A 54,445-nucleotide genomic window follows, 5' to 3' on the forward strand; every position below is an offset into this window, starting at 1 on the left:
CCAGGCACAGCGGCGCAGAATGCGCGGCTCCAGCAGGGCGCGCTTTTCCCCGGACAGCTTCTTGGAATCGTCCAGCCCCGCGACGCAGGGCTTGCACAGCACCACCGCGGCCGCGACCACGGGCCCGGCCAACGGCCCGCGACCGGCCTCGTCCACGCCGACGATAATCGGCGCGGCACCAAGCCCGGTTTCGGGCGTTCCAGCGTGCATGATCAAACCATCCATGACCGCCGCCATCCTATTCCCTGCTCTCGCTCTCGCAAGCTGCGGATCGGGAACCATGGGGGAAAACACCGCGCAATCGACGCCCGCCCCCTCTACGAGCACCGCGGACAACGGCGGGGACGTGTCCTTCGCGATGGAGGAACTGGCCCGCTTCGATGAACCCTGGGCTGCCGACTTCGCGCCCGGCACCAACACGCTGTTCGTGACCGAGAAAGCCGGAACGCTGCGGTTCTTCGACATGGCCACGAAGCGCATGGGCACGGTGACGGGCACTCCGCAAGTGGATTACGGGGGCCAGGGCGGCCTGGGCGATATCGTCTTTCTTCCTTCGGAGGCCAACAGCACGATCAGCCGTCGCACGATCTACCTGAGCTGGGCCGAAGCGGGCCCTGGCGATACGCGCGGCGCCGCCGTCGGGCGCGGGACGCTGGTCTGCGATGGGGCGGACAGCTGCCGTATCGAAGGGCTCAACGTCATCTGGCGCCAGCCCAAGGTGAGCGGCAGGGGCCATTATTCCCACCGTCTCGCGATCAGCCCAGATGGCAAATATCTGTACGTCGCCAGCGGCGATCGGCAAAAGATGGACCCTGCGCAGGATACGTCCAACAATCTCGGCTCCATCGTACGTCTGAACCTCGACGGGACTCCTGCGCCCGGCAACACCTTTGCCGGACAGGCCGGCAAGGCACAGGATATCTGGAGTTATGGCCATCGCAACACCTTGGGCCTCGCCTTCGATGCGCAGGGGCGGCTCTGGAACCTCGAACACGGGCCCGCCGGGGGTGACGAGATCAATTTAATCGAAAAGGGGAAGAATTACGGGTGGCCCATCGTCTCCAATGGCGATCATTACGATGGCAAGCCCATCCCCAACCATTCAACGCGCCCCGAATTCGCCACTCCGGCCATCAGCTGGAACCCCGTGATCGCACCGGGGGACTTCATGTTCTACAATGGCGATATGTTTCCCGCGCTGAAGGGCCAGGCGATTATCGGAGCCATGAAGCCGACGGCACTGGTGCGGGTCGCCTTCGATGGAACCTCCGCACGCGAGGTGGCCCGTACTCCCATGGACCGGCGCATCCGCGAAGTGGTCGAAGCACCGGACGGCGCGATCCTGCTGCTGGAGGACAAGGAGGGCGCTCGTCTCTGGCGCCTCACGCCCGAATAATCGCAATCGACAGGCCGGATCGCGCGCATTAACGCGGCGCCCCGTATGGCGACCATAGTGCCCCTTTCCGCGATAGAGCCCCCGCTCGTCGAAGAGCTGCTGGATGCGGCGTTCGGGGACGGGCGCCACGCGCGCACCGCCTATCGCATTCGCACCGGCATGGACTGGCTCCCGGCGCTGAGCTTCGCCGCGCTGGACGATGACGACTATCTGGTCGCCAGTATTCAGCTCTGGCCGGTGGCGCTGACCGATGCGGATGGGCGACCGCACCCCCTGCTGATGGTTGGGCCCGTCGCGGTCGCGCCGGGACGCCAGGGCGAAGGCTATGGCAAGGCGCTGATGGCCACCAGCCTGGGCGCGATTTCGGGAAAGGCGCCGCTGCCGCAGGTGCTGATCGGCGATCTCGACTATTATGGCCGCTGGGGCTTTTCCGCCGAGCATACCGGCGGCTGGCGCTGCCCCGGTCCGTGGGATCGGGAGCGGCTGCTGGTCCGCTGCGAAAACCCCGCCGTACTTCCGCGCGAAGGGATGCTGGGCCCTTGGAGCGAAGCGCCAATTCTGGCACCGCAGACACGTGCCCTATAACCCCCCGCCCGAACTTGCCGGACTGAGCCTGGCCGAAGTCGCCGAAGCGGTGGCCGCGCGGCGTCTTCCGCCTCTTGAAAAGTGGAGCCCCGACCATGTCGGAGACAGCCACATGCGCATCGGCGCCGACGGGCGCTGGTATCACGAGGGCAGCCCGATCTCCCGCCCCGCCATGGTGCGCGCCTTCGCCAGCCTCCTGATCCGCGATGATGGCGGGCAGCACTGGCTGGTGACGCCGCAGCAGAAGCTGAGCATCGTGGTGGAGGACGCGGCCTTCATCGCGGTGGATTGCGTGGAGCGTGATGGCGCATTGATCTTCCGCCTCAACACCGACGATCTGGTGGTGGCCGGTGCCGACCATCCGATCACGGCCCGCGGCGATGCCGAAACCCCCGCAATCTATCTGGCGGTCCGCCACGGCTGCGAAGCGCGGCTGGACCGGTCAACCTGGTTGCAGCTTGCCGAGATCGCCCTGTCGCAGGGGGACGGCGCGCATGTTTCCAGCGGTGGATCGAGCTTCGCCCTCCTCCCGGCATGAGCGCGCTGTTCGACCGCCTTTCGCAGTTGTTCGAGCAGGGACATGCCCGGGACGTGGGTGAGTTGTTGTCCGATCGGCGTTTTGCCGATGCCGGTCGGACGGCGGATGCGGCGGTTCTGATCGCCGTGACCGATCGCTCCGATCCCGGCGTCATCCTGACGCAGCGCCCGCGCACCATGCGCGACCATCCGGGCCAGGTGGCCTTTCCCGGTGGCAAGCTGGAAGCGGGAGAAGATGCGGTGACCGCCGCCCTTCGGGAGGCGCGCGAAGAACTGGCGATGGATCCTGCCGAAGTCCGCGTGGTGGGCACCACCGACCGTTACCAGACGGGCACCGGGTTCGACATTACTCCGGTCCTCGCCGTGGTGCCTCCGGACCTTCCGCTACAGGCGCATCCGCGCGAGGTGGAAAGCTGGTTCGAAGCGCCGCTTTCGCTGCTCATGGACGAGCGCAACTGGCAGACCAATTCGGCAGTCTGGAAGGGGGCGGAGCGGCACTACTATGAAATGGATCACGCAGGCTACCGCATCTGGGGCGTGACGGCAGCGATCTGCGCCAACCTGTCGCGCCGCCTGGCCTGGGTGGGGCAGGACTGAACCGATGGCGACATTGCTCCCCGACGCCCCCTGGACCCGCCGCGAAGGACTAGCGCTGCTGACCCGCACCTTGGGCGCGGAGCAGATCCGCTGGGTCGGCGGGGCGGTGCGCGATACGCTGCTGGGGCACGAGATCTACGACGTCGATTGCGCTACGCGGCTGCTGCCCGGCGCGGTGATCGACCGCTGCCGGGAAGCGGGCATCCGTACAGTGCCGACCGGGATCGATCACGGCACGATCACCGCGGTGCTCGAAGATGGTCCGGTGGAAATCACCACGATCCGCCGCGATGTCGAAACCGATGGCCGCCGGGCCACCATCGCCTTCGCGGACGACTGGAGCGAGGACGCCGCCCGGCGCGATTTCACCATCAACGCGCTCTACGCCCACCCCGAAACGCGCGAGATCAGCGATTACTTCGGCGGACTGGACGATATGGCGGCGCACCGGGTGCGGTTCATCGGCGATGCCGAAACGCGCATCCGCGAAGATCATCTGCGCATCCTGCGCTATTTCCGCTTCCAGGCGCGCTTCGGGGACGAGATCGATCCCGAGGCTCTGGCGGCATGCGCGAATCTGGCCGGCACGCTCAAGGGCCTCAGCCGCGAGCGGATCGGGGGAGAGATGCTTACTCTGCTCGCGCTGCCCGATCCGGCACCGACCGTGGCCATCATGGCGCAGGCAGGGGTGCTCGCCGTCGTCTTGCCCGAAGCGCGCGGACGCGGGATCGCCTCGCTCGAGCGGCTGATCGCCTGCGAACAGGCACAAGGTGCAAACTTCGAAGCATTGCGCCGCCTCGCCGCGCTCATCCCCCCCGTCCGCTCTCTTGCAGAGACCGTCGCCGCGCGCTTTCGCCTGTCCCGGCAGCAGCGCGCCCGGCTCGTCTGCGCGGCGGAGCGCTGCGATGATGACAACCGGGACCCGCGCGCGCTCGCCTACCGCGAAGGGATGGCCTGCGCGCACGACCGACTGCTGCTGCTGGGCGCGGACACCGCACCGCTGGACGATTGGGACATTCCAAACTTCTCGCTGAAAGGTGGAGAGATCGTGGCCCGAGGCGTCGCGGCGGGGCCCTCGGTGGCCCGCGTGCTTCAGGCGGTGGAGGGGCGCTGGGTCGCCGAAGGCTTCCCCGGACGCCAGCGGATCGACGTTCTGCTGGACGAAGAAATCGCCCGTATTTGAAGCGCTTCAGCTTCGCTTAATGCGGACGATGACATAAACCGGGCTCGAGGTTGCCAAACGGGGCCTCGTTTGGAATACTCCCCGTCGCGGGTCCCGGGGCGCCATGCCGCGTGCCGATCCCGCTCCGACAATCCATTCCTGGCCCGGCGCGCTTCCGGCGTGTTGCGGCACCGACTGTATCAAAAAAGCTACCGGAGATTATCACAATGAACATCGCGAAGCTGGCAATTGCCGCCCTCGCCCTGTCCGCCGCACCTGCCTTCGCCGCTCCCGGCGATGTCGAAGTGGGCGCCACCGTCTATGGCCCGCAAGGCGAACCGGTCGGCAAGATCGTGAGCGTCGCAAACGGTCAGGCCGTGCTCGACACGGGCAAGCACAAGGTTCCGCTGGGCGTGGACATGTATGGCAAGGGTGAAACCGGCCCGACCATCACCGTGACCAAGGTTCAGCTCGATACCATGGTCGATCAGCAGATGGCCGCCGCCAATGCCAAGCGCGACGCTGCGCTGATCCCCGGTGCCACGGTTATGACCGCCGACGGTGCCGCGCTGGGCACCGTGGCCGAAGTCGATGGCGACCAGATCGTGATCGATCGCCCCGACGATGCCGGCAAGGTCAACCTGCTGCGCGAATATTTCGCCGCCACCGATGCCGGCGTCACCGCGCGGCTGACCATGGCGCAGATCGAGGAAGCCCTCGCCGCGCAGGGCACCGCCGGAGCCGCTGCCGACGCTTCGTAATTTTCTCGATCAGAGTGCATTGAAGGAAGCCCCGCCCGCGCAAGCCGGCGGGGCTTCTCGTTTTAATCAGGAAAACCGGTTGTCGCGCGGGAATCCGTTGGGCGGCATGCGGCCGGCCCCGCCCCGGGCGACCTTCCATTGCCACATCTCGGGCTCGGTCCGGGTGCGGCCCGTTTCGCCGCCCATCGCCCAACTCAGCCCTTCTTCCAGCTTGAAGGTGCGCGCATCCGCCAGCCCGCCATCGCGATAGCGTTGCAGCATGACGCCCTGCCCACGCGTCATCTCGGGCAGTTCCTCCAGATTGAAGACCACCAGCTTGCGGTTGTCGCCCACCACCGCGACGTGATCGTCGGCAGCGGCAATCGGATAGACGACCGCCAGCTTCGCCTTGTCCTTGAGGTTCACCACCTGCCGGCCCTTGCGCGTTTCGGCGAGGAGTTCCCCGGTCTGCGCCGCGAAGCCGCGCCCGGTGTCCGCCGCCAGCAGCAGCCGCTGGCCCGGCCGGTGTACGATCGCCGCAACAAGCTGGGCCGCGGCATCGATGTCGAGCGTGTTTCTGACCGGTTCCCCGAATCCCCGCGCGCCCGGCAGCTTGTCGGCCCCCAATGTGTAGAACCTGCCGTCGTCAGCGGCGAGCAGCAGCTTGTCGGTAGTCTGCGCATGAAAGGCGAAGGCGGGGCCATCCCCTTCCTTGTACTTCCAGTCCTGCGCCAGATCGACATGACCCTTGGCGGCCCGGATCCAGCCGCGCGCGGAGAGGATGACCGTGATCGGCTCCTTCTCGATCATTGCGTCCATGCTGAATTCGACCGCCGGTGCCGCCTCCGCCACCGTGGTGCGGCGGCGACCGAGGGCCGTGTCCTCGGCATATTCCTTGCGCAGCGCGGCCAGATCGCGCTTCAGCCTGGTGCGCTGCCGCGCCGGGCTGTCGAGCAGCTTATTGAGTTCCTCCTGCTCCTTGAGCAGGTCCTCGCGCTCCTTGCGGAGCTCCATCTCCTCCAGCTTGCGCAGACTGCGCAGCCGCATGTTGAGGATCGCCTCTGCCTGCCGGTCGGTCAGGTCGAACTCGGCCATCATCACCGGCTTGGGCTCGTCCTCGGTCCGGATGATCTCGATGATCCGGTCGAGGTTGAGGTAAGCGACGATGTACCCTTCGACCAGTTCCAGCCGCCGTGCGATCTGATCCAGACGGTGGCGGCTCCGGCGCTGGAGAATGTCGATCTGGCTGGCGGTCCAGTGGCCCAGCAGTTCCTTGAGCCCCATCACCATCGGCGTGCGCGTGGCATCCAGCACGTTGAGGTTGAGCCCGAAACGGGTTTCCAGATCGGTCAGCTTGTAGAGGCTTTCCTTGAGCAGTTCTGGATCGACGTTGCGGCTGCGCGGGACAAGCACCAAGCGGATCGCCTCGTCGCTCTCGTCTCGCACGTCTTCCAGGATCGGCAGTTTCCTGTCGGCGATCAGCTGGGCGATCTGCTCGATCAGCTTGCCCTTCTGCACCTGATAGGGAATTTCGCTGACCACCAGCTGCCATTGCCCGCCGCCAAGCCGCTCGATCCCCGCTTCCCGGTCCGCCGCATTGGCCGCCTCGGCCGCATGGAAGCGCCCGCGCACGCGGAAGCTGCCGCGGCCGGTCTCGTATGCGGCCGAAATGCTCTCGGGGCTGTCCACCACCCGCCCGCCGGTGGCGAAATCCGGCCCGTGAAACAGCTCCATCAAACGCGCATGCTCGACATGCGGGTTGTCGATCAGCTCCAGCGTGGCATCGATGATCTCGGCCACGTTGTGGCTGGGAATATTGGTAGCCATGCCCACCGCGATGCCGCTGGCGCCGTTGGCCAGCAGGTTGGGGAACAGGCCGGGGAAGATTTCCGGCTCTTCCTCCTCGCCATTGTAGGTGGGGACGAAATCGACCGTGCCCTGATCGAGCCCCTCCATCAGCCGCAGCGCCGTGCGCGTCAGCCGCGCTTCGGTGTAGCGGTAAGCGGCGGCGTTATCGCCGTCGATATTGCCGAAGTTCCCCTGCCCTTCCACTAGCGGATATCGCAGCGCGAAATCCTGCGCCAGGCGGACCATCGCGTCGTAGACGGACGCATCGCCATGCGGGTGATATTTGCCGATCACGTCGCCCACGACGCGGGCGGATTTCTTGAAGGCCGACGCCGGGTCCAGCTTCAGTTGCCGCATCGCCCACAGCAGGCGGCGATGCACGGGCTTCAGCCCATCGCGAAGATCCGGCAGGCTGCGCGCGGTGATCGTGGAGAGCGCATAGACGAGATAGCGCTCCGAAAGCGCGCTGTCGAAAGGGGCATCGACGATCGCGTCGAAGGGGTCCTTGTCCGTATCCAGAGTGTCGGCCATCGCCCCGCCCTACCAGCCTCGCAACTCGTCCTGCAATCCGGGACCAATTGCTGTCCCCACGCATTGCAAGAACAACCACACTTACAAAGGAGATACGGATTATGACCAAGGTTATGATTCTCGCCACCGACGGGTTCGAACAGTCGGAACTCATGAAGCCCCGCGACAACCTCAACAAGGCCGGCATCGAAACCACGGTCGTCAGCCTGGAAAGCGGAGAGATTAAGGGCTGGGACCAGAAGGACTGGGGCAAGAGCGTCAAGGTCGACATGACCGTGGACGAAGCAAACGCGGATGATTTCGACGCCCTGCTGCTGCCAGGTGGGCAGATGAACCCGGATATTCTGCGCATGAACGACGACGCGGTTCAGCTCGTCAAGGATTTCGCCGATGCGGGCAAGCCCATCGCGGCGATCTGCCATGGCCCATGGCTGCTGGCGGAAGCCGATATCATCGACGGTAAGACAGTGACCAGCTGGCCCTCGATCCGCACCGACCTGATGAATGCCGGTGCCGACGTGGTCGACCGCGAGGTGGTGCAGGACGGCAATCTCATCACCAGCCGCAATCCGGACGATATCCCGGCCTTCTCCAAAGCCCTGATCGAAAAGCTGGGTGCTAAGGTGAACGGCGAGCTCGAAAGCGCCTGATCCCTTCCACGTACTCAGGCGAATAGCGCCGAAAATCAGGGGGCGGTCGCATCCGTTGAGGGCGCGGCCGCCCTCTTTTCGTCTCGCCCCATAAGTGGCGAGGCCCGCTGACAAGGAAAGATGATGAACAGATTTGAAGGAAAGACGGTGCTGATTACCGGCGCCGCATCGGGAATGGGCAAGGCGGCGGCCCACCGCTTCTGCGAGGAAGGCGCCAATGTGGTAATGATGGATGTGGATGCCGACGAGTTGGAGGACGCCGCTTCCGACCTTCCCGACGACCGCACCCTAATCCAGCTGGGGGACACTTCGAAGAGTGACAATGCCGAAGCGGCGGTGAAGGCCGCGGTCGAGCGGTTCGGCGAGCTCGACGTGCTGGTCAACAACGCCGGCATTCATGCCCAGGGCGATGTCGCCAGCACGAGCGAGGAGGATTTCGACAAAGTCATGGCCGTCAACGTGGGTGGATATTACCGCATGGCGAAAGCCGCCATGCCAGAACTCAAGAAGCGCAAGGGCTCGATCGTGATGACGTCATCCGTTTCCGGCCTCGGCGGGGACTGGAACATGATGGCCTACAACACGTCCAAGGGCGCGGTCACCAACATGGTCCGCGCCATGGCTCTGGATGCGGCGAAAGATGGGGTGCGGGTAAATGCCGTAAATCCCAGTTTCACTGACACCGGCATGACGCAGGAGATGCAGGAGGATGACGAACTGATGGAGAAATTCCGCGAGCGGATGCCATTGGGTGCGCCCGCAGAACCGGAAGCCATCGCCGCGGTGATGGCGTTCCTCGCCAGCGAGGATGCCCGTATGGTCACTGGCGTGAACCTACCAGTCGATGGCGGCGTCATGGCGTCGAACGGACAGCCGGCGCTCTGAGCCTTCCATGCCCTGCGCCCGCCCCTAGTCTGGGATGGGACAAGGGCGGCAAGCTTTTCGGACCTATCGCACGGTTGATCCATTGCCTCTTCAACAGGGGAATTTGATGGCATCACCGATCCGTATCTTTGCGCTGCTTGTGGCGCTGTGTTTCTCGGGGCTGGCCGCCGCGCAGTCCGACCGCGACGTGGCACGCGCCTCCGAACCTTTTGTCTATCAGGTCGACACTGTGGCGATGGGCGGCAGCGTCGAGGCCGACCGGCTCGATCTTGGCACGCCGATGGGCCTTGTCGAAAGCTTCATGGCGGCGGGCGAGGCGCGCGAATGGGGCCGCGCGGCGGAGGCGCTGGACTACGCGCGCGTCGATGCACCCGACGGCCAGTCGCGCGAAGCGATCGCGGCCAAGCTCTACGATCTCATGCACCGCTCGCTGACCGTGGATTGGACCGCCCTGCCCGACCGCCCCGACGCGGTGGATACCCAGACCAGCAGCAAAGACCCGATGTCCGGGACCGCACGCCGCTCCATCACGCTGGCCACGCTGGCGCTGGACGATCGCACCGTTCCCATCCGTCTTGCCCGCGTGCAGATGCCAGGCGGGGAGCCGGTCTGGATGTTCAGCCGCCAGACGGTGGCGAATGTTCCCGCGCTTTACAGCCGATACGGCCCGACCGCCTTCGAACAAGCGCTGCCCGCACCGCTACGCAAGCAGGCGTTCTGGACGCTCGCGTGGTGGGAAGTGATCGCCCTGCCGCTGATCTTGCTGATCGCGGCGCTTGCTGCCGCACTCACCTATCTGGCGATCAAGCGCTGGCGGGATGCTGCGGGCGATGACGGCAAGCTTGTCGGCGTCCTTCAGGCCATCCACCTTCCTGCTACCCTGCTGGCCTTCGCCGGCACCTTCGCCATCGTGCGCGAAAGTTTCTTCCGGCTGTCTGGCCCGGTCAAGGACTTGCTCGATCCGCTCCAGCTCATCCTGGTGCTCGCAGCGGCGCTGGGCATCGCACTGTCGGTGATCGAGGCGATGTTCGAATTTGCCACCGACCGCCGCACCGACAAGCTGGAAGCGCCCGAGAACAACGACGATCGCAGCTTCTACACTCGGATGAGCGCGGTGCGCCGCATCGTCACCGCATTGTTGCTGGTCGCCGCGATCGGCATCCTGCTTGTCGCCAGCGACATCTCAACCACGCTGGGCTTCTCCATCATCGCCTCGGCGGGGTTGGTTGGGCTGGTCCTGGTCTTCGCCGCGCGCAAGGTGCTGGGGGATATCATGGCCAGCGTGCAGATCGCCTTCGCGCAGACCGCGCGGATCGGCGATGCCATCTACTACGATGGCCAGTGGTGCTATGTTGAAAAGATCGGCTTCACCCATCTCAGGCTGCGCACCTGGGACGAACGCCGTGTGATTGCGCCGGTCAGCACCTTCACCAGCGAAAGCTTCGAGAACTGGACCAAGCGCGATCCCAGCCTGATGATGCATGTCGAGCTGGAACTCGACAACCGCGCCGACGTGGAAGCGCTGCGCAAGCCCTTCGCCGATTTCCTGGAACAGGATCCCGACGTCATCGATGCCGAGGAGGCGAAGTGCCAGGTGGTGGGCCAGAACGCACGGGCGATGGTGGTGCGCTTCATGGCGCGCGCGCAGGATCCCAAGGCGGGATGGAACATGCATTGCCGCCTGCGCGAACACATGCTGGCCTCCGCATCGCGCCTGGATGCCGCCGCCGGGCACGAGCCGGCCCCCGCCTATATCCCGCGCGAGCGCGAGGTGCGGATGGATGTGTCCAGAGGGGAAGAAGCGGGCTGAGGCGAAATTTTCGATTTACCCTTGAAACTGATCGGAAGGCCGTGCATTTGTAAGAAGCGGGCCGGGCCCCTCTGGCGTGCGCGACAATGGCGCACGTGATGTCGGACCGCATCGGACATTCCGATGCGCGCGAGTGGGCCTTTGCGATTTTCCTCCGGCCCGACACCAGACGCATCGAACGTCCGATCGACATAGCCTCGATCAAGGAGACTAAGATGACGGCCCTGAAGTTCAGACTTACCCAGATGCACCAGCGGATCGACGAGCACCTGCGCATGGAACTGCGCAAGCGCCGGCCCGACTGGTTGGAGGTCCTGCGCCTCAAGAAAACCAAGCTGCGCGTGAAGGATGCGCTGCACCGCCTGTCGAGGACCGGCCAGCCGGCCTGATCCCCGCGTGAAGCAGGCCGCGGCGGCACGCGTCCATCGCCGCCCGCCGCGGCCCTTCCCCTTGCACCGACGACCAACGGAGAATGCCATGGCCTTGGCGATCGCACCCATGCTGCGCGAATTCATGCAAAAGGAAAGCGCGGGCGGCATCGTGCTGATCGTGGCGGCGGCGCTCGCCCTCATCGTTGCCAATTCCCCACTCGCTCCCGGCTATGGCGCTGCGCTCGACCTGCCCGTCATCGCCGGAATCGGCAATTTCATCATCGAGAAACCGCTGCTGCTGTGGATCAACGACGGCCTGATGGCGGTATTTTTCTTCCTCGTCGGACTGGAGGTGAAGCGCGAAGTGCTCGCCGGCCAGCTCGCCAGCTGGGACGCCGCCTCGCTTCCGCTGATCGCCGCCATCGGCGGCATGGCGATGCCCGCGGCGATCTATCTCGCCATCAATGCCGGCGAACCGGCGAACCAGCTCGGCTGGGCGATCCCGGCCGCCACCGACATCGCCTTCGCGCTGGGCGTGCTCGCGCTGCTCGGCCCGCGCGTACCCGTGGCGCTCAAGGCGCTGCTGCTGGCCATCGCAGTGATCGACGATATCGGTGCCATCGCGGTGATCGCACTGTTCTATACCGGTTCCATCGACCTTGGGATGCTGGGCGCGAGCGTGGCGGTGCTGGCGCTGCTCGCGATCGTGGGCCGTCTCAAGGTCGCCTCCAGCATTCCCTACGTGGTGTTGTCGATCCTGCTGTGGGTCTTCATCCTCAAATCGGGCATCCATGCCACGCTGGCAGGGGTCGCGGCGGCACTTTGCGTTCCCATGGTGGCGCGCGGCGGTTCGCGTCCGCTGGAACACATGGAACATGCGCTGCACCCCTGGGTCGCGTTCATGGTGATCCCGATCTTCGGCTTTGCCAATGCCGGGGTCCGCCTTGTCGGGCTGGATCCTGCTGCGCTGCTCGCGCCGCTCCCGCTGGGCATCGCGCTCGGCCTCCTGTTGGGCAAGCAGATCGGTATCTTCGGCTTCGCCTTTGCGGCGGTAAAGACGGGCCTCGCGCGCCTCCCTGAGGGGGTAACCTGGCGCCAGATCCATGCCCTGTCGCTGCTGGCGGCGATCGGCTTCACCATGAGCCTGTTCATCGGCAATCTCGCGTTCGTCGACCCGGAGCAAGTCGATGCGGTCAAGCTGGGCGTGTTGTCCGGTTCGCTGATCGCGGCACTAGCAGGCTTCGCCCTGCTTCGCAGCGTCCTGCCACGGAAGGCGGACGCATGATCGAGACCATCGCCTTGCTGATGGGCGGGCTCGCAGCCCTGCTGATCGGTGGCGAACTCCTGGTGCGCGGCGCGGTGGGCCTGGCCGAAAGAGCCGGGGTGACACCGCTGATCGTGGGTCTGGTCATCGTCGGCTTCGGCACCTCGGCGCCCGAACTGGTCGCCAGCGTCGAAGCCGCACTGGCAGGATCGCCGGCAATCGCATGGGGCAATATCGTCGGCTCGAATATAGCCAACTCGCTGCTGATCCTCGGGGCGGCGGCGCTGCTGGCGCCCATCGCGGTGCGCGCCGGATCGGCCCTGCGCGACAGCGGGGTCGCGCTCGCCGCCTCGGCGATGCTGATCGTCCTGGCAGTGACCGGTCTGACTGGCATCTGGATCGGCGTGGCGATGGTGGCCGCGCTCGTGCTCTATATCGCCTATTGCTATCGCCAGGAACGCGTCGACACGTCTCAGGCGGCGCACAGTGCCCCGCACGATCGCTCCTCGGCTCGCGAACTCGCCGATCCAGCCCTTCACCCCGACAGAAATGGCTGGGGGAAACCCATAGTGCTGACGCTGATCGGGCTTGCCCTATTGGTTGTCGGGGGACGCCTGCTGGTGACGGGGGCGATCGATCTGGCGCGCGTGGCGGGTCTCAGCGAAACGCTGATCGGCCTGACCATCGTGGCCATCGGCACGTCGCTGCCGGAACTGGTGACGTCACTGGTCGCGGCTCGCAAGGGCCAATCGGAGGTCGCCTTCGGCAATGTCGTGGGCTCCAACATCTACAATATCCTGGGCATCGGCGGCGTCACCATGATCGTGGCCCCCGGCGCGATACCCGAAAGCCTGTGGCCGCTGGACCTGGGGATCATGGCCGCGTCCGCTGCGCTCATCGTCGGGCTGATCGCGATGGGCCGGGGGATCGGACGCGCAATCGGGGGAACGCTGGTGCTCGCTTACGCGGCGTTCCTCGTACTCGCGACAATCATGCAATAATTGACCAAGACTAGAAGGGAGTACCGGAATGACAACGATATCTCGACGCAACGTGATAGGAAGCGCTGGCGCACTGGGTGCTGCCGCATTGGTCGGCGGCGGCGCGGCCGGATCGGCGACCGCCCAAACGGCGGTGAGGGGCATCGCCCCGGCTGGCAAGGATCTTACCCCGGATCAGGCACTCGACCTGCTTCGCGAAGGAAACGCCGCTTTCTTGCAGGGTTCGCAGACCAATGTGCTGACCGACGCGCAGCGGCGGCTGACCTTGGCCGGGGGGCAGGAGCCTTTCGCCGCTTACGTGACCTGTTCCGACAGTCGTGTTCCGCCAGAACTGCTCTTCGGGCGCGGGCTGGGAGAACTGTTCATCATACGCAATGCAGGCAACACCGTGGACACGGTCGCGCTGGGTTCGATCGAATATGCCGTCGCGGTGCTCAAGGTGCCGCTGGTGGTGGTGATGGGCCACGAAAGCTGCGGCGCGGTGAAGGCCGCGACCGAGGTAGTCAGCGAAAACGCCACTTTTCCCGGATCGATCGGGCGCATGGTGGAGCCCATCATTCCGGCAGTGCTGCAGGCGCGTGGTCAGGAAGGCGACAAGCTGGAAAATGCGGTGCGCCAGAACGTGCGGCGTGTCGTCGGACAATTGCGCAACCAGACCGATCCTCTCATGCTCGAACCGCAACAATCGGGTCGGCTGAAGGTCGTGGGCGCCTATTATTCGCTTGGTAGCGGCAAGGTGGATTTCTTCGATCTGCCCGAAAATGCGGGCTGAGCTCGCCCGCCCGTTCCCATTATCTGATCGAAAGGATGTTTCCAGGTTTCTCCGGCCGGCATCTTCCGGTCCGGTCGGGCGCGCTTCGCGTGTCGAGCCGTTATGATGAAATGCGTCCGGGCCCTGTGCTCAACAGCCAGGAACCGGACGCTAATCATTGGGAAGGCTAATGCACATCCCGTTGGTGATTCACGAAGAACCGTCCTCGAATGCGACTAGGGGACTTTCGCCCCGCGGCCGAAGAGGAACCCTACCACGAGGATGACGGCCGCGATGATCAGGAAGATCTTCGCAAGATCTGCGGAAAGACCCGCAACCCCGCCAAAACCAAGTAGCGCGGCGATCAGCGCGATAACGGCCAGAATGATTGCCCAGCGGAACATAAGACCACTCCTTTAAAAGGTACTTGGTTTCAAGCACTCGCACTGAACCGGTCCAACGTAGAATGGTTCCGCCTGACTTTCGGATTGTCGCGATTAGGGACGGTTTGACGACCGTCGGGGGGATCGAAGGACCGACGCACTTCAGCCGCGACGCATGTCGTGGGCCTCATGGGGAATTGTCACTGTCAGCCCGTCAAGATCCTCGGTCAGCACGATCTGGCAGGAAAGGCGACTGGTGCGGCACGCACCGGCGGCAAGATCGAGCATGTCCTCTTCCTCCTCGCTCGCCTCGGCGAGCTTTTCGAACCACTCCTTCGCCACGATGACATGACAAGTGGAACAGGCCATCTGCCCTTCGCATGTCCCCTCCAGCGGCATGCCGGCGGCCTGGGCAACGCCGAGCAGAATGTCGCCCGCCGCCGCTTCCGCTTCTACCGTTTCGCCGTGGGGGGTGGTGAAGTTGACTTTCATAGCGCCTGCGCCTGCGCGGCGGCGTTGATCGTCTCCGCCGCCTCGTCGATGTCTTCCAGGCTCGTGTAGCGGCCAAAGCCGAGCCGGATCGAACTCTTTGCCTCCGCGTCGGACAATCCGATGGCCTTGAGCACGTGGCTGGGCCGACCCGACCCGCTGGCGCAGGCCGATCCGGCGCTGAACATGATATTGCGGCAATCGCTCATCAGCCGGGCGACATCCAGGCCTTCGCGGCGGAGGTTGAGGTTGCCATGCCAGCGCGCCTCCTCGCTCCCGTTCACTTGCCAGTCCTTGAACCGATCACGGGCGCGTTCCCATAACCGTTCGATGTGTTCGCGGTCATGATCAAGCGATTGATCGGCAAGTTTCGCGGCCGCTCCCATGCCGGCGATCAGCGCCGGGCTGAGGGTGCCCGAGCGCACCCCTGCCTCCTGCCCGCCGCCGGTCTGGACCTCCTGCAACTCAAGGCCTTGCCTCACCCACAGCGCACCCACGCCCTTGGGTCCGTGGAACTTATGCGCGCTGATGGCGATCATGTCCGCGCCGGTGACCTCGATCTTGCCATAGGCCTGGACCGCGTCGCACAAATAGAGCGCGTTGTTTTCCTTGGCCTTTCTATGCCAGTCGAGCGTGGGCTGAATGGTCCCGATCTCGTTGTTGACCTGCATCACGCACACCAGCCTGGTATCTGCCGGCAGATCCTGATTGACGTTGCACTGTCCGTCCCTGGCGACGTTGAGGTAATGGGTTTTGCCCATGTCTCCAGCCGTATCCAGCACCGCGGCGTGTTCGATCGCGGACACGCTTACCGTCCCGCCGTGCCCGCTGCCACGGATTGCCAGATTGATGGCCTCCGTCGCCCCGGAAGTGAAGATCACCGTTCCCCCCGCCGGCAACAGCGCCGCGACCTGTTCGCGCGCCAGTTCCACCGCCGCCTTTGCCGTGCGGCCCATGCGGTGGGGGGAATGGGGGTTGCCGAACCCCGTGCCGCCCGGCCCGTCGAGCCATGCCATCATCGCGTCGCGCGCTTCCGGAGCAAGCGGGGTGGTGGCCTGATAATCCAGATAAATCATGAGGAAAGTCCAGACCAAGCTTCGATGAAACGATCAAGCTCTTCCTTGGTCGTCGTCCAGCCCAGACTTACCCGGATGGTCCGCGAGGCCGTCGCGTCATCGATCCCGAACCCCTCCAGAACACGGCTCTTCCTGAGCGTGCCGGAGGAACATGCGCTGCCGGCCGACACTGCAAAGCCCATGGCATCGAGCCTGATGAGCTGGGCCTGCGCGCTCATCGTCCGATGCGCGACAGCAAATATGTGCGAACAATGATAGCCGGGTTGGATTACCTCGCCGAATTCCATCAGGCCTTGCTTGAAGTCCAATCGCTCCTCAGCGGTCGTCGGCCATCCGTCCATGTCCGCCACCTCCAGCGCCGCCGCCATTCCCAGCGCGCCGGGAAGGTTCTCGGTCCCCTGACGATAGCCCCGCTCGTGCCCACCCACCGGCTCCAGCAGGGCGAAATCGCGCACCAGCAACGCCCCGATCCCGATGGGTCCGCCGAATTTATGCGCGGAGATCACGACCATATCGCCCACCGGAAGTGCGAATTTTCCGGCGCTCTGCGAACAATCTCGCAGCAAGAGGGAACCATGAGCGCGTATCGTGTCCAAACCGGGCAGCGCCGTTTCCGGCCACAGAATGGTGCCGGTTTCGGAATTGACACTCTGAACCGCGATCACCGCCGGTGGACCGCGCTCGAGCTCGCGGTGCAGAACATCGCCCGCAATATCGCCATCCAAAAGGGAAATCGTGTCGGCATCGGGCGTAGCGCGGAACACGGCTTCGTGTTCGACTGCGGAAACGAGACGCCGCTTCGTCTTCGCGCGGTGAAGTCCAAGGGCCAGCGCCTCGCTCGCTCCGGACGTGAAAATCAGTTCTCCTTCCCAATTTAGCGCAACCTTGATCCGCGCGCGCGCGTCTTCCAGCAACGCGCGCGCCTTGCGGCCTTCAGCATGCGGGCTGCTGGGATTTGCCCAGTGCCGCATGCCTTCCGCCATGGCCTCCCTGGCCTGCGGGCGCAGGGGTGTCGTCGCGGCATGATCCAGGTAGATGCGTTCAGAGATGGGACGAAGGCTCGAAAATATTGCGAATTGGCGGTTTGCCCCTATATAGCCCCCACCTCGGACGCGCCAGCCACGGCCAGCGTACCGCCACATCTTCTGACAGGTTTGCGATGCCCTCAGTCATCTTTCCCGGCCCCGAAGGCCGTCTCGAAGGTCGTTTTGCCCCCGCCCGGCGTCCGCGGGCGCCGGTTGCGATGATCCTGCACCCGCACCCGCACGGTGGCGGGACCATGAACGAGCAGATCACCCAGCGGCTCTACAAGACGTTCGTCGATCGCGGCTTTGCAACCCTGCGCTTCAATTTTCGCGGCGTCGGCAAGAGCCAGGGCAGCTTCGACAACGGCGTGGGCGAATTGTCTGACGCGGCGAGCGCGCTCGACTGGGTCCAGCAGATCCATCCCGAAGCGCAGACCACGTGGGTGGCCGGCGTCAGTTTCGGTGCCCTGATCGGCATGCAGCTTCTGATGCGGCGTCCGGAAATTCGCGGGTTCATTTCGATTTCGGCGCCCGCCAACATGTACGATTTCAGCTTCCTGGCGCCCTGCCCCGCCAGCGGGATCTTCATTCAGGGGGCGCAGGATACCGTGGTGCAGCCCAATTCCGTGCAAAAGCTGGTCGACAAGCTGCGCACGCAGAAGCACATCACGATTCATCACGAAGAAATTCCCCGTGCCAATCATTTCTTCGAGAACGAGCAGGAAGATCTGATGGCCTCGGTCGACAATTACCTCAATTTCCGGCTCGACCCGGCCTGCCCGATCCGCTGACCGACTGAAATCGCGTTGCTTTCAGCAACGCGAAAACGCTTGCCAAGTCAGATATGTTGTAACATCCTCTTCGAGATGGCCGATAGAAGCGGTCACGAGGAGAGGATGACCATGGCATTTCTTGACAGCAGAAACCGCCCCAGCGCCGCCAGCATGGCAGGGGTCGTCGCCATTCACGGCGCGGTTGGCGCAGCACTGATCCTGGGACTGACCATCAGCGGGACGATCATCGCCAAGGATCCGCCGCCCAGCACCTTCGATCTGCCCAAAACGCCCCCGCCCCCGGAGCCGCAACCGGTCGAGCCCCAGACAGAGGCCCCCGTCCAGCGTGACATCCAGGTGCCCCAGCCACCGATCGAGTTCAACCTGGATACGTCTCGGGTAAAGACCACCGAAGATATCCGCCCACTTCAACCCACCATTCCCATACCGAACACGGGCGACATCAAAATCGAGATTCCGGCGCCAACGCCAACGCCAACGCCAACATCCTCATTCGCCCCCACGCTCGCCAAGCCGCGCAACGATCCCGGACGCTGGGTCTCTACGGAAGATTATCGCGGAAACTGGATCCGCCGCGAACTGACCGGGCGCGTCGGCTTTCGCCTCGAAATCGCTGCCGACGGAAGGGTGGCGAACTGCAGCATCACCTCCTCCAGCGGTCATGCCGAGCTGGACGAGGCGACCTGCGCGCTCGTGTCTCGGCGCGCGAAGTTTCAGCCCGCGCGAAACGGATCGGGTGACGCCGTTGGCGGGTCCTATTCCAATGCCGTCGAGTGGCGACTGCCCCAATAGCGGGGGCCGACCAAGGGATCAGGGCGTCGCGTTCGGCGGTGGCGCTTCGGCCGGGGCCTGCGGTGCCGGCAGGCTCCAGATCGCGACATTGAGCAGGACGACGAGAGCCGCAACGGCCATCAGAATGGCCCTGCGGCGCTCGTTCGGTTTGCGCCAGAGATATGCTGCCCCGCCGAAAAGGGCGAGCGCCGCCAATACGGCGAGCGAGAGTATCCAGTCGGAATTCATGGCCGCGCCATAGCCGAGCACGCATACTTAACAAAGCGACTGTGGAACCGGGAGACACCGCCGCAGGTTTCTGAGCACGGGCGGCAAATTCGATGCGGCGCGCCAGGAGACCAGACAATGAGTATTTTCGGCAAGATCAAGGACGCGATCTTCGGACATGACGAGAAGCCCACAGCCCCCGCGCCGCGAAGACCTACGCCTCCTGCCCCAGGAACCGTCCGCACCGATTCGACCGTAGCCACGCGGGAGAAACCGCATGCAAAGCCGGTCATCAATATCGAGAACAGTCTGGATTCCATGCCCGGCGCCGACCGACTCAACTGGCGCACCTCCATCGTCGACCTGATGAAGTTGATCGGTGTCGATTCGGACTATGACAGCCGCAAGGCTCTGGCGCACGAATTGGGCCGCGCGGATTACTCGGGAAGCCCGGAAGACAATATCTGGCTGCATCAACGGGTGATGCAGGAACTGGCCAACAATGGCGGCGAGGTTCCAGAGAAGCTGCGCTAACCCACCCTCCCCCGGGGCTTTCGGCCCCGCCCAGAAAGAGGGCCCATGTTCGGCTTCGAGCCTTATCATATCCTGCTGGCAGCGACCGGCATCGCTATTGCCGCTTCGTACTGGTTGCCGCGTTTTCTATCGGGGCGGGAACCGGCGGCATCGGCAATGCTGGTCCTCACCGGCTGTCTGGTCTTCCAGTTTGCACCCGGCATGCCGGAGGCGCTCGATCCGGTCTCGGCGCCGCGCGTCTGGGAAGTGGCCGCAGAACTCTGCGTCATCATCGGACTGTTCGGAACGGGACTGCGGATCGACCATCTTGCCGTGAAGGACCAATGGCGCGCGACCGCTCGGCTGCTCCTTATCGCAATGCCGCTTACGATCGCGGCGCTTGCCTTCCTGGGCTGGATGGCGGCGGGAATGACGCTTGCCGGGGGCCTTCTACTGGGTGCGGTCCTCGCGCCGACCGACCCGGTCCTGGCGGGGGATGTGCAGGTGGGGCCCCCCCACGAGGGCGGCGAGCACCCGGTACGTTACGCCCTGACCACAGAGGCCGGCCTCAACGACGGTCTGGCCTTCCCCTTCGTCCACCTTGGAATACTTATAGCCGCCGCTGGCGGACTGACCGCAGGCCTGGCCGGCGAATGGCTGCTGCGCGACGTGGTTTATCGGATCGCCGTGGGAACCGCCGCCGGATGGGGCATAGGCTGGCTGCTGGGAAAGATACTTTTCGACTGGCCGCGGCATAATCCGCTATCGAAGACGCAATCGGGACTGATCGCCTTCGCCGGCGTACTGATGGCATATGGCCTGACCGAGATCGTCGAGGGATATGGGTTCATTGCGGCCTTCGTTTCGGGCATCACCCTGCGCCGTGTTGAAGAGGAGGATCACTTTCACAACCGCCTCCACGATTTCTCCGAATCGCTCGAACACACGCTGACCGCGATCCTGCTAGTTGCGCTTGGCGGGGCGCTGCCCGCCTTGTGGCCTTATCTTGATTGGCAGCACGCATTGATCGGCGTGGGCCTGGTTTTTGTCGTCCGACCGCTCGCTGGACAGCTCGCTCTCATCGGCACACCGCTGGAGGGACGCCAGCGCTGGGTGACGGCGTTTTATGGTGTGCGGGGGATCGGCTCGATCTACTACCTTGCCTATGCCGGGCACCATGTGGAGCTCGTAAACGAAGAAACGCTATGGGCGACCGTGGCGTTCACCATCGTTCTGAGCACGGTGGTCCATGGCCTCACCGCTGGCATAGCCGTAGAGCGCGCAACCGAGAACCTCGAAACGAAAGATCCCCGAAGCGCTTGAGCGCTCCGGGGTCTCTCCTCTCCAACTGTGAAACTTTGATCAGGCGGCTTGGGGGGCCGCGTCGCGCACGCCCTGGTCGACATGCGGCGCGAATGGGGTGAAATTGTCCACGAACAGCTGCACGAGCTTTTCTGCCGTCCGGTCGAAAGCATCCTTGTCGTCCCAGGTGGCCCTGGGATCGAGAATGGTCTGATCGATGCCGGCGTCCTGCAGCGCGGCCACGCTCACCGGGACCTCGAAACCGAAGTTCGGGTCCTTGCGGAACTCGACATTGTCGAGATCGCCGTCCAGCGCGGCGTTGAGCAAGGCCCGGGTCGCCTTGATCGGCATGCGGCTGCCCGTTCCGTATTTGCCGCCCGTCCAGCCGGTATTGACCAGCCAGCACTGGACCCCGCCCTTGGCAATCCGCTCCTTGAGAAGATTGCCGTAGACGCTGGGATGGCGCGGCATGAACGGGGCACCGAAACAGGTGCTGAAGGTCGCCTCGGGTTCGGTTACGCCGATTTCGGTACCGGCGACTTTCGCGGTATAACCGGACAGGAAGTAATACATCGCCTGGTCGGGCGTCAGCCGCGCGATCGGAGGCAGGATGCCGAATGCATCGGCGGTCAGCATGATCACGTTTGCCGGCACCGGGCCCATGTTCTTTTCCGAGGTGTTCGGAATGGCTGCCAGTTCGTAGGCACCGCGGGTGTTTTCGGCCAGGCTGTTGTCGTCGAGATCGATCTCGCCCGCCTCGTTCATGACTACGTTTTCGAGCACCGTTCCCGCCATCTTCGTGGTGGCGTAGATCTCCGGCTCCGCCTCGGGCGAGAGGCGGATCATCTTGGCGTAGCAACCGCCTTCGAAGTTGAAGACCGCGGTATCGGACCAGCCATGCTCGTCGTCGCCGATCAGGGTGCGGCTTGCGTCGGCCGACAATGTGGTCTTGCCGGTTCCCGACAGACCGAAGAACACGGCCGTCTTGCCGTCGGGACCGATATTGGCCGAACAATGCATCGGCATCACGCCCTTGGGCGGCAGCAGGTAGTTCAAGATCCCGAAGACGCTTTTCTTCATCTCTCCGGCGTATTTCGTGCCGCCGATCAGCACGAGCTTCTCTGCGAAATTGACGGCGATAACCGTCTCGCTCCGAGTACCGTGGCGTGCCGGATCGGCCTTGAAGCTGGGCAGATCGATGATGGTGTATTCGGGCACGAAGCCTTGCAGTTCGTCGGCAGTGGGGCGCACCAGCAGCGTGCGGATGAACTGGTTGTGCCAGGCCAGTTCATTGACGACGCGCACACGTACGCGATATTCGGGCTGAGACCCGCCGAAAAGATCGGCGACGTAGAGCGTGTCCTTACCGTTCAACGCATCGAGAAAATCGGTCTTGAGCGCTGCAAACTGATCGGGCGCCATGCTGGCGTTGTTGTCCCACCACACGGTGTCTTCGGTCTCACCGTCGCGAACGATGAACTTGTCCTTCGCACTGCGGCCGGTGTGCTTGCCCGTCGCAACGACCAAGGGCCCGTCCTTGGCCAGTTCGCCCTCGCCGTTGCGAAGCGCATGTTCGGTAAGCTGCTCGGACGAAAGATTGGCGTGGATAGTGGCGTTGGTGGCAATGCCCTGGTCGGCAAGCGAATGCGATAGCGAGGTCGTCACGCGTCTTCTCCTGGCGCGAATAGCTTTTTCAGCCAATGCTGGCGGTCCGAACGCATTCGTATGCGTCAGGCTTATGGGTGGCGCATAATGCGCTGCAATGCCGAGGTCAATTTGCACCTGCGAAGAAGGCGCGCCCGCCCGAACTCATACTGAAATCGATACTTTCCTCGCGTTGTATCGCGACGCCAAAGCGCCTAACCCGTCTTCGATGAACGAGGCTGCACATACCGATCCCGAAATTGCGCCGACCTTGTCGCCGGTCGTGGCCCTAGTGGATGATGATCGCAATATCCTGACCACGGTATCCATCGCGCTCCAGGCGGAGGGCTTTGCGACCCGTCTTTACTCGGATGGCGAGGCGGCCCTTGCCGCGCTTATCGAAAATCCGCCCGACCTCGCGGTTTTCGACATCAAGATGCCACGCATGGATGGGATGGAACTGCTGCGGCGCCTGCGCCAGCGATCCGCGCTCCCGGTGATTTTCCTCACCAGCAAGGATGACGAGGCGGACGAGGAAGCAGGCCTGGAGACGGGGGCGGACGACTACATCGCCAAGCCGTTCAGCCTTCGCCTGCTCGTCGCGCGCATCCGCGCGATCCTGCGCCGGGGCGATGTAAACCTGCCATCGCCTGGAGAAGAGCCTGCAACCCGCGTTGCAACGTTCATCGAACGCGGGCGGCTCGTGATGGACCCGTCACGTCATCAGGTGACCTGGGATGACAAGCCCGTCAGCCTGACCGTCACCGAGTTTCTGTTGCTGGAAGCACTTGCCGCACGTCCCGGTGTCATCAAGAGCCGTAACCAGCTGATGGACTCGGCGTATCCCGACGATGTCTTCGTGGATGACCGAACGGTCGATAGCCACATCAAGCGTATGCGGCGCAAGTTTCGCGGCGTGGACCCGGACTTCTCCGCCATCAGCACGCTGTATGGGGCGGGCTACAGCTTCAGCGATGAATAAGGCGGCTACGGCCGGCACGCCTGCCCCGCCCAAGTTTGGCGCCCGGCTTTCCCTCACCGCGCGCATCCTCTTGGTCAATGTCCTGCCGCTCGTCCTGCTGGGCGGCGGGGTCATCTACCTCGACGTCTATCGCAAGCAATTGCTGGACGAGCGCTTCAAGCTCGCACTGGTGGAGGCGCAGATCGTGGCTGAAGCCCTGGCCGGTGCGAACGATGCCCGGCAGGAGGCGCTGCTGATCCAGATCGGCAAGGAACAGAAGCTGCGACTGCGGCTCTATGCCGACGATGGCACTCTGGAAGCGGACAGCTTCGCTCTCGCCCCGCCGACGTTCACGCTCGCCCAACCCGCCCGCGACGATTTCGCCCGATCCCTGGACCGCTGGTTCGATTGGCTGGTGGATGCGCCTCCGCTCCCGGACTATCGCGAGCCTGCCGAGGACGACGTTGCCGCATGGCCCGAATTGGCGCGCGCAAAGGACGAAAGCCTCACGCAGATCGTTGTTCGCGATGCCCCCGATGGCAGCCATGTCATCACGGCCGCCGCGCCGGTTGGCCTGCGCGGCGAGACCTTGCTGTTGACGCGCAATCCGGTCGATATCGTGGAATCCGTGCGCCGCGCGCGCAGTCTGGTCGCGCTGGCGGTGCTGGTCGCTCTCGGCGTATCGACGTTCCTCTCCTTGTTTCTGGCGCGGACCATCGTGGTGCCTTTGCGCACTCTCGCCCAGGCGGCAGTGCGCGTGCGACAGGGACGCGATCGGCAAGTCGAGGTGCCGAGACTGCCCGATCGTAGCGACGAGATCGGCCAGCTCGCCCGCGCCACTTCGGATATGACGAGCGCCCTGCGCCAGCGTATCGACGCCGTCGAAAGTTTCGCGGCGGATGTCGCGCATGAAATCAAGAACCCGCTGGCCTCGCTTCGCAATGCGACGGATACATTGGGCAAGGTCGAGGACCCGGCGTTGAGGGCACAGCTTCTCGATATCGCCCGCCACGATGTCAAAAGGATCGACCGCCTCGTTACCGAGATTTCGGACGCAAGCCGGATCGATGCAGAGCTCAGCCGCGCCACCTTCGCGCAGGTCGACCTGGTCGCCCTCACCGAGGCCATCGTGGGATCGCGCGAGGATCGCGCCCAGAACGATGGCCACCCGATCAGGATCGCGACTACGCTGTCGACTGTTTCGGTCATGGGAGAGCCGTCCCGCCTCGAGCGAGTCATCGTGAACCTGCTCGACAACGCGGTCTCGTTCTCGCCGCCAATGGCCGAGATCGAGGTGGTCATTGCCCGTGATGGGAGGTGGGTCACGTTGAGCGTCATCGATTCGGGGCCGGGTATCCCGGAGGAGCGACGCGAAAATGTCTTCCAGCGTTTCCACTCGCTCCGCCCCGACGACGAGGACTTCGGCAATCATTCCGGGCTGGGCCTGGCCATCGCCCGCTCTATTGCGGAGGCGCATGATGGCCGACTGGAGGCCTTATCGCGAGAGGACGGCAACCCCGGCGCGCGCATGCGGCTGAGCCTGCCGGCGCTGGAGCCGGGCCGCTGACATGGAGATACTCGCCAACGTCAGCTGCGTTTCGATGAAAGGCCGTGGGCTGCTCATCTGCGGCCCCGTGGAAAGCGGCAAGAGCACCCTGGCCATGGCGATGATCGACCGCGGGGCAATCCTGGTCGGAGACGATGGCATCGTTCTCAGGCGCGCCCACGGGCGTTTGTGGGCCGATCCGCCGCCGAACATCGCGGGCAAGCTGGAGATACGCGGGGTGGGGATAGTCGAGCTTCCGACCATTTCCGCACCCCTCTGTCTGGCGGTGACGCTGGGAGAAGACGGTCCGCGATTGCCCGACGTGGACTGGATGAAATTCGATGGAGGGGACCTCCCTCACCTTCGGGCACGCAGTGACGCCGGGCGCCTCGACCTGCGTATGGAGTACGCGATGGACCTTCATGGGCTGCCAGGCCCCGACGCGTTCGTGTGAAGCCAGCCCTTTCGCGCGTGCGGCATGCCTGACATGAAAGGCGCGCCGATGACCAGCGATTCGATCCCGACCGACCCACGCCTCCTGATCGTTTCGGGCTTGTCCGGCGCCGGAAAGTCGACGGCGCTCGAGGTGCTGGAAGATCTGGGTTGGGAGACCATCGACAACGTGCCGATACGGCTGCTCGAAGGCCTGTTGGCGACCGGACCGGCGGATGGCGTGCCGCTTGCGATCGGCATCGATTCCCGGACCCGCGGGTATGATCCGGCCGCGATCCTGACTGTTATCGACCAATCCGGATCCGATATCGAGATCCTGTTCCTCGATGCCGCCCCCGATGTCATCCAGCGCCGCTATAACGAGACTAGGCGCCCTCATCCGCTGGGGCGGGATCGGCAGATCGCCGACGCGATCAGGGCGGAGCGGGAAATGGTCGAGCCCCTCCAGCGCCGCGCCACGATGACGCTCGATACCAGCGATTATGGTGTGAACGAATTGCAGCAGGTGATGCGCAACCAGTTCGGGGACGCGGCCGGGGAAGCAATGGCAATCACCGTCACGAGCTTCGGCTTTGCACGCGGAATGCCGCCCCTCGCCGATCTGGTATTCGACATGCGGTTTCTGGACAATCCGCACTGGGATCCCGTCTTACGCCCGCAAACGGGGCTCGATGGAGCGGTGGGGGAGCACATCGCGCAGGACCCCGCCTTTTCCCCATCCTTTGAACGGATCACAGCCACGATTCTGGAGCTTCTTCCCCATTATGCGGCGCAGGGCCGCGCCTATCTGACGATCGCCTTCGGCTGCACCGGTGGGCGGCACCGCTCGGTCTATTCGGCCGAACGAATGGGCGAAGTCCTGCGCGAGGCGGGGCATGATCCGATCGTCCACCACCGCAACCTCACCCTGGCAGCGCCCGACGCATCGAATCGCACCGCAACGATACAACCCGGCCGGGGCGGTTGACATGGCAGGAAATGCAGGCCTAGTCCGCCGCACTTCGAGCGTCACCGTCTTGCAACGCCACCCGGGATCCATCGCCCCATGATCGGCCTCATTCTGGTAACCCACGGCCGGCTCGCCGAGCATTTCGTCGAGGCGATGGAGCACGTCGTCGGAGCGCAGGACGATGTGGCCACGATCTGCATCGGGCCCAGCGACGACATGGAGCAGCGCCGACAGGACATTGCAGACGCCATCGCCAAGGTAGATACCGGATCGGGCGCCATCATATTGACCGACCTGTTCGGCGGTACCCCGTCTAATCTCGCGATCTCCCTGCTCGAAACCGGGCGAGTGGAGGTCATCGCGGGCATCAATCTGCCGATGCTGATCCGACTGGCCGGCGCCCGCAAGGCCATGAACGTGGTCGAGGCGGTGCAGGCCGCGCAGCAGGCTGGCCGCAACTACATCACCGTCGCGTCCGAGTTCCTGGGGCACAGCGAGGACTCGCCCAAGAAGGCTTCCGCCTGAGGATGCCGGCTTGAGCGAAACGCGCCGCACCCTCACCGTGGTCAACCAGCGCGGCCTGCATGCACGGGCCAGCGCGAAGTTCGTCACGGCTGTGGCCGAGCTGCCCGAAGGCGTTTCTGTGCGCGTGGCCAAGGGCGGCAACGAAGCGGCGGGCGGCTCCATCCTTGGTCTGATGATGCTGGGCGCGGCGAAGGGCGACACGGTCGAGCTGATCGTCAAGGGCGAGAACGCCGAAACCGTAATCGAGTCGTTGTCGGCCATGGTCGAGGACGGGTTCGGGGAAACGTGACCCGCCGCCGTATCACCGGCTTCTCCAATCCCAGCGTCAAGGCGATCCGCGCTCTCCGGGAGAAGAAGCACCGCCGGCGCGAGGGCCGCTTCCTGGCCGAGGGGCTGCGCCTGCTGACGGATGCGCGCGAGAACGGGCGCCTGCCCGAGACTCTGGTTCTGTCCGATGCGCGCGACCCGCACCCCCTGCTCGCCGCGCTGGAGGCGGCGGTGACCGAGGCAGGCGGAGAGGTTCTGGAAACGACCCCGGATATCCTCTCCAAGATCACCGGCAAGGCCAATCCCCAGGCGGTGGCCGGGGTCTTCACCGAATTCGACACCTCGCTGGAGCGGGTGGACCGCAGCCGGGCGCCGATCTGGCTGGTGGCGCAGGCGCTGCGCGATCCGGGGAACCTGGGCACCATGCTGCGGACGGGCGATGCCGTTGGCGCTGGCGGGTTGATCCTGATCGACGACTGCGCCGACCCTTTCGGAGTAGAGACGGTGCGGGCCAGCATGGGGGCAATCTTCACGCAGCAGCTGGCCCAGGCATCCTGGCCCGAGTTCCTCGAATGGCTGCGTGCGGGCGCCGGGGAACAGGGGGGGCAGCTGGTCGCGGCGAGCCTGCGCGATGCCCGTCCCTATCGCGGCGCGCCCTATGCCGCGCCCTGCTTCGTGATGGTGGGTAATGAATCGCAGGGCCTGCCGGATGCTTACGAGGCAGCCTGCGATCTGCGCGTCACCATGCCGATGAAGGGCCGCGCCGACAGCCTGAATGCCGCCGTCGCCGCGGCGGTCCTTGCCTACGAAGTACTCGCCACGCTGGATGCGTGATCAGTCCCCGTTGACGAAGCTGACGATCTGCCAGCCGTCACCGACCGGGGCGACGCGCAGGCGATAGTCTAGCGGCGAGCGCAGCATCGCCGTTTCGATGTAGCCCTGCGTCCCATCGGCGAGCGTCACTTTCTGAAACGTCCCCGCCGGGTCGAGACCGTCCGTCAGGGCTACTGCATCCCAGCTTACCGTGGCCAGTTGCGGGCCATCCGCCGCCGCGGCGGAGCGCAGCGGCACATCCTTGCCCGTGACGATCATGGAACGTGTCGGGTCAAGATCGTCCATCGGCTGCGCCGCGTACCAGGGCATCACCATCTCGCCATTGTCCGCCCGCGCGCAGCCCAACATCGTGGCCGAATCGAGAGCGCGCCACAGCTGGCCGTCCTTGTCCGACAGCCGTTCGCGAAGCGTCACCAGCCCCGCCCCGCCCCCGAAATCGAGCTGGACGTCGGCGCTGGTATTGCTGAGGAGAAGGTTTGCGTCCCGCATCCGGACCGCGTTTTCCAACGCCAGGAAGAACGCCTTCGCACCCGGCAGCTCGATACATTCGTTGCGGGGTTCGAAGCGCCCCTGAGGCGCCGCGGGCGTCGGTGCGGCGGCGACGGCATCCGCATCGCCCTCGGTCGGACCGTCCGCCGGCTGCCCGCATGCGGCCAGCGCGGCCAGGGCCATGGCGCTCAAGGCTCCGGCAATTCGCATGTAAATCTTCTCCCGTGTCGCCAGCCCCTGTCGCGTGTTCAATCCCGGGCACCGCAGCAGGTTCCACAAAAGGATTACGCTACGTCACCTTGCTGTCAAACCTTTGATCGCGCGGCTAATAGGATTGGAAGTTCACACTAAGGTCAGGCCAAAATACACCCTTGCACCGAGCGGCTTCCGCTACTCCGCCGCTTCGCGCGCATCAGCGATCTGCGCAACATCGTCGCCCGTGTAGCGCGGCGCACTTTCCACCAGCGCCACCTCCTCGATCTCGCGTTTGCCGATCTCGATGCCCTTGTCCTTCATTTTCTTGGCGGACACGAGAACTCTCGATTCAAAGCTCCGGTGGAAATCGTTGTAGCTCGACACGGCCCGTCCGAGATGCGTTCCCATCTTACCCAAATCCTCAGTAACCTTGGCAAGCCGGTCATAAAGTTCGCCGCCTAGTCTCCCGATCTCCTTGGCTTCTTGGGCCATCTTATCCTGCCGCCACACCTGCGCCACCGTGCGCGCGATGGCGACGAGATTGGTGGGCGTCGCCAGCAGCACCTTGTTGCGAAAGGCGAAATCCCACAGCTCCGGATCGGCCTCCAGCGCGGCGGCCACAAAATGCTCGCCGGGCACGAACATCACGACATAATCGGGCGCGTCGTCGAACTGGCTCTGGTAACTCTTGGACCCCAGCGTCTGGACGTGGTTCTTCATCGCGCGCGCATGCAGATCCATGTGCCGCTTGCGCTCGCCATCGTCTTCCGCCTCGAACGCGGCCTGATAGGCGTTTAGCGAGACCTTGGCGTCGATCACCAGCTTCTTCTGGCCCGGCACGTTGACGATGGCATCGGGCCGCAGCCGGCCCTCCTCGGTTTCCATCGAATGTTCGAGATGGAAATCGGTATGTTCGGCGAGGCCACATTGCTCCAGCACGTTCTGCAACGCCCGCTCGCCCCAGCGCCCGCGCGCCTTGGGCGCGTTGGTCAGCGAATTGCCGAGCCTCTGCGCCTCGCGCCGGACCTCTTCCTGCCCCGCTTTCATGGACTCGATCAGCCCGGTGAGCTGGCCGAAGGCATCCACACGCTTGGCCTCCAGCGCCCCCACCTGATCCTCATAGGCCTTGAGGCGCGCGCCGACGGGTTCGAGCAGCGCCTTCAGTTTTTCCTCGCTCGCCTTTTCGGAGTGGCCCAGCCGTTCGGCGGCCCGCTCGATCAGCGATTCCTGCGCCTTGGTCAGAACGGCATGACCGGTGTTCTGAAATTCCTTGAGCAGGGCTTCGCGCGCCTCCACCAGCAAACGCTTCTGCTCGTCGAAATTGGCGGTCTTTTCCTTGAGCGTTGCCAGTTCGGACCCGAGCGCGGCATTCTCCCGCCGCTGCGCATCGAGCGCGGCCTCCTGCGCACCGCGTATCTGGCGCAGTTCGGCATCGAGCGCATCCGCCCGCTCCGCGCGCACGGAGGCGTTTTCCAGCTCCACGATGGCGCGGCGAAACTTCTCGTCCAGCGCCTTCGCCTCCGCATCGCGCTCCCCATGCCGCGCCCGCCATTCAGCCACGGGCCGCCCCCCGAGAAACCAGCCGACAGCAAGCCCCGCCAGCAGGGCAACAATGACGAAAATGATCGCAAGCATGTCCATGCGCGGGAACATAGCCGGAACGGGAGGTGTAGGAAAGGCCAGAAAATCCAGCTTTCCCCGGAATTCGGAATTCTTATCGCTTGCGCGCGTCGGTTACGGCGCACCCGCTTTGGGCTATTCCGAAATTGCCGCTCAACGTCTGAAATTGGGTGGAAAGCGGAAGTCACCGACCGCTGATTGTTTGCTGCAATCCCGCTCGATAGCGCTCTAGGTATCGTTCCGCTGCAATGCGCTTCCGTCTAGCACCATGCCAGCCCCACAGCAGACTAAAGGGAATGAGCAACATGGGCAGGCAGCCCCAAAGTGCTTCCGGGAGGTTCAGCGGGAAGACCACGTAGGCTGACAGTGCGACAAACCCGCAGAACGACATGCTGCTCAAGGTTAACATGACGCGCTCCGTCCCCCTTTCGGCTGACGGCGGCACAAACGGTTGCACACCTAGTGGACGCGTTCGCTGGGAATAGAGCATGGGCATCAGTAAAGAATGCCAAATCGCTCGCATGCTCGCAATGTCCGTAATGGGGTCGTTTGCTGACAGTCCGGATTTGGGCCAATACAAACCAAAGCGGACGGACGCTGATGGACAGCTTCCCAAGCTTCGCGAACGACCGATATGGGTGGATAGCTGGCAAAGGATTACAGTCGAAAGCGTCTTCCCCTCTGGCCTAGGGCTGTTGAGCTGTTTGCTTTTGTCTGAACCACTGATACTGGCAATTGCGTTCAAGCCACAGCCAAGTGGGCTGCGCCATTGGCACTCGCCTTCCTGCCATTTGATCGATTGCAGCGCTTAGACCCAACACTATGACTTCACGAGAAACTACGCGCCTGTTCGCACTGCCGGACGATGAGGGCCGTGCCGAACGCGCTTCATTTTCTGACGTTGCGCACCGCCTCGCCTTCGGGGCGATCGGATGGCCGTGGCTGCTATTCAGTCTGTGGGGCGGAACGAAGGCGTCAAAACAGCGGCTACTCGCGCGCATCGGACTGAATGAAAACTCGCTCCCCAATCTCGGCAGTTGGAAGGCGGACACGGGTTTCCTTCATCGGATCGTCGATACGGTTGAAGAGCTTCGCCCTCAGGTTGTGGTCGAACTTGGCGCTGGGGCCTCGACACTTGTATGCGCCAAGGCACTGGCCCGGAACGGGGGTGGGCGACTTGTCAGTTTCGACCAGCACAAAGACTTCGTCGAAGCGACGGCACGCTGGATTGAAGACGAAGGGGCGAAAGCTGATCTGCGTTGGGCGCCTCTTTCGAGCGAAGTAAATGACTGGCCCGGACGATGGTATTGCCTCCACGACATACCCGATCGGATCGACCTCATAATCATCGACGGACCGCCGTGGACGGTCCATCCCTTTGTCCGAGGCGCTGCGGAATGCCTTTTTGATCGCCTCACACCCAACGGACAAGTCCTGCTCGATGATGCCGCGCGTCCGGGAGAACGGGTCATTGCCAGGCGTTGGGCAAGAGATTGGCCCGAAATAACCTTCGAACGGGCAAGTGGTAGTACAAAAGGGACCCTCGTCGGGCGCAAACTGGATAATACCGGGGCTTCGGCTGCGCATATCACTTTGGTGAATGACAATCAGCCGCACGGAAGTTGGCGTCGGGCAGCAGCAATGCTCGCGCTTTTTGGTGCGGGCTGGATGGCAAACGGACTGATAGGCGATCTTGCCGAGCCGGCAGTTGCGGCTTCGATTGTGGATGAGGCGCACGCCTCCGACGCGGCTAGCCGAGCGAGGCAGGCAATGATCTCGCTCGAAGAGTCGGAGCAGCTAGATCGCCGGGAGATTGCACAAACTACCGGTCTTGGCCTTCCCGATCTGCCTTCGGGGTGGAAGGTAAGCGACGTGCAACTCTTTCCGTCCGACCTAGGCAATTCGCTGACGGTAACCTTGATCACTCAAAGAGGTGAACACCTGTCGCTGTTTGCGGCGCGCGCCGAGACCCCTGCGGAGGAGTTGCCTCTCATGGAGCAGCGCGAAGAGAACGCCATTGCATATTGGGAGGAAGGTCCGCTGGCATATGCTCTTGTTGGCGAAATGGAAGCTGAGAGGCTTCTACGGTATGCTGCGCAGCTGAGTGAAACGCGGCAAAAGTAAAGTGCGATGCCCGACATGATCGATCCGCACAAATCCGCCAGGTCGATACCTGAGAGACCGCTTGCGGCCATTTAGACCCACCAAAGGCTGGTCGGCACAATATAGATCACCCAGTCATAAACGAAGTCAAACACGCGACCGTCCTTTCCATGGGACAGCCTACCGCGCCAACCAATGTCCGCAATGGGTCGATAGCTGAAACGATTTGATCCGCGATTACGCGGTTCAGCTGTTCTTGATCGTTTCGAGGCCCTTGATCCCGCCAGGCTTGAGGCTCGGCTGCGATGCATTCGTTTTGACCTTTTCCGCCTTGGGCTTGCGGATTTCACGGTTCGATCGCTTTTGACTTTTTGCCATCGTCTTTTCCTTTGTAAGTTCTTTAGCGCTTGAATGGGGCCGGCATTCAATCGTCGGCGCGGCCCCGGTCGGGGTTCTCGTTCGCCGCTTCGCCCTCGTTTTCCGCTGAAGCCGCATCGCAGGGGCCGGCGTAGCTGCCATAGATGATGGTCTGGGGAGCGAGGGGGTTGGCTATGGTCGCACCGGTGGGGGCGATATCGCGCAGGTTCCGGATCTCCCGCGCGTATCTGGCGATCCGGCCGAAATGATCGCTCGAGGACGCATCCCCGCCCGACGCACCCAACCGCATCACCTCTTCCTGATGAGCACCAAGCAGTTCGTTGAGATCCATGGCATCGTCCTTTTCGGTTCCTGCCCAAAAATTGGGACGTCTCGTGCTCCAGGGCGGGCAGCGCCCGAAGAGCCGACTTCGCGACCTCTTGTCGCGCATGCCGTTAGTTGGCGGCGAGTCGGTGCAACTTCGCCCGCACCTTGCTGGCGCCGGCTGTGCTTTCCGTCGCCAGCAGCAGAGGCTGCCCGCCCAGTTCCGCATCGTCGCTGTTTAGGAATGCAATTGCGGCATCCCTGCCCAGCGAAAGGAAGGCGAAACTGGTGATATCACCCTGCCTCGCGGCCTGATCGGGAGAAAGCGGAGAGGGCTTGGTACGCCTGCGCCAATGAGCAGCCGGGGCGCGGGTCTTTTCTTCGGTCATAGAGGCCAGATCCCTGTGTAGGTTCCACGGAAGGTCAATTGATCATCCACCAGATCAGGAGCGCCATTGCGGCCAGCAACGCGAAGATCGAGAGATATTGGGGCCCGGTATTGCCGCGAGGATTCACGGCGAAACAGGCTCTTGCTTCGCCATGCGGCGGGCCTGCGCAATCGCATCGGCGAGCGTGGTGTATCGATAACCGCCCACGAGATAGGTTTCGGTCATCTGGCGCACGATTCCGTGCATATCCGGCGGGACATCGGACGGCTGACCGCCCGCTTCGCCCGGTTGCGAAACAGTCTGGATATCGCTGGCGTTTAGCGTGGGACATCGACCGGCTCCCTTTTGCAAGCGGGAGCTCTAAGTCTCTCAGTCGAGGGCGCTCACAAGCAGGATGCCTCTTCGATGATCCCGAAATGGGGAGCCGGGGGTCGAATACAAGGTGCCAGACGCCGTGGAGGCGCGATCTTGCAGCGTGCGGGCGCGGTCACCGCAACGGGATCGGTCGCCCTGCCTGCGCGCAATTGAGGGTTTACGCCGCCTCGCGCAGCTTCTTAAGCTTTTTCAGCGCCATCTGCCGCTTGAGGCGGCTCAGGTGGTCGATGAACAGCACGCCTTCCAGATGGTCCATCTCATGCTGGATGCAGGTGGCCATCATGCCTTCCAGCGCTTCCTCGTGGGTGTTGCCTTCCAGATCCTGCCAGCGCACGCGGCAGGCGGCGGGGCGGTCCACGTCGGCGTAGATGTCGGGGACCGAGAGGCAGCCTTCCTGATAGGTGGAAAGCTCTTCCGCCGGATCGAGGATTTCGGGGTTCACGAAGATGCGCGGTTCGTTCTTCGTGGGCTGGTGGTAATGCTTGTGGCCGTCATGATGACATTCCTCGGGCTCGGCATCCGGATCGTCGGGCTGGAGGTCGATCACGAGGATGCGCTTGGGCACGCCGACTTGGATCGCGGCGAGGCCAATGCCGTTGGCATCGTACATCGTCTCGAACATGTCATCGACGAGCGTCTTGAGCTCCGCATCGAACTCTGTGACGGGTTCGGACACGGTTTTCAGCCGGGGGTCCGGCACTTCCAGGATTTCACGAATGGCCATGCGGGGCGATTTAGTGCGTGCGGGGGATTCGTTCAATCCCGCCGGAAATGGGGAGGGTCAGGAAACGGGCCGCCGTGCCCGCAGCGCCTGCGCCAGAGTGCCCTCGTCGAGATAGTCCAGCTCTCCGCCCACCGGCAGGCCGTGCGCAAGCTGGGTGATGCGCAGGGGAAATCCTTCCAGCCGCTCGGCCAGATAGTGCGAGGTGGTCTGCCCTTCCAGCGTGGCGTTCATGGCCAAAACGATCTCGTCCACCCCGCCCGCTTCCACGCGCGCCAGCAGCGCGGCGATGTTGAGGTCTTCGGGGCGGATGCCGTCGAGCGCCGACAGCCTGCCGCCCAGCACGTGATAGGTGCCGGTGAACAGCTTCGCCCGGTCGAGCGCCCACAGATCGGCGACATCCTCCACCACGCAGATCGCCTTGGCATCGCGGCGCGGATCGGCGCAGATGGCGCAGGGGTTGCGCGTGTCGACATTGCCGCAGACCTCGCACTCCACCAGAGTGTCGCGCACCGCGACCAGCGCTTCCAGCAGCGCGGGAAGTGCCTGTTCGCGCCGCTTCACCAGCCACAGCACCGCGCGCCGCGCGCTGCGAGGGCCGAGGCCGGGCAGGCGGGCGAGCGCGCTGCTGAGGGTTTCGATCTCTTGCGATGCCATCCCCCGCCAGATAGGGCCGCGCCCGCATCTAAGAAAGGCCCGGACCACCGCCATGCGCATCGTTTTCATGGGAACCCCCGATTTCGCGGTGCCGACGCTGGCGGCGCTGCACGATGCCGCGCACGAGATCGTGGCGGTCTATACCCAGCCGCCGCGCCCGGCGGGCCGGGGGAAGAAACTGCAACCCTCACCAGTGCAGAAGGAAGCGGAAATCCGCCATCTGGAGGTCCGCTCCCCCACCTCGTTGAAATCCGCCGAGGAGCAGGAACGGTTCGCGGCACTGGAGGCCGATCTGGCGGTCGTTGCGGCCTATGGCCTGATCCTTCCACAGGCGATTCTCGATGCGCCCCGCCACGGCTGCCTCAACGTCCATGCCAGCCTGCTGCCACGCTGGCGCGGCGCGGCGCCGGTGCAGCGCGCCATTCTGGCGGGCGATCCGCAGACCGGCATCACGCTTATGCAGATGGAAGCGGGGCTCGACACCGGGCCCATGCTGGCCACCGCGCGCGTGCAGGTGGACGGCAAGACCGCGGGCGAACTGACGGCGGAACTGGCAGAGGTCGGCGCGCAACTGATGGTCGGCACGCTGACCGAACTCGGCGCGCTCCACGCCATCGCGCAGGACGACGAGCACGCCACCTATGCGAAGAAGATCGACAAGGCCGAAGCCCGGATCGACTGGTCGCAGGAGGCCGAGCAGGTCGAGAGGCAGGTTCGCGCCTTCGCCCCGGCACCGGGCGCGTTCTTCGAATACGAGGGCGAGCGATACCGCATCCTGGCAGCCGAGATCGCCGATGGCTCGGGCACGCCAGGCGAGGTACTGGACGATGCGTTGACCATCGCTTGCGGCACGGGGGCGCTGCGCCCCCACACCATCCAGCGCGCCGGAAAGCCGGCCATGGAAACCGCCGCTCTGCTGCGGGGCAAGGCGATCCCGGCGGGGACCATGCTTGCGTGACTGCTCAAGTCGTCAGGTAGTTTAGAATGACCCGCTTCGCGCTCACGCTGGAATTCGACGGCACGCCTTTCATGGGCCTGCAGCGCCAGCCCCATGGGCCCAGCGTTCAGCAGGCGGTCGAGGAGGCGGCGGGCCGCGTAACCGGCGAAGCGGTGACGCTACACAGCGCGGGCCGCACCGATACAGGCGTCCACGCGCTTGCGATGCGCAGCCATTGCGACATCGAAAAGCCCTTCGAAGGCTTCCGGCTGATGGAGGCGCTCAATCACCATCTGCGGCCCGATCCCATCGCAGTGACGGCGTGCGAAGTGGTGCCGCAAGATTGGCATGCCCGCTTTTCCTGCATCGGTCGCAGCTATGTCTATCGCATCGCCAACCGGCGCGCGCCGCTGGCCCTGGAGCGCAATCGCGCCTGGCAAATACCGCAGGAGCTGGACCACGAGGCCATGCACCGCGCCGCGCAGGCGCTGGTCGGTCATCACGATTTCACCACGTTCCGATCGGTCAACTGCCAGTCGCAAAGCGCGAACAAGACCCTGGATAGGCTCGACGTGGAGCGCGAGGGAGGTATGGTCCGGATCCACGCCGCCGCGCGCAGCTTCCTGCATCACCAGGTCCGCTCCATGGTCGGCTGCCTTGCGCTTGTGGGCATGGGCCGCTGGCGCGAAGATCAGATGGCGGAAGCTCTCGCCGCGAAGGATCGCGCCGCGCTGGGCCTCAACGCCCCGCCCCACGGCCTCTATTTCGTCGCGGCCACCTACCCGAACGACTAGTTTTTGCTCGCAACCCTTTTCTTGCCGGCAAACCCCGCCTAGCGAGACGGCAATTATCACATGGGAGACGAGACATGACGACGACCGGCAAGCAGATTTTCACGACACTGGAGGCCGACGGCACGCTGACCGTCGAAGTGGGTGAGACGCAGTTTCCCGATCCCAAGGGAAATCAGGTGCTGGTGAAGATGGAAGCCGCCCCGATCAATCCCAGCGACTTGGCGCTCCTGCTCGGTTCCGCGGATCTGGAAACGGCAGACTATTCCCCCGGCAAGCTGGTAGCCAAGATGCCCGAACCCTTCGCCTCCGGTGCGAAGGCCCGGCACGGCCAGCGCCTGCCGGTGGGCAACGAGGGCGCCGGCACCGTGGTCGCGGCCGGCGAAGGCGAAGCGGCGCAGGCGCTGATGGGCCAGCGCGTCGCCTGCGTGCCGGGGCAGGCCTATGCCGAATACGCCATCGCCGATGCCGGCATGTGCCTGCCGCTCGGCGACCACAGTGCGGAGGCCGGCGCCTCCAGCTTCGTCAATCCGATGACGGCACTGGGTTTCGTCGAAAACGCGCGCATGGATGGACAGCGGGCCATCGTTCACGCCGCCGCGGCCTCCAACCTGGGCCAGATGCTGGTCAAGATCTGCCAGGCCGATGGGATCGAGCTGGTCAACATCGTGCGTAGCCAGTCGCAGGTCGATCTGCTCAAGGGCATCGGCGCCAAGCATGTCGTCAATTCGAGCGACGACGATTTCATGAAGCAGCTGCGCGCCGCGATCGAGGCGACCGGCGCCTTCTACGGCTTCGATCCGATTGGCGGCGGGAAGACGGTGGATAGCTGTTTCAAGGCCATGGAGCAGGTCGCCGCGAGCAAGATGGGCGATTACAATCGCTATGGTTCCAACCAGCAGAAGAAGATGCACATCTATGGCCGGCTCGATCTGGGGCCGACCATCCTGACGCCGAGCTACGGTTTCGGCTGGACGCTTACGGGCTGGCTGCTCACACCGTTCATGGCGCAGGCCGGGCAGGAAACCGTCGGGCGCATGCGCCAGCGCGTGCTATCCGAACTGACCACGACCTTTGCCAGCAGCTACAAGCGCAAGGTGACGCTGGAAGAAATGCTGACCAAGGAAGCGGCGACCGAATATCGCGCGATGAAGACCGGCGAGAAATATCTGGTCACGCCCTGAGGGGTTTCGGGCCGCCCCCGTCGTCTGCGCGACGGCGGGGGTGCGGCCTTGTCATTTCGCTGACTCACCGACTTCGCCCGCCCCGGGTAGGCTCCCCCTTCTCATCCCCGCGGTTATGACGAACGGGGGTTTGCACTACCTCCGGTCGAAGTGCTCCTGCATCTCGGCAATTTCGCTGAGCCCGTTGGCAATCAGCAGTTGCAGGAGCACGCGCGCCTTGGGCGGGTTGAACGAGCGCGCGGCGACAAATCCAAGGGCATCGTCATCGATCTCGAGGTTCCGGTCGACATATCCCTGATCGACGCGGCTTGCCCGGACCACCGGCACACCCGAGCGAACCGCTGTCGCCAGCGCATCGAGCACTGCGGCCGGGGCGTTGCCCTGACCCATGCCCGCAAGAACCAGCCCGCGCGCACCGCCATTTAGCAGCGCGTCCACGACGCCCGGGTTCATGCCCGCATAAGCCGCGACGATATCCACCTGCGGCAGCGCATGCGGCCACCGCAGGCGCGCGGTGCGGTTGAGCTTGTCCGGCGGGCCGAACCAGTCGAGCGAGGAGGGGGTGACATTGCCGAGCGGTCCGCGCGGAAATCCGCGAAACGCATCCACATTGGTGGTGCGGGCCTTGCGGACGTCGCTGGCGGCGAAGACCTGATCCCCCATCACTACCATCACCCCGCGCCCTGCGGCGTCGGGATCGCGCGCCACCCGCACGGCGTTGGCGAAATTGCGCATCCCGTCGCTGCCGACCGCATCGGCCGGGCGCATCGCGCCGACCAGCACCACCGGCTTGGTCGCCGGCAGCGTCAGATCGAGCAGGAAGGCCGTTTCCTCTGCCGTGTCCGTCCCGTGGGTGATGACGATACCGTGGATGTCCGGGGCGTTTTCGGTCGCCAGAATGGCATCGTGCAGCTCGTCCCATTCGCGCCAGCCGATATCCTGGGACCCGATCGCGGCGATGGCCTTGGCCCGCAGTTCGACGGGAATGCCGAGTGCGCGGATCTCCGCTGCCATTTCATCGATGCTGACCTGCCCGGGCGCATAGGCGCGGCCCGTTCCCCCGGCTCCGCGGCCCGCGATGGTGCCGCCGGTTGCCAGCACTCTGATGCATGCGTTCGTCATGGGCGCAGGCGGTTAGCGACAAGGCTGCAAGAGTTCCAGCATCGCGATTGCAATTGCGGTGGCAAACGCTATGAGGCGCTCCTCCCCGCGCAGCGCAACCATCGCTGCGTGTCGTGGGGCGCTTAGCTCAGTTGGTAGAGCATCTCGTTTACACCGAGAGGGTCGGCGGTTCGAGCCCGTCAGCGCCCACCACTTGCAAGTCGGAGCAGCCTGGCCCGGCCGGGTGGGCGCCCGGAGCGGGCGCACAGCGCTCGTCAGGCCGGGTCTATCGCCTCGTCCAGCGCGCCGCGCACATCGGGGGCACCCCAGTCGAGATCGCCGACCACCCGCCAGACTTCCTTGCCATCCGAATCGTAAAGGATCGTCACCGGCAGGCCGCCGCCGAATGCCAGGCCCAGAGCCCCTTCGCGGTCGATCCACGGTTTCAGACGCTCCAGCCCTTCCTTTTCGAAGAACTTTTGCACATCCGCGGGCGGGCCCATGTCCTGGCTGGCCGTAAGGACAGTCAGCTTCGGTTCTTCGAGCACCAGATCATCCAGCAGCGGCATTTCCTTGACGCAGGGCGCGCACCAAGTTGCCCACAGATTGAGGAGGACCGGGCGGTTCTCGATATCGGCGGGATTGAAGGCCTTGCCCTCCGGATCGACAAGATCCAGCGTCGGCATCGGCTCGCCGGCATGACTGCGGTCTATGGCACCCGCAGTCTTTGGCCTGGAAACGGGGGCGGCAGCGGCGGAGGTTTCTTGCGCCGGGGGTGGAGCGCCTCTATCGCACCCCGCCAGCAGCAGGACGAGAGCAGCGGACGTAGTGAGCGAAAAGCGGGACAATTCGGGCTCCAACCAGATGTGGGGCGGCAGGTTCGCTGCCGGACCTAGTGCGATCATGCGGGAAATCAACGCTTCGATCCCATTCGACAAGGCGTTGTGGCGTGAAGATATCAGGGGCAGCCGCGCTCATGTGGCCATGCTGGCCGCGCAGGAAATTATTTCCGCCGAAGACGCGAAAGCCATCGACGAGGGTCTACAGGCCATCGCCGCCGAGTACGAGGCCGAGGGCGTTCCCGAGAACTGGGACCTGGAGGATATCCACATGACCGTGGAATCCCGCCTCACCGACCTGATCGGCCCCACGGCAGGCCGGCTGCACACCGCGCGAAGCCGCAACGATCAGGTCGCAACCGATTTTCGCTTGTGGACCCGTGCCGCCTGCGAGCGGGCGGAGCAGGGCCTGATAGCGCTGCAAACCGCTCTGGTAACGCGCGCTGGCGAAAACGCCGACACGATCATGCCCGGCTTCACGCATCTCCAGACGGCGCAGCCGGTGACGCTGGGTCATCACCTGATGGCCTATTTCGAGATGGCTAAACGCGATGTCTCGCGGTTTGCCGACGCGCGGGCCCGCATGGACGAATGCCCGCTTGGCAGCGCCGCTCTCGCCGGCACCGGTTTTGCCATCGATCGCAACGCCACCGCAAGCGCCCTCGGCTTCACACGCCCGACCGCGAACAGCCTCGATTCGGTATCGGACCGGGATTTCGCGCTCGATTTCCTCCAGGCTGCGGCGCAATGCGCGATCCACCTGTCCCGTTTGGCGGAAGAGCTGATCCTTTGGGCCAGCCAGCCGTTCGGCTTCGTCCGCCTGCCCGATACGCTGTCCACCGGCAGTTCGATCATGCCGCAGAAAAAGAACCCGGACGCCGCCGAACTGGTGCGTGGTCATTCGGGGCGGATAATGGGCTCCCTCACCAGCTTGATGGTGACGATGAAGGGCCTGCCGCTGGCCTATTCGAAGGACATGCAGGACGACAAGCCGCCCGTGTTCGAGGCGGCGGGCCTGCTCGATCTCAGTCTCGCGGCGATGCAAGGGATGATCGCGGGCGCCACCTTCAACGCCGATCGGATGCGCGCCGCCGCCGAAGCGGGATTCGCCACCGCGACGGACCTTGCGGACTGGCTGGTGCGTGAAGCCGGGATTCCATTTCGCGAGGCGCATCATATCACCGGGGCGGCGGTGAAACTGGCCGAGAGTCAGGGCGTCGCGCTCGACGAACTGACCCTGGACCAGCTGACCGGGATCGACGCAAGGATAGACGATCGGGTCTATCGGGCGCTTTCGGTCGATGCCTCTGTCGCTTCGCGTTCGTCCTATGGCGGGACCGCGCCCGATCGGGTACGCGAGCAGGTGGCTGCGGCGCGGCAGGCATTGGGGATGGACAGATGATCAAAATTGCTTCCTTCACCCTGCTCGCCCTGGCGCTGGCAGGCTGTGCGCAGCGCGCGGAGCTGCGGCCTGCCGCGGGCGAGAGCCTTCCCCCCGCCCCGTTCGGAGCGCGAACCACGCCCGACGCCGATGCCCTTCTGGAACCGCCTGTCCTGGCGGTCCCCACGCGCACCACGGAACTGCGCAGCCGTTCCGAAGAGCGTGAAGACGATCCCTTCGACCTACCCCCTCAATAGAGTATTCCGATGGCCGCCTTCGAATTCAGGAACGGCGTATTGCACGCCGAAAACGTCCCCCTGCCTCTCATCGCGGAGGAAGTGGGAACGCCGGTTTACGTCTATTCCCTGGCTGCCTTGCTGGATAACGCGCGGGCGTTTCGCGATGGCCTGAGCGAGCTGGACAATCCGCACATCGCCTTCGCCGTGAAGGCCAACCCCAATCTTTCCGTCCTGCGGGCCCTGGGGCGCGAGGGCTTCGGCGCGGACGTGGTTTCGGGCGGAGAACTCGCGCGCGCGATCGCGGCGGGCATTGCGCCAGAGGATGTCGTCTTCTCCGGCGTGGGCAAAACCCATGCGGAGCTGTTGCAGGCCCTGGAAACGGGGATCGGCCAGTTCAATCTCGAAAGCGAGGAAGAAGGTTACGAGCTGGCGCTGCTGGCCCGGCGCCATGGCTTCATCGCAAACTGCGCGCTGCGGGTGAATCCCGACGTGGACGCACGTACCCACGCCAAGATCTCGACCGGAAAAAGCGAGAACAAGTTCGGCGTTCCGATCGACCGCGCTGGTGCCCTCTATTCCGCGCTGGCGGCGGAAGATGGGCTGAACATGCGGGGCGTGGCTGTCCATATCGGCAGCCAGCTTTCCGAACTCGAACCGCTTGAAACCGCCTTCGGCAAGGTCGGCAAACTAATCGGCGAGCTACGGGAGGCGGGTTACGCCGTCACCCACGCCGACCTGGGCGGTGGCCTGGGCGTGCCCTATCGCGAGGGCGAGACGTTTCCGACCGCAGCCGAATACGGCGCGATGGTGGCGCGCGTCACGAAGGGGTGGGATGCCCAGCTGATGTTCGAGCCCGGGCGTTTCATCGCCGCAGACGCTGGGGTGCTGCTCACGCGCACTATCCGCACCAAGCGCAGCTCGAACGGCCCGCCCTTCGTGGTGGTCGATGCGGCGATGAACGATCTGGCCCGACCGGCGATGTATGGCGCATGGCACGATTTCGACGCCGTCGAGCCGACCGGCGAACGCTGCACCGCCCATATCGTCGGGCCCATATGCGAGACCGGCGATACCTTCGCAATGGACCGCGAATGCGATGCGCTTCAGGCGGGCGATCTCGCGGTCTTCCGCACCGCGGGCGCCTATGGCGCGACGATGGCGTCCAGCTATAATTCGCGGGGCTTCGTGGCCGAGGTACTGGTAAACGACGACAAGTTCGCCATCGTGGCGGAGCGCATCGAAGCCAGCGCCATCATGGATGCCGAGCAGGTTCCCGACTGGCTCGCCTAGACCCTTGGTGCCTAGACCCGGTGTCCGTCGTGGTGGGCCGGATCGAAGGTATAGAAGCAGCTGTGCGTGAAGCGTATTCCCTGGGTGACCTCCGTAACCCCGTGCAGGTAATCGGCGGTTGACGGGAAGAAGGCCATCATGCGCGGCTTGATGGGCGGTTCGAGCCCCAGCTTCGGGAAATGGATCCGCCCACCCTCGAATTCATCGTTGAGATAGATGATCGAGGCAAAGGCCCGCCACGGAAACTCGTTGGGTTGGCCATCGGGTTGCTCGCAGTCGGCATGGGCGTCCTGACTGTCTCCGGGCCGCCAGCGGACAAGCTGCAGGGTGTCGGCGTAGAGCGGTTCCGAAATGGCGTAGTGCGACGCGATGTGCCGCGCCGCGCGCCGGCGGATCTGCGCCATTAGTTTCAGAAGCTTTGGCGGCATGTCCACAGGGTCGATCATGCGGCCGAACCACACATCGTCCGGGGGCAGCCGGTCGTTCCATTTCGCGGTAGGAGACCGTGCGTGAAACAGGAGCTGCTTGCGCTCGGCTTCGGTAACGAAATCCTCGACCAGCCCGATGGGCTTGCCGCTCAGCGACCGTGCCGTTCGGACAATGTTGCCCTGCCTGGTGCGAACCTGGGGCGGCAGCGACCTCCGCCTGTCGACTGGGATCGAAACATGCACCGATCAATACCCTCGAAACACGGGAGATTGTGCGACTTGATATAACGCCTTACAATTCCGCGCAATCGGGCGGATGATCTGGCTAGATCATCTTCAGCGCATCCTTACCCAGCGCATCGAAATATTGGGCCATGGCCTCCGCCGCCCAATCCGAAAGCGTGAGAAAAGCGCGCCTGCGATCCCTGTCGTCCTGCTCGCGCACCAGCAATCCCGCCTCCGTCATCTGGGCGATCCAGCGCAGCCCCGTGGTCGGCGGTACTGCCGCGGCGATACACAGCGAACTGACCGAAACCCGGCGATGTTCGGCACGCGCCGCCGTGAGATCCAGCAGGATATCCCATGCCGGATCGGCAAACAGATCGGGCTTGAAGTATCGCCCCCGCAAGCGCCGCTGGCGAATGATCTGCTGCACGAGGCGCGGATCGGGCAGAGACGGACGCGCATGTCGTTCACCACGGCTGCTCGTGTCGCCTGCAAGATCAGGAAAAGCAGAACGGCTATGGCTGTCGTGGGAAAGCTTCGTCCCGTACGCCGGGTCCAGGCGATCCACCTTACTGGCGAGCCGCGAAACCTCCTGCGTCAGGCGCAAGAGCGCGAGCCGCTCCTCCTCGTCCATTTCGCGGACCCGGGAGCCCGGCACCTGCCCAAGCGCCGCTCCCAGCGCGGCCAGGCGTTCCGCAGGAAAGGCATCGAGCAGATACTGGACCCGGGCAGACGCCAGGCAACCGAAGACATCTTCCAGAGCCTCTTCGCTGGTGAATGCCAGAACTTCCGCCCCGGCCCGCGCGGCACGCGCGTCGAGTCGGACCAGCGCGGCCAGACTCGCGCCCGAAACCTGCCGGCACTCGACCATGACCACCTCGCCCAGTGGCACCGCCGTTTCCCCCAACAATCCGGCCAGCGGACCTGCATTACGCACGGAGACTCCCGCCCGGGCGACATCCGCTTTCATGCGCTCCAGCGCCCGACCTTCGCCCAACAGCGATACGGTGGGCGCCATTTCGCCACCGGCAGACGTAAGCACGCCACCGCGGTCGTCAAAAGCGTAAGCCAGTTGCCCCATGTTCGCACCTTTCGAATCGTGCGAACAAATGTAGAACACGCAGTCAGCTAGTCAAGTGTCGAGCGGCCCGATCAGTCAAGGAACGGGTCGCGGACCAGGATTGTATCGTCACGCTCGGGGCTGGTGGATATCAGCGCCACGGGGGTCTCGATAAGCTCCTGCACGCGTTGGACATATTTGATCGCCTGTGCCGGCAGATCCGCCCAGCTGCGCGCCCCGGCCGTGGTCTCGCGCCAGCCTTCCATCTCCTCGTAGATCGGCTCCACGGCGGCCTGATCGGCCGAATGCGAGGGGAAATAATCCATGATCTTGCCGTGAAGCCGGTAGCCCGTGCAGATCTTCACTGTGTCGAACCCGTCGAGCACATCGAGCTTCGTCAGCGCGATACCGGTCACGCCGCTGATCGCACAGCTCTGCCGGACCAGCACCGCATCGAACCATCCGCAACGCCGCTTGCGCCCGGTAACCGTGCCGAATTCATGGCCGCGTTCACCCAGCCGCTGGCCAGTATCGTCGCTGAGCTCCGTGGGAAACGGACCGCTTCCCACGCGTGTGGTGTAGGCTTTCACGATCCCGAGCACGAAGCCCGTGCTGCCGGGCCCAAGGCCGCTTCCCGCCGCAGCCGTTCCGCTTACTGTGTTGGAACTGGTCACGAAGGGGTAGGTCCCGTGATCGACGTCGAGAAGCACCCCTTGCGCGCCTTCGAACAGGATGCGCGCGCCCGCCTTGCGCACTTTCTTGAGCCGCTTCCACACCGGCTGAGCATATTGAAGAACGTATGGTGCGATTTCGCGCAGCTCTTCCAGAAGGGCCGCCCGATCCACTGCCGGCTGGCCGAAACCGGCCCTCAGGGCATCATGATGCGCACACAGACGATCGAGTTGGGGTTCGAGACTGTCCAGGTGCGCCAGATCGCACACGCGAATGGCACGGCGTCCGACCTTGTCTTCGTATGCGGGGCCGATCCCACGCCCCGTGGTGCCGATCTTTCCAGCACCTGCCGCCGTTTCGCGCAGCCCGTCCAGATCCCGATGCAGGGGAAGGATCAACGCGCAATTGTCGGCCACGGCGAAATTGTCGTTCGTTATGGAAACGCCCTGCCCCTCGAGCTTCTCTATCTCCGCCTTGAGCGCCCAGGGATCGAGAACGACACCGTTGCCCACGATGCTGAGCGTGCCGGTCACGATGCCACTGGGAAGCAGGCTGAGCTTGTATGTCGTGTCACCGACCACCAGTGTGTGGCCGGCATTGTGCCCACCCTGGAAGCGCACCACGGCATCCGCCCGGCTCGCGAGCCAATCCACGATCTTGCCCTTGCCTTCGTCGCCCCATTGCGCGCCGATCACCGTGACATTGGCCAACTGTTGTTCCTTCCGTGTGGCAAATCGGCGGCGGCTTAGGCCCTTGGGCAATGGGCGGCAACAGCGTGAGCCATCCAAAGTCCGAATTGCGCGATTTTCTGCGACCAAAAAAGATTAACGGGGGGTTTACAATTGTGTTGTCGATCGTGGTTAAAGCTGTCAGAGACCAGGCAATCGCCGGCTGGGGGCGGGTATGTTTTTGCTCACCTGACCGGTAGCGCTCGCGATTGTGCGAGTGGAGAATTGGGGCGGCAATTGCCGTCTCCGGGATCGCGGCAGCGGCTCCGCCCGGAGCTTGCTTAGCTGCCGCGGGCCTCTCCCGGTTGGACCCGCCGGGAGAGGCTTTCCCCGCCCTCGACGCACCCCATGGACCCGGGCGCAGCCCGGTAATGACAGCACAATCTTAAAAAGTGCCTTCGCCAGCGGCGCGAATGTCGGACACTAAGCGCCATACGTTCGTTCGTGCTTCAAGAGACGGAGAACCAAATGACCGAACAACCAACACTTACCTTGAACGACGGCCGGCAAATTCCCCATCTGGGTTTCGGCACTTACAAGATCGAAAACGAAGACGCGCCGGATGCCGTCAGGAAGGCCCGCGACGTCGGTTACTGGCTGATCGACACGGCGGCGATATACCAAAATGAAAAAGGCGTCGGTGAAGGCCTGGGCGATTGGGCCGATGTCTTCCTGCAAACCAAGATCTGGAACGAAAGCCAGGGCTACGATCGTACGCTGAAGGCCGCAGACAAGTGCCTGGAGCGGCTCGGCCGTGATCATGTCGACATGCTGTTGATCCACTGGCCCTGCCCCGGAAAGGACAAGTTCGTGGAAACGTGGAAGGCGCTGATCGCCCTGCGTGATGACGGCAAGGCCAAGTCCATCGGCGTATCGAATTTCCGTGAAGAGGATCTGAAGCGCATCGTCGACGACACCGGAGTGACCCCGGCGCTCAATCAGATCGAATTGCACCCCAGTTTCCAGCAAACCGCGCTGCGCAAGGTGCACGATGACATGGGTATCGTGACCCAGTGCTGGTCTCCGCTGGGTCAAGGCAACGGTCTGGACAACCCGGTCATCGGTGCCATCGCCGAAGAAACCGGGTTGGACGAGAGTACGGTCGTGCTCCGCTGGCATTTGCAGCATGGTCTTCTGCCGATACCCAAAGCGTCTTCGCGCGAACACATGGAGGCCAATTTTGCCGCGCTCGACGCCAAGCTGTCCGACGATCAGATGAGCCGCATCGATGCGCTCGATGATCCGGACGGACGCATGGGGCCGGATCCGGCCGAACTGGACTGACCCGGCGTGAAGGGGCGGAACCGCCCCGCATGGTAAATTCCGACCTAACCCCATCCTGAAAAGACCCGTTTAGAACCGCCGCGTAAAAGTGCGGGCTGGGTCGGGCGCATTCGCCCCTTGGACGGGATCGGGTCACGATGACGATGTGCGCAGGGCTCGCCGAAGCGGATGCCGATTGTCGGCCCGAAACCGTTGATGACGCAAGAGTTCATGCCCGGCCAGCACCACCCCTTGCCGCTGCCGGGCTGGCTCTTGCGGTCGCCGCATGTGGCGGCGGCGGCGGGGCCAGCGCCGGCAGCGGCACCGACGCCCCAATCGCAGGCGCGACTGCGCGAAAGCCGACCAGCGATGCCGAGGCGGCCAGGTTTCTGCTTCAGACAGGGATAGCCGCATCCTCTCGCGAGCTGGAATCGCTCCGGAGCGAGGGCTACGAACCGTGGCTCAATCGCCAGATGGCGTCGCCGGGCGTGTCAGCGGTGCGGTGGCTCGAATCGAACAGCTTCACCGCGATCGACGACAACCGCTATTACGACATGAAGGATCCGGGCGATCACATGGCCTGGTTCCAGCTGATGGACGCATCAGGAGAAGTGCGCATACGCGCTGCGCTGGCGTTGTCGGAAATGTTCGTGGTGTCTCTCAACGGCGTGGACTTCCGCTGGAAAAGCCAGGCCATGGCACGATACTGGGATATTCTTTCCGAAGACGCATTCGGCAACTTCCGGACGCTGCTCGAGAAGATAACGTTAAATCCCGCAATGGGCACCTGGCTCAACACTCTGGGCAACCGCGCGGCGGACGGAAAAGGGCGTCAGGCGGACGAAAATTACGCCCGCGAAGTGATGCAGCTGTTCACCATCGGCCTGTACGAGCTCAACAATGATGGATCGCCGCGGCTGGATTCGAGCGGACAGCCCATCGAAACCTATGGCAACAGCGATGTTCAGGAGCTGGCCAAGGCATTTACCGGGTACGATTTCGACTGGACCGGGACGACCGAAGTTCCAGCACCGGGGGGAAGCGGCACCGTTTCCACTGTCGATTACGCGCTGAAGCCGATGACGGCGGACCCGGCGAAATGGCGCAAGCCCCGAACCAGCGGCTACCATTCGGCGGAAGCGAAATTTTTTCTGGGCGCAACCATCCCGGCTGGGACCGGGCCCGCGGAGAGCCTGCGGGTGGCACTCGACACGCTGTTCAATCACAAAAATGTGGGGCCGTTCGTTGCGCGCCAACTGATCCAGCGGCTCGTCACCAGCAATCCCGCCCCCGGCTACGTCCGGCGCGTCGCGTCCGTCTTCGACAACAACGGCAAGGGCGTACGCGGCGATCTGGCGGCGGTATTCCGCGCGATCTGGCTCGATGACGAGGCCCTGGCCGGCGCCAATGCAAGCAGCAACAGCTTTGGAAAGCTACGCGAGCCGATCTTGCGACTAGCCCAGGCCGCACGCACCTTCGGCGGCAGCTCCGCATCGGGCAAGTGGACGATCCGCAACACTTCGGACCCCAGCTCGCGCCTTTCCCAAAGCCCCCTGCGATCACCCTCCGTGTTCAATTTTTTCCGCCCCGGCTATGTCCCCGCCAATTCGAATGTCGCGGCCAATGCGATGGTCGCGCCCGAACTCCAGCTTGTCGACGAGAGTTCGGCACCGGCCTACGTCAACTTCATGCAACGCGTGCTGGAGGGGACGGAATGGGCCACCCGCGACCTGAGCCTCAGCTTCACCGATGAGCTCGCCCTTGCACACGACAGCACAGCGCTACTCGACCGGCTCGATCTGCTGCTGACGGCAAAACAGCTTTCCGAAACAAGTCGTTCGATCATCCTTGGCGCGCTGAACGCCAAATCGATCGCGCAGACCGGCGATGAGAAGACCAAGCTTCGCCAGGTGCGAACGGCCGTGCTGCTCGTCATGGCCGCACCGGAATATCTGGTCCAGCGTTGAGGAGTGACGCGCATGTTCATCGGCCAATCGCAGGATCTTTCACGCCGTCTCTTTTTGCGGAGGAGCGGGCAATTGGCAGCCATGGGAGCCGCTTCATCCTATGCTCTGGGTCTTGCCGGACTTGGCGAGGCGGCCGCCTTCAGCGCGGGGGACGATTACAAGGCGCTGGTCTGCGTGTTCCTTTATGGAGGGAACGACCACAATGCGATGCTGGTGCCGTTCGATGCGACGAACTACGCGCGTTACGCAGAAATTCGCGGCGGCGACGGGGAAGGTGGCGGTGGGCTGACCCCTGCCCGCTCCGATCTTTCCGCGACAGTGCTCAGTATCCCCCCAGGGCAGGTGACCAATCACGACATCACCTATGCGCTGTCGCCTGCAATGCCCAACCTTGCGCGCCTCTATGCTTCGGGCGACATGGCTCCGCTGCTCAACGTGGGCCCCTTGCTGGCGCCGATGACGCTTGCGCAGTACAAGAGTGGTGCCGTCCCGCGCCCCCCCAAGCTGTTCAGCCACAACGATCAGCAATCATCCTGGCAGGCCTATTCGACAGAAGGCGCGACAATCGGTGCTGGCGGGCGGATGGGCGATCTGGCGATGTCCAGCAACCACAACGCTCTGTTCACCTGCATGTCCGCCGCCGGAAATGCTGTGTTCCTGTCCGGCCAGCGCGCCCTTTCCTATCAGATCTCGCCGAACGGGGCGATTCCAGTGAACGGGGTTAAGGGCGGCGTTTACGGCTCGCGATCTGCGGGTGATGCGCTGTCCGCGCTGCTCACACAGGCAAATCCGCATGTTCTTGCCGCCGATCACTGCGCCATCGTCAAGCGCTCGATCGAGGCTGAGGCCTTCGTCACCGCAGCGCTGGAACCGGTCAGGCTCGGGACCAGTTTCGCGCCCGCCAGCGGCAGCAACGGGCTTGCCGGTCAGCTCAACGTGGTCGCGCGACTGATTGCGGCGCGCCGGGCGATGGGAGTGAAGCGCCAGGTCTTCATGGTGTCGATGGGAGGGTTCGACACGCATGACAATCAACCGACCAAGCACCCGCAATTGATGGGGCAACTCGACTTCGCCCTCTCGGCCTTCCATGCGGCGATGGTGGAACTCGGGGTCGCGGACAAGGTCACCACCTTCACCGCCTCGGATTTCGGTCGGACGCTTGCCTCCAACGGAGACGGCTCCGATCACGGCTGGGGATCGCACCATCTGGTGATGGGCGGAGCAGTGCGCGGCGGTCGCTATTACGGTACGGCCCCGGCGATTTCGCTCAAGACGGAGGATCAGGTGGGCAATGGCCGATTGCTCCCGACAACATCGGTCGATCAGTACATGGGCACGCTGGGCCGCTGGTTTGGAGTTGCCGACAGCGAACTGAGCGCGATCGCTCCCAATCTCGGCAGATTCGCTACGCCCGACCTCGGTTTCATGGCGCCAGCGGCCTGAGAATGCGGTCCGCGCCATCGCAAGGTGGCGAGAGGCACGCGCGCTTGGTATGGGCGCGGCGTGCCAGATCCCCAAGCCTACCGCATTGCCGCCCTTTATCGCTTCGCTCGCTTTTCCGAGCCCGAACGGCTGCGCGCGCCCTTGCTGCAATTGTGCGAACGCCAGAATATCTGCGGCACGCTTCTGCTCGCCCGTGAAGGTATCAACGGGACGATTGCCGGCAGCCACGCCGCCATCGACGTGGTGCTGGAGCATATCCACGCCCTCCCGGGCTGTTCCGAACTGGAGGTGAAGTTCTCTCACGCCGCCGATCCACCCTTCCGCCGCATGAAGGTGAGGCTGAAGAAGGAGATCGTGACCATGGGCCAGCCCGATCTGGATCCGCTAGGGGCCGTAGGTACCTATGTGGCCCCGGAAGACTGGAACGCTCTGGTCGCGGATCCGGAAACGATCGTGATCGATACGCGCAACGACTACGAGGTGCAGATCGGCACATTCGCCGGTGCCATCAATCCGAAGACCGCCAGCTTCAGCGATTTTCCAGCCTGGTTTCGCGACAATCGCACCGCGCTGACCCAGGGGCGCAATGCGCCGAAAATCGCCATGTTCTGCACCGGGGGCATACGTTGCGAAAAATCGACGGCCTTCCTCCGCTCGGAAGGTATCGAGGAGGTCTATCATCTCAAGGGAGGCATCCTCGCCTATCTCGAGCAGATGGAAGAACGCGAAAGCCTGTGGGAAGGTGATTGCTTCGTCTTCGATGAGCGGGTGAGCGTGGGGCATGGCCTCGAACCTGGCGAGCACACGCTTTGCCGTGCCTGCCGGATGCCGCTCACTGCGAACGATCGCGCCTCGGAGCATTACCAGGAAGGCGTTTCCTGCCCGCATTGCGCTTCGCAACGCAATGAGGAGCAGCGCGCACGGTATGCCGAACGTCAACGGCAGGAGGATTTGGCGGCGAAGCGGGGACAGACGCACATCGGGGCGCGCTATCCGGCTGACAGCGATAATGGCTGAGGCCGCCCTCTATAGCTTTCGCCGCTGCCCTTATGCGATGCGGGCGCGAATGGCCCTGCATGTGAGCGGCGTGTCCTACGAGCATCGCGAGGTCGTATTGCGGGACAAACCGGCGCAAATGCTGGAAGCTTCGCCAAAGGGAACCGTGCCGGTCCTCCAGCTGGACAGCGGACGTGTCCTAGAGGAAAGCCTCGATATCATGCATTGGGCGCTATCGGTGAGAGACCCGGAAGCGTGGCTGCAACGGCAGGATGCGGACCTGCTCGCGTCGAACGATGGCCCTTTCAAGCATCACCTCGACCGTTACAAATACGCGACGCGGTACGAGGATGCGGACCCGGTCACGCATCGCACCCAGGCCATCCAGCATGTGATGGCGCTGGAAGAACGGCTCGCTTCTCAGAAATTCCTGTGCGGCGAACGGCGCGGCTTCGCGGATATCGCCATTTTCCCCTTCGTGCGGCAATTCGCCAACGCCGACCGGGCATGGTTCGATCAGCAACCCGTGCCCCGCGCGCGGGGATGGCTTCAAAGCCTGACGAGCTCGGACCTTTTTGAAGCCATCATGGCCAAGCATGAGCCCTGGCGCCCGGATCAGAGCACACGCGGCTCCTGATCTTGCAGCACATGCGTGCAACCCAAGGCAGCCGCATCGTCATCGTCGGACAGCGCCGCCACCGTCCGCCAACCGATAGCGCGCAGGCGCCGCGCTGCTTCGAGGTCGTGTTCGGCAGGCAGGAACAGGACGTCGCGCGCTTCGCCTTCGAGACCGATCGCCTCCAGGAGAGGTTCGAGATAGAGCGAAAATCCGACCGCCGGCTCGTCGCTTCCGTGGATGACATAGGTGCCCCCGCGACCGATCGCGTGCCGCGCACCGTAGGCATAAAGCGCGAACCCGAACCAGCTCTGATATTCGAAGCCATGTCGCTCGGTAGGATCGAGCGTGACGCGGACCCCTTCGCCGAGCCCCGATGCGATTTCACGCAGCGCACCCAGCCGACTGGCAAGCGCACCGCCATCATCCATCTCGGCGAGGCGCCCAAGCGCTTCCTCCAGCGGACCCGCCGCATAGAGAAGCGGCAGATAGTCCTCACCCCCCGCTTCGACCAGGCCGCCCGCATCCTTCATGTCCAGCTCGCGGCGCACGGCATCGACCGCACCGGAGGGCAGTGGCAGCATCCCCGATGCCAGCGTGTCCACCAGATCGGGCAGGGTGAAATCGACCGAGATCTTCTTTGCGCCAGCGGCGATCACGGCGTCCACCGCCAGTTCCACGGCCTCACGCGCTGCCGCGACCGTGTCGCTGCCGATGATCTCCGCGCCCAATTGCAGGCGCTGGCGCGCAGGATCGAGCTGGTCCGCCCGGATCGTGGCGACTTCACCCGCGTAGCATAGCCGTAGCGGACGCGTGGCATGCGCCAGCGCGGTCGCGGCAATCCGGCCGACCTGCGGGGTCATGTCGCTGCGAACCGCCAGCGTCCGCAGGCTGACCGGATCGGTGAAGCGCACCATCCGGCGCGTGCTGACACCCTCCATGCGCTGGGAGAAAGAGCGTTCGAATTCGATAAGCGGCGGACGCACCCGGTCGTAACCGTGTGCGTCCATCGTATCGAGCGCCGCGCGCATGGCTCGTGTCACCGCGGCGGCTTCCGCAGGGAGTGCATCGGCAAGCCCTTCGGGCAGCAGGTCGTCGAGTTCCGTCATGAACGGCCCCCTGCCCTAGAACTCCAGCGGCGTCACCACCTTCACGCCTTCCAGCGCGCAGGCCGCCTTCACAACCTCCTCCGGGATCGGCTGATCGACACTCAGCAGCAGCACTGCTTCGCCACCGGTGTCCCTGCGGCCGAGGTGGAAGGTGCCGATGTTGATGCCGTTGTCGCCCAGCAGGGAACCGATGCGTCCGATGAAGCCGGGCGCGTCCTCGTTTACGATGTAGAGCATGTGGCCCGACAGTTCGGCTTCGATTCCCACTCCGAAAATCTCCACCAGACGCGGTGCGCTGGGGCCGAATAGTGTGCCGGCGACGGACCGATCTCCCTGGCTGGTCTTGACCGTCACGCGGATGAGAGTCTGGTATACGCCCTCGCGATCATGTCGAACTTCGCGCACATCGAGGCCGCGCTCCTTGGCGAGGAACGGGGCGTTGACCATGTTCACGGTGTCGGAATAGCGGCGCATCAGGCCCGCTAGCACCGCGCCGGTGATGGGCTTTCCGGAAAGGCTCGCAGCGGCCCCTTCGCGTTCGATGCTGATTTCGCTCAGGCTGCCATGCGCGAGCTGTCCGACCAAGCTGCCGAGATTGGTCGCCAAGGCCATGTAGGGCCTGAGCTTGGGCGCCTCCTCCGCACTGAGGCTGGGCATGTTGAGGGCATTGGTGACGCCCCCCGTGACGAGATAATCCGCCATCTGTTCAGCCACTTGCAGGGCGACGTTTACCTGCGCTTCGGTGGTCGAGGCACCCAGGTGAGGGGTGCAGATGAAGTTGGGCTTGCCGAACAGCGGGCTCTCCTTGGCAGGTTCGGCCTGGAACACGTCCAGCGCCGCGCCCGCGACCTGCCCGCTGTCGAGCGCGTCGGCCAGCGCCGCTTCGTCGATCAGCCCGCCCCTCGCGCAATTGACGATACGCACGCCCTGCTTGGTCTTGGCGAGATTCTCGCGGCTGAGAATATTGCGGGTCTCGTCGGTCAGCGGCGTGTGCAGGGTGATGAAATCGGCCCGCGCCAGCAACTCGTCCAGAGTGACCTTCTCCACACCGATCTCGA

General features: G+C 64.2%; 59 protein-coding genes, 1 tRNA gene and 1 pseudogene (2 of these 61 only partly in view). 38 read left to right on the forward strand and 23 right to left on the reverse strand.

Going from position 1 to position 54,445, the window contains the following annotated elements; genetic code table 11:
* Positions 1 to 225 carry the 5' portion of a ribonuclease HII gene (locus ACFDTG_RS01705; protein WP_375289353.1) on the reverse strand. Its footprint begins 417 nt before the window's first position, so the window shows 225 of its 642 coding nt (coding positions 1-225); its start codon is at positions 223 to 225; the stop codon falls past the left edge of the window.
* Between ACFDTG_RS01705 and ACFDTG_RS01710 the strand changes: the two genes are divergently transcribed.
* The 6 genes from ACFDTG_RS01710 (at position 224) to ACFDTG_RS01735 (ending at position 5,038) form a co-directional block, all read left to right on the forward strand.
* The gene (locus ACFDTG_RS01710; RefSeq protein ID WP_375289354.1) at positions 224 to 1,396 is read left to right on the forward strand and encodes a PQQ-dependent sugar dehydrogenase; all 1,173 of its coding nucleotides are present in this window, start codon (positions 224 to 226) and stop codon (positions 1,394 to 1,396) included. The two genes, ACFDTG_RS01705 and ACFDTG_RS01710, sit on opposite strands and share 2 nt — an antisense overlap.
* Before the next feature lie 45 nt (positions 1,397 to 1,441).
* Positions 1,442 to 1,981: a GNAT family N-acetyltransferase gene (locus ACFDTG_RS01715; protein ID WP_375289355.1), complete on the forward strand. Its 540-nt coding sequence runs from the start codon at positions 1,442 to 1,444 to the stop codon at positions 1,979 to 1,981.
* On the forward strand, positions 1,971 to 2,519 hold the full coding sequence (locus ACFDTG_RS01720) for a DUF1285 domain-containing protein (RefSeq protein WP_375289356.1): 549 nt from the start codon (positions 1,971 to 1,973) through the stop codon (positions 2,517 to 2,519). The genes ACFDTG_RS01715 and ACFDTG_RS01720 overlap by 11 nt, the downstream gene beginning before the upstream one ends.
* On the forward strand, positions 2,516 to 3,115 hold the full coding sequence (locus ACFDTG_RS01725) for a CoA pyrophosphatase (RefSeq protein ID WP_375289357.1): 600 nt from the start codon (positions 2,516 to 2,518) through the stop codon (positions 3,113 to 3,115). Before ACFDTG_RS01720 ends, ACFDTG_RS01725 begins: the two co-directional genes overlap by 4 nt.
* Before the next feature lie 4 nt (positions 3,116 to 3,119).
* Positions 3,120 to 4,298, forward strand: a complete 1,179-nt coding sequence (locus tag ACFDTG_RS01730) for a CCA tRNA nucleotidyltransferase (RefSeq protein ID WP_375289358.1) — start codon at positions 3,120 to 3,122, stop codon at positions 4,296 to 4,298.
* 206 nt (positions 4,299 to 4,504) lie between these two features.
* Entirely contained in the window at positions 4,505 to 5,038 is a 534-nt protein-coding gene (locus ACFDTG_RS01735; RefSeq protein ID WP_375289359.1) for a hypothetical protein, read from the forward strand.
* Positions 5,039 to 5,104: 66 nt separating this feature from the next.
* Here ACFDTG_RS01735 and parC read toward each other — a convergent pair whose 3' ends face one another.
* The gene (parC, locus tag ACFDTG_RS01740; protein WP_375289360.1) at positions 5,105 to 7,396 is read right to left on the reverse strand and encodes a DNA topoisomerase IV subunit A; all 2,292 of its coding nucleotides are present in this window, start codon (positions 7,394 to 7,396) and stop codon (positions 5,105 to 5,107) included.
* A gap of 101 nt (positions 7,397 to 7,497) precedes the next feature.
* On the opposite strand from parC, the gene ACFDTG_RS01745 reads away from it, so the two are divergent.
* From ACFDTG_RS01745 to ACFDTG_RS01775, 7 genes are all read left to right on the forward strand, one after another.
* On the forward strand, positions 7,498 to 8,046 hold the full coding sequence (locus tag ACFDTG_RS01745; protein ID WP_375289361.1) for a type 1 glutamine amidotransferase domain-containing protein: 549 nt from the start codon (positions 7,498 to 7,500) through the stop codon (positions 8,044 to 8,046).
* Between the two features lie 120 nt (positions 8,047 to 8,166).
* Entirely contained in the window at positions 8,167 to 8,931 is a 765-nt protein-coding gene (locus ACFDTG_RS01750; protein WP_375289362.1) for an SDR family NAD(P)-dependent oxidoreductase, read from the forward strand.
* 106 nt (positions 8,932 to 9,037) lie between these two features.
* Entirely contained in the window at positions 9,038 to 10,741 is a 1,704-nt protein-coding gene (locus tag ACFDTG_RS01755; protein WP_375289363.1) for a mechanosensitive ion channel family protein, read from the forward strand.
* Between the two features lie 98 nt (positions 10,742 to 10,839).
* The gene (locus tag ACFDTG_RS01760; protein ID WP_375289364.1) at positions 10,840 to 11,130 is read left to right on the forward strand and encodes a DUF465 domain-containing protein; all 291 of its coding nucleotides are present in this window, start codon (positions 10,840 to 10,842) and stop codon (positions 11,128 to 11,130) included.
* 88 nt (positions 11,131 to 11,218) lie between these two features.
* Positions 11,219 to 12,397, forward strand: coding sequence for a Na+/H+ antiporter NhaA (gene nhaA, locus ACFDTG_RS01765; protein ID WP_375289365.1), 1,179 nt, complete (start codon positions 11,219 to 11,221; stop codon positions 12,395 to 12,397).
* On the forward strand, positions 12,394 to 13,377 hold the full coding sequence (locus ACFDTG_RS01770) for a calcium/sodium antiporter (RefSeq protein WP_375289366.1): 984 nt from the start codon (positions 12,394 to 12,396) through the stop codon (positions 13,375 to 13,377). Before nhaA ends, ACFDTG_RS01770 begins: the two co-directional genes overlap by 4 nt.
* 28 nt (positions 13,378 to 13,405) lie before the next feature.
* Entirely contained in the window at positions 13,406 to 14,149 is a 744-nt protein-coding gene (locus ACFDTG_RS01775; RefSeq protein WP_375289367.1) for a carbonic anhydrase, read from the forward strand.
* 215 nt (positions 14,150 to 14,364) lie between these two features.
* On the opposite strand, the gene ACFDTG_RS01780 is transcribed toward ACFDTG_RS01775, so the two are convergent.
* The 4 genes from ACFDTG_RS01780 to ACFDTG_RS01795 form a co-directional block, all read right to left on the reverse strand.
* Positions 14,365 to 14,532 (reverse strand): DUF1328 domain-containing protein, encoded by a 168-nt coding sequence (locus tag ACFDTG_RS01780; RefSeq protein WP_375289368.1) that lies wholly within the window; start codon positions 14,530 to 14,532, stop codon positions 14,365 to 14,367.
* A 141-nt stretch (positions 14,533 to 14,673) separates the two neighbouring features.
* On the reverse strand, positions 14,674 to 15,003 hold the full coding sequence (locus tag ACFDTG_RS01785) for a 2Fe-2S iron-sulfur cluster-binding protein (protein ID WP_375289369.1): 330 nt from the start codon (positions 15,001 to 15,003) through the stop codon (positions 14,674 to 14,676).
* On the reverse strand, positions 15,000 to 16,076 hold the full coding sequence (locus ACFDTG_RS01790; protein WP_375289370.1) for a cysteine desulfurase family protein: 1,077 nt from the start codon (positions 16,074 to 16,076) through the stop codon (positions 15,000 to 15,002). Before ACFDTG_RS01790 ends, ACFDTG_RS01785 begins: the two co-directional genes overlap by 4 nt.
* Positions 16,073 to 17,059 carry a cysteine desulfurase family protein gene (locus tag ACFDTG_RS01795; RefSeq protein ID WP_375289371.1) on the reverse strand — a complete coding sequence of 329 codons (987 nt, stop codon included), beginning with the start codon at positions 17,057 to 17,059 and terminating at the stop codon, positions 16,073 to 16,075. The genes ACFDTG_RS01790 and ACFDTG_RS01795 overlap by 4 nt, the downstream gene beginning before the upstream one ends.
* A gap of 176 nt (positions 17,060 to 17,235) precedes the next feature.
* Between ACFDTG_RS01795 and ACFDTG_RS01800 the strand changes: the two genes are divergently transcribed.
* Both ACFDTG_RS01800 and ACFDTG_RS01805 read left to right on the forward strand, forming a co-directional pair.
* Positions 17,236 to 17,892: an alpha/beta hydrolase gene (locus ACFDTG_RS01800; protein WP_375289428.1), complete on the forward strand. Its 657-nt coding sequence runs from the start codon at positions 17,236 to 17,238 to the stop codon at positions 17,890 to 17,892.
* 75 nt (positions 17,893 to 17,967) lie between these two features.
* Positions 17,968 to 18,687 carry an energy transducer TonB gene (locus tag ACFDTG_RS01805; RefSeq protein WP_375289372.1) on the forward strand — a complete coding sequence of 240 codons (720 nt, stop codon included), beginning with the start codon at positions 17,968 to 17,970 and terminating at the stop codon, positions 18,685 to 18,687.
* An 18-nt stretch (positions 18,688 to 18,705) separates the two neighbouring features.
* Here the strand turns inward: ACFDTG_RS01805 and ACFDTG_RS01810 are convergent, their stop codons facing one another.
* On the reverse strand, positions 18,706 to 18,915 hold the full coding sequence (locus ACFDTG_RS01810; protein WP_375289373.1) for a hypothetical protein: 210 nt from the start codon (positions 18,913 to 18,915) through the stop codon (positions 18,706 to 18,708).
* 117 nt (positions 18,916 to 19,032) lie between these two features.
* Between ACFDTG_RS01810 and ACFDTG_RS01815 the strand changes: the two genes are divergently transcribed.
* Together ACFDTG_RS01815 and ACFDTG_RS01820 are read left to right on the forward strand one after the other, a co-directional pair.
* The gene (locus tag ACFDTG_RS01815; protein ID WP_375289374.1) at positions 19,033 to 19,428 is read left to right on the forward strand and encodes a DUF3597 domain-containing protein; all 396 of its coding nucleotides are present in this window, start codon (positions 19,033 to 19,035) and stop codon (positions 19,426 to 19,428) included.
* Between the two features lie 45 nt (positions 19,429 to 19,473).
* Positions 19,474 to 20,730: a cation:proton antiporter gene (locus tag ACFDTG_RS01820; protein ID WP_375289375.1), complete on the forward strand. Its 1,257-nt coding sequence runs from the start codon at positions 19,474 to 19,476 to the stop codon at positions 20,728 to 20,730.
* Positions 20,731 to 20,769: 39 nt separating this feature from the next.
* Here ACFDTG_RS01820 and ACFDTG_RS01825 read toward each other — a convergent pair whose 3' ends face one another.
* Entirely contained in the window at positions 20,770 to 22,374 is a 1,605-nt protein-coding gene (locus tag ACFDTG_RS01825) for a phosphoenolpyruvate carboxykinase (protein WP_375289377.1), read from the reverse strand.
* Between the two features lie 208 nt (positions 22,375 to 22,582).
* Between ACFDTG_RS01825 and ACFDTG_RS01830 the strand changes: the two genes are divergently transcribed.
* From ACFDTG_RS01830 to ACFDTG_RS01860, 7 genes are all read left to right on the forward strand, one after another.
* Positions 22,583 to 23,335 (forward strand): response regulator, encoded by a 753-nt coding sequence (locus tag ACFDTG_RS01830; RefSeq protein ID WP_375289378.1) that lies wholly within the window; start codon positions 22,583 to 22,585, stop codon positions 23,333 to 23,335.
* Positions 23,328 to 24,881, forward strand: coding sequence for an ATP-binding protein (locus ACFDTG_RS01835; RefSeq protein ID WP_375289379.1), 1,554 nt, complete (start codon positions 23,328 to 23,330; stop codon positions 24,879 to 24,881). Before ACFDTG_RS01830 ends, ACFDTG_RS01835 begins: the two co-directional genes overlap by 8 nt.
* A gap of 1 nt (position 24,882) precedes the next feature.
* Positions 24,883 to 25,314, forward strand: coding sequence for an HPr kinase/phosphorylase (locus tag ACFDTG_RS01840; protein ID WP_375289380.1), 432 nt, complete (start codon positions 24,883 to 24,885; stop codon positions 25,312 to 25,314).
* Between the two features lie 24 nt (positions 25,315 to 25,338).
* Complete coding sequence (rapZ, locus tag ACFDTG_RS01845; protein ID WP_375289381.1) at positions 25,339 to 26,280, forward strand: RNase adapter RapZ; 942 nt, start codon at positions 25,339 to 25,341, stop codon at positions 26,278 to 26,280.
* 78 nt (positions 26,281 to 26,358) lie between these two features.
* Positions 26,359 to 26,787, forward strand: a complete 429-nt coding sequence (locus tag ACFDTG_RS01850) for a PTS sugar transporter subunit IIA (protein ID WP_375289382.1) — start codon at positions 26,359 to 26,361, stop codon at positions 26,785 to 26,787.
* 10 nt (positions 26,788 to 26,797) lie between these two features.
* Positions 26,798 to 27,076: an HPr family phosphocarrier protein gene (locus ACFDTG_RS01855; protein ID WP_375289383.1), complete on the forward strand. Its 279-nt coding sequence runs from the start codon at positions 26,798 to 26,800 to the stop codon at positions 27,074 to 27,076.
* A complete protein-coding gene (locus tag ACFDTG_RS01860) occupies positions 27,073 to 27,888 on the forward strand; it encodes a TrmH family RNA methyltransferase (RefSeq protein WP_375289384.1) in 816 nt (271 codons plus the stop codon). Before ACFDTG_RS01855 ends, ACFDTG_RS01860 begins: the two co-directional genes overlap by 4 nt.
* On the opposite strand, the gene ACFDTG_RS01865 is transcribed toward ACFDTG_RS01860, so the two are convergent.
* Together ACFDTG_RS01865 and rmuC are read right to left on the reverse strand one after the other, a co-directional pair.
* Positions 27,889 to 28,569 carry a hypothetical protein gene (locus tag ACFDTG_RS01865; RefSeq protein ID WP_375289385.1) on the reverse strand — a complete coding sequence of 227 codons (681 nt, stop codon included), beginning with the start codon at positions 28,567 to 28,569 and terminating at the stop codon, positions 27,889 to 27,891. It lies immediately after the preceding gene.
* 198 nt (positions 28,570 to 28,767) lie between these two features.
* The gene (rmuC, locus tag ACFDTG_RS01870; RefSeq protein ID WP_375289429.1) at positions 28,768 to 30,207 is read right to left on the reverse strand and encodes a DNA recombination protein RmuC; all 1,440 of its coding nucleotides are present in this window, start codon (positions 30,205 to 30,207) and stop codon (positions 28,768 to 28,770) included.
* An 807-nt stretch (positions 30,208 to 31,014) separates the two neighbouring features.
* Here rmuC and ACFDTG_RS01875 point away from each other — a divergent pair.
* Positions 31,015 to 31,578: pseudogene (locus tag ACFDTG_RS01875) on the forward strand (class I SAM-dependent methyltransferase); the annotation flags it as partial.
* A 384-nt stretch (positions 31,579 to 31,962) separates the two neighbouring features.
* Entirely contained in the window at positions 31,963 to 32,316 is a 354-nt protein-coding gene (locus ACFDTG_RS01880; RefSeq protein ID WP_375289433.1) for a hypothetical protein, read from the forward strand.
* Positions 32,317 to 32,541: 225 nt separating this feature from the next.
* Here ACFDTG_RS01880 and ACFDTG_RS01885 read toward each other — a convergent pair whose 3' ends face one another.
* The 6 genes from ACFDTG_RS01885 to recR form a co-directional block, all read right to left on the reverse strand.
* Positions 32,542 to 32,673: a hypothetical protein gene (locus ACFDTG_RS01885; RefSeq protein ID WP_375289386.1), complete on the reverse strand. Its 132-nt coding sequence runs from the start codon at positions 32,671 to 32,673 to the stop codon at positions 32,542 to 32,544.
* 46 nt (positions 32,674 to 32,719) lie between these two features.
* A complete protein-coding gene (locus ACFDTG_RS01890; RefSeq protein WP_375289387.1) occupies positions 32,720 to 33,004 on the reverse strand; it encodes a hypothetical protein in 285 nt (94 codons plus the stop codon).
* A 103-nt stretch (positions 33,005 to 33,107) separates the two neighbouring features.
* Positions 33,108 to 33,365 (reverse strand): hypothetical protein, encoded by a 258-nt coding sequence (locus ACFDTG_RS01895; protein WP_375289388.1) that lies wholly within the window; start codon positions 33,363 to 33,365, stop codon positions 33,108 to 33,110.
* 123 nt (positions 33,366 to 33,488) lie between these two features.
* Positions 33,489 to 33,716, reverse strand: a complete 228-nt coding sequence (locus ACFDTG_RS01900) for a hypothetical protein (RefSeq protein ID WP_375289389.1) — start codon at positions 33,714 to 33,716, stop codon at positions 33,489 to 33,491.
* Between the two features lie 181 nt (positions 33,717 to 33,897).
* Positions 33,898 to 34,464 carry a peptide deformylase gene (gene def / locus ACFDTG_RS01905; RefSeq protein WP_375289390.1) on the reverse strand — a complete coding sequence of 189 codons (567 nt, stop codon included), beginning with the start codon at positions 34,462 to 34,464 and terminating at the stop codon, positions 33,898 to 33,900.
* Between the two features lie 57 nt (positions 34,465 to 34,521).
* Positions 34,522 to 35,118, reverse strand: a complete 597-nt coding sequence (gene recR, locus ACFDTG_RS01910; RefSeq protein ID WP_375289391.1) for a recombination mediator RecR — start codon at positions 35,116 to 35,118, stop codon at positions 34,522 to 34,524.
* Between the two features lie 52 nt (positions 35,119 to 35,170).
* Here recR and fmt point away from each other — a divergent pair, with 52 nt between their 5' ends.
* The 3 genes from fmt (at position 35,171) to ACFDTG_RS01925 (ending at position 38,030) form a co-directional block, all read left to right on the forward strand.
* The gene (fmt, locus tag ACFDTG_RS01915) at positions 35,171 to 36,076 is read left to right on the forward strand and encodes a methionyl-tRNA formyltransferase (protein ID WP_375289392.1); all 906 of its coding nucleotides are present in this window, start codon (positions 35,171 to 35,173) and stop codon (positions 36,074 to 36,076) included.
* 26 nt (positions 36,077 to 36,102) lie between these two features.
* Complete coding sequence (truA, locus tag ACFDTG_RS01920) at positions 36,103 to 36,849, forward strand: tRNA pseudouridine(38-40) synthase TruA (protein ID WP_375289393.1); 747 nt, start codon at positions 36,103 to 36,105, stop codon at positions 36,847 to 36,849.
* Between the two features lie 74 nt (positions 36,850 to 36,923).
* Positions 36,924 to 38,030, forward strand: a complete 1,107-nt coding sequence (locus tag ACFDTG_RS01925) for a zinc-binding dehydrogenase (RefSeq protein ID WP_375289394.1) — start codon at positions 36,924 to 36,926, stop codon at positions 38,028 to 38,030.
* Positions 38,031 to 38,165: 135 nt separating this feature from the next.
* Here the strand turns inward: ACFDTG_RS01925 and ACFDTG_RS01930 are convergent, their stop codons facing one another.
* Positions 38,166 to 39,152, reverse strand: coding sequence for an asparaginase (locus tag ACFDTG_RS01930; RefSeq protein WP_375289395.1), 987 nt, complete (start codon positions 39,150 to 39,152; stop codon positions 38,166 to 38,168).
* Positions 39,153 to 39,268: 116 nt separating this feature from the next.
* Between ACFDTG_RS01930 and ACFDTG_RS01935 the strand changes: the two genes are divergently transcribed.
* Positions 39,269 to 39,344: transfer RNA gene (locus ACFDTG_RS01935), tRNA-Val, on the forward strand.
* Between the two features lie 62 nt (positions 39,345 to 39,406).
* On the opposite strand, the gene ACFDTG_RS01940 is transcribed toward ACFDTG_RS01935, so the two are convergent.
* Positions 39,407 to 39,817, reverse strand: a complete 411-nt coding sequence (locus ACFDTG_RS01940; RefSeq protein WP_375289396.1) for a TlpA family protein disulfide reductase — start codon at positions 39,815 to 39,817, stop codon at positions 39,407 to 39,409.
* A 178-nt stretch (positions 39,818 to 39,995) separates the two neighbouring features.
* Between ACFDTG_RS01940 and argH the strand changes: the two genes are divergently transcribed.
* Genes argH through lysA form a run of 3 tightly spaced genes read left to right on the forward strand, consistent with a single transcriptional unit; the run spans position 39,996 to position 42,880 of the window.
* On the forward strand, positions 39,996 to 41,372 hold the full coding sequence (gene argH, locus ACFDTG_RS01945) for an argininosuccinate lyase (protein ID WP_375289430.1): 1,377 nt from the start codon (positions 39,996 to 39,998) through the stop codon (positions 41,370 to 41,372).
* Positions 41,369 to 41,608 carry a hypothetical protein gene (locus tag ACFDTG_RS01950; RefSeq protein WP_375289397.1) on the forward strand — a complete coding sequence of 80 codons (240 nt, stop codon included), beginning with the start codon at positions 41,369 to 41,371 and terminating at the stop codon, positions 41,606 to 41,608. Before argH ends, ACFDTG_RS01950 begins: the two co-directional genes overlap by 4 nt.
* Positions 41,609 to 41,617: 9 nt before the next feature.
* The gene (lysA, locus tag ACFDTG_RS01955) at positions 41,618 to 42,880 is read left to right on the forward strand and encodes a diaminopimelate decarboxylase (RefSeq protein WP_375289398.1); all 1,263 of its coding nucleotides are present in this window, start codon (positions 41,618 to 41,620) and stop codon (positions 42,878 to 42,880) included.
* A gap of 11 nt (positions 42,881 to 42,891) precedes the next feature.
* Here the strand turns inward: lysA and ACFDTG_RS01960 are convergent, their stop codons facing one another.
* From ACFDTG_RS01960 to ACFDTG_RS01970, 3 genes are all read right to left on the reverse strand, one after another.
* On the reverse strand, positions 42,892 to 43,551 hold the full coding sequence (locus ACFDTG_RS01960) for a 2OG-Fe(II) oxygenase (RefSeq protein ID WP_375289399.1): 660 nt from the start codon (positions 43,549 to 43,551) through the stop codon (positions 42,892 to 42,894).
* A gap of 82 nt (positions 43,552 to 43,633) precedes the next feature.
* Complete coding sequence (locus ACFDTG_RS01965; protein WP_375289400.1) at positions 43,634 to 44,614, reverse strand: winged helix DNA-binding protein; 981 nt, start codon at positions 44,612 to 44,614, stop codon at positions 43,634 to 43,636.
* Between the two features lie 71 nt (positions 44,615 to 44,685).
* Entirely contained in the window at positions 44,686 to 45,975 is a 1,290-nt protein-coding gene (locus ACFDTG_RS01970) for an adenylosuccinate synthase (RefSeq protein WP_375289401.1), read from the reverse strand.
* Between the two features lie 486 nt (positions 45,976 to 46,461).
* Between ACFDTG_RS01970 and ACFDTG_RS01975 the strand changes: the two genes are divergently transcribed.
* The 5 genes from ACFDTG_RS01975 (at position 46,462) to ACFDTG_RS01995 (ending at position 52,299) form a co-directional block, all read left to right on the forward strand.
* The gene (locus ACFDTG_RS01975; RefSeq protein WP_375289402.1) at positions 46,462 to 47,277 is read left to right on the forward strand and encodes an aldo/keto reductase; all 816 of its coding nucleotides are present in this window, start codon (positions 46,462 to 46,464) and stop codon (positions 47,275 to 47,277) included.
* 137 nt (positions 47,278 to 47,414) lie between these two features.
* Positions 47,415 to 49,223 (forward strand): DUF1800 family protein, encoded by a 1,809-nt coding sequence (locus tag ACFDTG_RS01980; RefSeq protein WP_375289403.1) that lies wholly within the window; start codon positions 47,415 to 47,417, stop codon positions 49,221 to 49,223.
* Between the two features lie 81 nt (positions 49,224 to 49,304).
* Complete coding sequence (locus ACFDTG_RS01985; protein ID WP_375289431.1) at positions 49,305 to 50,666, forward strand: DUF1501 domain-containing protein; 1,362 nt, start codon at positions 49,305 to 49,307, stop codon at positions 50,664 to 50,666.
* Positions 50,667 to 50,726: 60 nt separating this feature from the next.
* Positions 50,727 to 51,683 (forward strand): rhodanese-related sulfurtransferase, encoded by a 957-nt coding sequence (locus tag ACFDTG_RS01990; protein WP_375289404.1) that lies wholly within the window; start codon positions 50,727 to 50,729, stop codon positions 51,681 to 51,683.
* Positions 51,676 to 52,299, forward strand: coding sequence for a glutathione S-transferase (locus ACFDTG_RS01995; RefSeq protein WP_375289405.1), 624 nt, complete (start codon positions 51,676 to 51,678; stop codon positions 52,297 to 52,299). The genes ACFDTG_RS01990 and ACFDTG_RS01995 overlap by 8 nt, the downstream gene beginning before the upstream one ends.
* Here the strand turns inward: ACFDTG_RS01995 and ACFDTG_RS02000 are convergent.
* Both ACFDTG_RS02000 and serA read right to left on the reverse strand, forming a co-directional pair.
* The gene (locus tag ACFDTG_RS02000) at positions 52,278 to 53,387 is read right to left on the reverse strand and encodes an ATP phosphoribosyltransferase regulatory subunit (RefSeq protein ID WP_375289406.1); all 1,110 of its coding nucleotides are present in this window, start codon (positions 53,385 to 53,387) and stop codon (positions 52,278 to 52,280) included. The two genes, ACFDTG_RS01995 and ACFDTG_RS02000, sit on opposite strands and share 22 nt — an antisense overlap.
* Before the next feature lie 15 nt (positions 53,388 to 53,402).
* Positions 53,403 to 54,445: the 3' portion of a phosphoglycerate dehydrogenase gene (serA, locus tag ACFDTG_RS02005; RefSeq protein WP_375289407.1), read on the reverse strand. The gene runs 544 nt beyond the window's last position; the window shows 1,043 of its 1,587 coding nt (coding positions 545-1,587); the start codon falls outside the window, past its right edge; its stop codon occupies positions 53,403 to 53,405.

This window comes from Qipengyuania sp., from assembly GCF_042095715.1.
Lineage (GTDB): Bacteria > Pseudomonadota > Alphaproteobacteria > Sphingomonadales > Sphingomonadaceae > Qipengyuania.

Excerpts from the sequence above, each read along its gene's own strand:
- ACFDTG_RS01840 (WP_375289380.1), top strand. The coding sequence starts at position 24,883 with ATGGAGATACTCGCCAACGTCAGCTGCGTTTCGATGAAAGGCCGTGGG.
- ACFDTG_RS01775 (WP_375289367.1), top strand. The coding sequence starts at position 13,406 with ATGACAACGATATCTCGACGCAACGTGATAGGAAGCGCTGGCGCACTG.
- ACFDTG_RS01940 (WP_375289396.1), bottom strand. The coding sequence starts at position 39,817 with ATGCCGACGCTGGATCTTGTCGATCCGGAGGGCAAGGCCTTCAATCCC.
- ACFDTG_RS01950 (WP_375289397.1), top strand. The coding sequence starts at position 41,369 with ATGATCAAAATTGCTTCCTTCACCCTGCTCGCCCTGGCGCTGGCAGGC.
- rapZ (WP_375289381.1), top strand. The coding sequence starts at position 25,339 with ATGCCTGACATGAAAGGCGCGCCGATGACCAGCGATTCGATCCCGACC.
- ACFDTG_RS01760 (WP_375289364.1), top strand. The coding sequence starts at position 10,840 with ATGTCGGACCGCATCGGACATTCCGATGCGCGCGAGTGGGCCTTTGCG.
- argH (WP_375289430.1), top strand. The coding sequence starts at position 39,996 with ATGTGGGGCGGCAGGTTCGCTGCCGGACCTAGTGCGATCATGCGGGAA.
- lysA (WP_375289398.1), top strand. The coding sequence starts at position 41,618 with ATGGCCGCCTTCGAATTCAGGAACGGCGTATTGCACGCCGAAAACGTC.
- ACFDTG_RS01880 (WP_375289433.1), top strand. The coding sequence starts at position 31,963 with ATGATCTCGCTCGAAGAGTCGGAGCAGCTAGATCGCCGGGAGATTGCA.
- ACFDTG_RS01745 (WP_375289361.1), top strand. The coding sequence starts at position 7,498 with ATGACCAAGGTTATGATTCTCGCCACCGACGGGTTCGAACAGTCGGAA.
- rmuC (WP_375289429.1), bottom strand. The coding sequence starts at position 30,207 with ATGCTTGCGATCATTTTCGTCATTGTTGCCCTGCTGGCGGGGCTTGCT.
- def (WP_375289390.1), bottom strand. The coding sequence starts at position 34,464 with ATGGCCATTCGTGAAATCCTGGAAGTGCCGGACCCCCGGCTGAAAACC.
- ACFDTG_RS01975 (WP_375289402.1), top strand. The coding sequence starts at position 46,462 with ATGACCGAACAACCAACACTTACCTTGAACGACGGCCGGCAAATTCCC.
- ACFDTG_RS01735 (WP_375289359.1), top strand. The coding sequence starts at position 4,505 with ATGAACATCGCGAAGCTGGCAATTGCCGCCCTCGCCCTGTCCGCCGCA.
- ACFDTG_RS01750 (WP_375289362.1), top strand. The coding sequence starts at position 8,167 with ATGATGAACAGATTTGAAGGAAAGACGGTGCTGATTACCGGCGCCGCA.
- fmt (WP_375289392.1), top strand. The coding sequence starts at position 35,171 with ATGCGCATCGTTTTCATGGGAACCCCCGATTTCGCGGTGCCGACGCTG.
- ACFDTG_RS01815 (WP_375289374.1), top strand. The coding sequence starts at position 19,033 with ATGAGTATTTTCGGCAAGATCAAGGACGCGATCTTCGGACATGACGAG.
- ACFDTG_RS01810 (WP_375289373.1), bottom strand. The coding sequence starts at position 18,915 with ATGAATTCCGACTGGATACTCTCGCTCGCCGTATTGGCGGCGCTCGCC.
- ACFDTG_RS01715 (WP_375289355.1), top strand. The coding sequence starts at position 1,442 with ATGGCGACCATAGTGCCCCTTTCCGCGATAGAGCCCCCGCTCGTCGAA.
- ACFDTG_RS01730 (WP_375289358.1), top strand. The coding sequence starts at position 3,120 with ATGGCGACATTGCTCCCCGACGCCCCCTGGACCCGCCGCGAAGGACTA.
- ACFDTG_RS01755 (WP_375289363.1), top strand. The coding sequence starts at position 9,038 with ATGGCATCACCGATCCGTATCTTTGCGCTGCTTGTGGCGCTGTGTTTC.
- recR (WP_375289391.1), bottom strand. The coding sequence starts at position 35,118 with ATGGCATCGCAAGAGATCGAAACCCTCAGCAGCGCGCTCGCCCGCCTG.
- ACFDTG_RS01925 (WP_375289394.1), top strand. The coding sequence starts at position 36,924 with ATGACGACGACCGGCAAGCAGATTTTCACGACACTGGAGGCCGACGGC.
- ACFDTG_RS01770 (WP_375289366.1), top strand. The coding sequence starts at position 12,394 with ATGATCGAGACCATCGCCTTGCTGATGGGCGGGCTCGCAGCCCTGCTG.
- ACFDTG_RS01980 (WP_375289403.1), top strand. The coding sequence starts at position 47,415 with ATGACGATGTGCGCAGGGCTCGCCGAAGCGGATGCCGATTGTCGGCCC.
- ACFDTG_RS01965 (WP_375289400.1), bottom strand. The coding sequence starts at position 44,614 with ATGGGGCAACTGGCTTACGCTTTTGACGACCGCGGTGGCGTGCTTACG.
- ACFDTG_RS01885 (WP_375289386.1), bottom strand. The coding sequence starts at position 32,673 with ATGGCAAAAAGTCAAAAGCGATCGAACCGTGAAATCCGCAAGCCCAAG.
- ACFDTG_RS01710 (WP_375289354.1), top strand. The coding sequence starts at position 224 with ATGACCGCCGCCATCCTATTCCCTGCTCTCGCTCTCGCAAGCTGCGGA.
- ACFDTG_RS01830 (WP_375289378.1), top strand. The coding sequence starts at position 22,583 with ATGAACGAGGCTGCACATACCGATCCCGAAATTGCGCCGACCTTGTCG.
- ACFDTG_RS01890 (WP_375289387.1), bottom strand. The coding sequence starts at position 33,004 with ATGGATCTCAACGAACTGCTTGGTGCTCATCAGGAAGAGGTGATGCGG.
- truA (WP_375289393.1), top strand. The coding sequence starts at position 36,103 with ATGACCCGCTTCGCGCTCACGCTGGAATTCGACGGCACGCCTTTCATG.
- ACFDTG_RS01985 (WP_375289431.1), top strand. The coding sequence starts at position 49,305 with ATGGGAGCCGCTTCATCCTATGCTCTGGGTCTTGCCGGACTTGGCGAG.
- ACFDTG_RS01850 (WP_375289382.1), top strand. The coding sequence starts at position 26,359 with ATGATCGGCCTCATTCTGGTAACCCACGGCCGGCTCGCCGAGCATTTC.
- ACFDTG_RS01805 (WP_375289372.1), top strand. The coding sequence starts at position 17,968 with ATGGCCGATAGAAGCGGTCACGAGGAGAGGATGACCATGGCATTTCTT.
- ACFDTG_RS01790 (WP_375289370.1), bottom strand. The coding sequence starts at position 16,076 with ATGATTTATCTGGATTATCAGGCCACCACCCCGCTTGCTCCGGAAGCG.
- ACFDTG_RS01725 (WP_375289357.1), top strand. The coding sequence starts at position 2,516 with ATGAGCGCGCTGTTCGACCGCCTTTCGCAGTTGTTCGAGCAGGGACAT.
- parC (WP_375289360.1), bottom strand. The coding sequence starts at position 7,396 with ATGGCCGACACTCTGGATACGGACAAGGACCCCTTCGACGCGATCGTC.
- ACFDTG_RS01995 (WP_375289405.1), top strand. The coding sequence starts at position 51,676 with ATGGCTGAGGCCGCCCTCTATAGCTTTCGCCGCTGCCCTTATGCGATG.
- ACFDTG_RS01930 (WP_375289395.1), bottom strand. The coding sequence starts at position 39,152 with ATGACGAACGCATGCATCAGAGTGCTGGCAACCGGCGGCACCATCGCG.
- ACFDTG_RS01795 (WP_375289371.1), bottom strand. The coding sequence starts at position 17,059 with ATGGCGGAAGGCATGCGGCACTGGGCAAATCCCAGCAGCCCGCATGCT.
- ACFDTG_RS01800 (WP_375289428.1), top strand. The coding sequence starts at position 17,236 with ATGCCCTCAGTCATCTTTCCCGGCCCCGAAGGCCGTCTCGAAGGTCGT.
- ACFDTG_RS01820 (WP_375289375.1), top strand. The coding sequence starts at position 19,474 with ATGTTCGGCTTCGAGCCTTATCATATCCTGCTGGCAGCGACCGGCATC.
- ACFDTG_RS01895 (WP_375289388.1), bottom strand. The coding sequence starts at position 33,365 with ATGACCGAAGAAAAGACCCGCGCCCCGGCTGCTCATTGGCGCAGGCGT.
- nhaA (WP_375289365.1), top strand. The coding sequence starts at position 11,219 with ATGGCCTTGGCGATCGCACCCATGCTGCGCGAATTCATGCAAAAGGAA.
- ACFDTG_RS01780 (WP_375289368.1), bottom strand. The coding sequence starts at position 14,532 with ATGTTCCGCTGGGCAATCATTCTGGCCGTTATCGCGCTGATCGCCGCG.
- ACFDTG_RS01785 (WP_375289369.1), bottom strand. The coding sequence starts at position 15,003 with ATGAAAGTCAACTTCACCACCCCCCACGGCGAAACGGTAGAAGCGGAA.
- ACFDTG_RS02000 (WP_375289406.1), bottom strand. The coding sequence starts at position 53,387 with ATGACGGAACTCGACGACCTGCTGCCCGAAGGGCTTGCCGATGCACTC.
- ACFDTG_RS01835 (WP_375289379.1), top strand. The coding sequence starts at position 23,328 with ATGAATAAGGCGGCTACGGCCGGCACGCCTGCCCCGCCCAAGTTTGGC.